Source organism: Stutzerimonas sp. S1 (genome assembly GCF_025966695.1).
Taxonomy (GTDB): domain Bacteria; phylum Pseudomonadota; class Gammaproteobacteria; order Pseudomonadales; family Pseudomonadaceae; genus Stutzerimonas.
Genome location: NZ_JAOEIY010000003.1, coordinates 224,377 through 280,939, shown reverse-complemented (window position 1 = coordinate 280,939; position 56,563 = coordinate 224,377). Strand labels below are relative to the sequence as shown.

Annotated in this window: 56 protein-coding genes, 1 tRNA gene and 1 pseudogene (2 of these 58 running past the window's edge); 34 read left to right on the top strand and 24 right to left on the bottom strand. The window is 63.0% G+C overall.

Going from position 1 to position 56,563, the window contains the following annotated elements; genetic code table 11:
- The 4 genes from N8H22_RS08055 to trmJ all read right to left on the bottom strand — a co-directional run.
- A protein-coding gene (locus tag N8H22_RS08055; RefSeq protein ID WP_264590097.1) for an IscS subfamily cysteine desulfurase crosses the window boundary here: on the bottom strand, positions 1-371 show its 5' end (the start). 844 nt of this gene lie to the left of the window's left edge; only the first 371 of its 1,215 coding nucleotides appear in the window; the start codon lies at positions 369-371; its stop codon lies beyond the left edge, outside the window.
- Between the two features lie 33 nt (positions 372-404).
- Positions 405-896 carry a Fe-S cluster assembly transcriptional regulator IscR gene (gene iscR / locus N8H22_RS08050; protein WP_264590096.1) on the bottom strand — a complete coding sequence of 164 codons (492 nt, stop codon included), beginning with the start codon at positions 894-896 and terminating at the stop codon, positions 405-407.
- A gap of 177 nt (positions 897-1,073) precedes the next feature.
- A complete protein-coding gene (gene cysE, locus N8H22_RS08045) occupies positions 1,074-1,850 on the bottom strand; it encodes a serine O-acetyltransferase (protein ID WP_264590095.1) in 777 nt (258 codons plus the stop codon).
- Positions 1,851-2,627, bottom strand: coding sequence for a tRNA (cytosine(32)/uridine(32)-2'-O)-methyltransferase TrmJ (gene trmJ, locus N8H22_RS08040; protein ID WP_264590094.1), 777 nt, complete (start codon positions 2,625-2,627; stop codon positions 1,851-1,853).
- 143 nt (positions 2,628-2,770) lie between these two features.
- Here trmJ and suhB point away from each other — a divergent pair, with 143 nt between their 5' ends.
- Positions 2,771-3,586 (top strand): inositol-phosphate phosphatase, encoded by an 816-nt coding sequence (suhB, locus tag N8H22_RS08035; protein ID WP_264590093.1) that lies wholly within the window; start codon positions 2,771-2,773, stop codon positions 3,584-3,586.
- 55 nt (positions 3,587-3,641) lie between these two features.
- Here suhB and N8H22_RS08030 read toward each other — a convergent pair whose 3' ends face one another.
- The 6 genes from N8H22_RS08030 to queA all read right to left on the bottom strand — a co-directional run bounded on the left by N8H22_RS08030 (position 3,642) and on the right by queA (position 9,660).
- Positions 3,642-4,175 (bottom strand): glycine zipper 2TM domain-containing protein, encoded by a 534-nt coding sequence (locus tag N8H22_RS08030; protein ID WP_264590092.1) that lies wholly within the window; start codon positions 4,173-4,175, stop codon positions 3,642-3,644.
- Positions 4,176-4,255: 80 nt separating this feature from the next.
- On the bottom strand, positions 4,256-5,161 hold the full coding sequence (secF, locus tag N8H22_RS08025; RefSeq protein ID WP_264590091.1) for a protein translocase subunit SecF: 906 nt from the start codon (positions 5,159-5,161) through the stop codon (positions 4,256-4,258).
- Positions 5,162-5,173: 12 nt separating this feature from the next.
- Positions 5,174-7,042, bottom strand: a complete 1,869-nt coding sequence (secD, locus tag N8H22_RS08020; protein ID WP_264590090.1) for a protein translocase subunit SecD — start codon at positions 7,040-7,042, stop codon at positions 5,174-5,176.
- Positions 7,043-7,108: 66 nt separating this feature from the next.
- On the bottom strand, positions 7,109-7,438 hold the full coding sequence (gene yajC / locus N8H22_RS08015; protein WP_264590089.1) for a preprotein translocase subunit YajC: 330 nt from the start codon (positions 7,436-7,438) through the stop codon (positions 7,109-7,111).
- A gap of 42 nt (positions 7,439-7,480) precedes the next feature.
- Positions 7,481-8,596 (bottom strand): tRNA guanosine(34) transglycosylase Tgt, encoded by a 1,116-nt coding sequence (tgt, locus tag N8H22_RS08010; protein WP_264590088.1) that lies wholly within the window; start codon positions 8,594-8,596, stop codon positions 7,481-7,483.
- A gap of 14 nt (positions 8,597-8,610) precedes the next feature.
- A complete protein-coding gene (gene queA / locus N8H22_RS08005; protein ID WP_264590087.1) occupies positions 8,611-9,660 on the bottom strand; it encodes a tRNA preQ1(34) S-adenosylmethionine ribosyltransferase-isomerase QueA in 1,050 nt (349 codons plus the stop codon).
- Between the two features lie 110 nt (positions 9,661-9,770).
- Here queA and N8H22_RS08000 point away from each other — a divergent pair.
- The 3 genes from N8H22_RS08000 (at position 9,771) to N8H22_RS07990 (ending at position 11,200) form a co-directional block, all read left to right on the top strand.
- A tRNA-Leu gene (locus N8H22_RS08000) sits at positions 9,771-9,857 on the top strand.
- A 536-nt stretch (positions 9,858-10,393) separates the two neighbouring features.
- The gene (locus tag N8H22_RS07995) at positions 10,394-10,606 is read left to right on the top strand and encodes a cold-shock protein (RefSeq protein WP_003246255.1); all 213 of its coding nucleotides are present in this window, start codon (positions 10,394-10,396) and stop codon (positions 10,604-10,606) included.
- 96 nt (positions 10,607-10,702) lie between these two features.
- Complete coding sequence (locus tag N8H22_RS07990; RefSeq protein WP_264590086.1) at positions 10,703-11,200, top strand: RDD family protein; 498 nt, start codon at positions 10,703-10,705, stop codon at positions 11,198-11,200.
- 52 nt (positions 11,201-11,252) lie between these two features.
- Here the strand turns inward: N8H22_RS07990 and lptG are convergent, their stop codons facing one another.
- Both lptG and lptF read right to left on the bottom strand, forming a co-directional pair.
- The gene (gene lptG / locus N8H22_RS07985) at positions 11,253-12,314 is read right to left on the bottom strand and encodes an LPS export ABC transporter permease LptG (protein WP_264590085.1); all 1,062 of its coding nucleotides are present in this window, start codon (positions 12,312-12,314) and stop codon (positions 11,253-11,255) included.
- Positions 12,307-13,428: an LPS export ABC transporter permease LptF gene (gene lptF, locus N8H22_RS07980; RefSeq protein WP_264590084.1), complete on the bottom strand. Its 1,122-nt coding sequence runs from the start codon at positions 13,426-13,428 to the stop codon at positions 12,307-12,309. Before lptF ends, lptG begins: the two co-directional genes overlap by 8 nt.
- Positions 13,429-13,616: 188 nt before the next feature.
- Between lptF and N8H22_RS07975 the strand changes: the two genes are divergently transcribed.
- From N8H22_RS07975 to rlmF, 9 genes are all read left to right on the top strand, one after another.
- Positions 13,617-15,104: a leucyl aminopeptidase gene (locus N8H22_RS07975; protein WP_264590083.1), complete on the top strand. Its 1,488-nt coding sequence runs from the start codon at positions 13,617-13,619 to the stop codon at positions 15,102-15,104.
- A 72-nt stretch (positions 15,105-15,176) separates the two neighbouring features.
- Entirely contained in the window at positions 15,177-15,596 is a 420-nt protein-coding gene (locus N8H22_RS07970) for a DNA polymerase III subunit chi (protein WP_264590082.1), read from the top strand.
- A 35-nt stretch (positions 15,597-15,631) separates the two neighbouring features.
- The gene (locus tag N8H22_RS07965) at positions 15,632-16,009 is read left to right on the top strand and encodes a DNA polymerase III subunit chi (protein ID WP_264590081.1); all 378 of its coding nucleotides are present in this window, start codon (positions 15,632-15,634) and stop codon (positions 16,007-16,009) included.
- 152 nt (positions 16,010-16,161) lie between these two features.
- Positions 16,162-18,996: a valine--tRNA ligase gene (locus tag N8H22_RS07960; RefSeq protein WP_264590080.1), complete on the top strand. Its 2,835-nt coding sequence runs from the start codon at positions 16,162-16,164 to the stop codon at positions 18,994-18,996.
- Between the two features lie 366 nt (positions 18,997-19,362).
- Complete coding sequence (gene nhaD, locus N8H22_RS07955; RefSeq protein ID WP_264590079.1) at positions 19,363-20,745, top strand: sodium:proton antiporter NhaD; 1,383 nt, start codon at positions 19,363-19,365, stop codon at positions 20,743-20,745.
- 69 nt (positions 20,746-20,814) lie between these two features.
- Entirely contained in the window at positions 20,815-21,111 is a 297-nt protein-coding gene (locus N8H22_RS07950; RefSeq protein WP_264590078.1) for a winged helix-turn-helix domain-containing protein, read from the top strand.
- A gap of 6 nt (positions 21,112-21,117) precedes the next feature.
- Positions 21,118-22,944, top strand: coding sequence for an SLC13 family permease (locus tag N8H22_RS07945; protein WP_264590077.1), 1,827 nt, complete (start codon positions 21,118-21,120; stop codon positions 22,942-22,944).
- Between the two features lie 71 nt (positions 22,945-23,015).
- Entirely contained in the window at positions 23,016-24,185 is a 1,170-nt protein-coding gene (locus N8H22_RS07940) for a YbfB/YjiJ family MFS transporter (protein WP_264590076.1), read from the top strand.
- A 48-nt stretch (positions 24,186-24,233) separates the two neighbouring features.
- A complete protein-coding gene (gene rlmF, locus N8H22_RS07935; RefSeq protein WP_264590075.1) occupies positions 24,234-25,232 on the top strand; it encodes a 23S rRNA (adenine(1618)-N(6))-methyltransferase RlmF in 999 nt (332 codons plus the stop codon).
- A 22-nt stretch (positions 25,233-25,254) separates the two neighbouring features.
- Here the strand turns inward: rlmF and N8H22_RS07930 are convergent, their stop codons facing one another.
- The 3 genes from N8H22_RS07930 to N8H22_RS07920 form a co-directional block, all read right to left on the bottom strand.
- Positions 25,255-25,446, bottom strand: coding sequence for a hypothetical protein (locus N8H22_RS07930; RefSeq protein WP_264590074.1), 192 nt, complete (start codon positions 25,444-25,446; stop codon positions 25,255-25,257).
- A gap of 151 nt (positions 25,447-25,597) precedes the next feature.
- Positions 25,598-25,720 carry a hypothetical protein gene (locus N8H22_RS07925; protein ID WP_264590073.1) on the bottom strand — a complete coding sequence of 41 codons (123 nt, stop codon included), beginning with the start codon at positions 25,718-25,720 and terminating at the stop codon, positions 25,598-25,600.
- Positions 25,720-26,931: an MFS transporter gene (locus tag N8H22_RS07920; protein WP_264590072.1), complete on the bottom strand. Its 1,212-nt coding sequence runs from the start codon at positions 26,929-26,931 to the stop codon at positions 25,720-25,722. Before N8H22_RS07920 ends, N8H22_RS07925 begins: the two co-directional genes overlap by 1 nt.
- A gap of 123 nt (positions 26,932-27,054) precedes the next feature.
- Here N8H22_RS07920 and yejK point away from each other — a divergent pair, with 123 nt between their 5' ends.
- Genes yejK through N8H22_RS07905 form a run of 3 tightly spaced genes read left to right on the top strand, consistent with a single transcriptional unit; the run spans position 27,055 to position 29,747 of the window.
- Positions 27,055-28,062 carry a nucleoid-associated protein YejK gene (gene yejK / locus N8H22_RS07915; RefSeq protein ID WP_264590071.1) on the top strand — a complete coding sequence of 336 codons (1,008 nt, stop codon included), beginning with the start codon at positions 27,055-27,057 and terminating at the stop codon, positions 28,060-28,062.
- Between the two features lie 18 nt (positions 28,063-28,080).
- Positions 28,081-28,917, top strand: a complete 837-nt coding sequence (locus tag N8H22_RS07910; protein WP_264590070.1) for a hypothetical protein — start codon at positions 28,081-28,083, stop codon at positions 28,915-28,917.
- Positions 28,918-28,922: 5 nt separating this feature from the next.
- Complete coding sequence (locus N8H22_RS07905; RefSeq protein WP_264590212.1) at positions 28,923-29,747, top strand: DUF4344 domain-containing metallopeptidase; 825 nt, start codon at positions 28,923-28,925, stop codon at positions 29,745-29,747.
- Between the two features lie 18 nt (positions 29,748-29,765).
- Here the strand turns inward: N8H22_RS07905 and N8H22_RS07900 are convergent, their stop codons facing one another.
- Complete coding sequence (locus N8H22_RS07900) at positions 29,766-30,704, bottom strand: glutathione S-transferase family protein (protein WP_264590069.1); 939 nt, start codon at positions 30,702-30,704, stop codon at positions 29,766-29,768.
- An 81-nt stretch (positions 30,705-30,785) separates the two neighbouring features.
- Complete coding sequence (locus N8H22_RS07895) at positions 30,786-31,067, bottom strand: GIY-YIG nuclease family protein (RefSeq protein ID WP_264590068.1); 282 nt, start codon at positions 31,065-31,067, stop codon at positions 30,786-30,788.
- Positions 31,068-31,353: 286 nt separating this feature from the next.
- On the opposite strand from N8H22_RS07895, the gene mltF reads away from it, so the two are divergent.
- On the top strand, positions 31,354-32,814 hold the full coding sequence (gene mltF / locus N8H22_RS07890) for a membrane-bound lytic murein transglycosylase MltF (RefSeq protein WP_264590067.1): 1,461 nt from the start codon (positions 31,354-31,356) through the stop codon (positions 32,812-32,814).
- A gap of 53 nt (positions 32,815-32,867) precedes the next feature.
- On the opposite strand, the gene ybaK is transcribed toward mltF, so the two are convergent.
- Positions 32,868-33,338 carry a Cys-tRNA(Pro) deacylase gene (gene ybaK, locus N8H22_RS07885; RefSeq protein WP_264590066.1) on the bottom strand — a complete coding sequence of 157 codons (471 nt, stop codon included), beginning with the start codon at positions 33,336-33,338 and terminating at the stop codon, positions 32,868-32,870.
- A gap of 120 nt (positions 33,339-33,458) precedes the next feature.
- On the opposite strand from ybaK, the gene glpD reads away from it, so the two are divergent.
- Positions 33,459-35,018 (top strand): glycerol-3-phosphate dehydrogenase, encoded by a 1,560-nt coding sequence (gene glpD / locus N8H22_RS07880; RefSeq protein ID WP_264590065.1) that lies wholly within the window; start codon positions 33,459-33,461, stop codon positions 35,016-35,018.
- Between the two features lie 21 nt (positions 35,019-35,039).
- Here glpD and metE read toward each other — a convergent pair whose 3' ends face one another.
- Positions 35,040-37,343: a 5-methyltetrahydropteroyltriglutamate--homocysteine S-methyltransferase gene (metE, locus tag N8H22_RS07875; protein ID WP_264590064.1), complete on the bottom strand. Its 2,304-nt coding sequence runs from the start codon at positions 37,341-37,343 to the stop codon at positions 35,040-35,042.
- 240 nt (positions 37,344-37,583) lie between these two features.
- On the opposite strand from metE, the gene metR reads away from it, so the two are divergent.
- Positions 37,584-38,510 (top strand): transcriptional regulator MetR, encoded by a 927-nt coding sequence (gene metR, locus N8H22_RS07870; RefSeq protein WP_264590063.1) that lies wholly within the window; start codon positions 37,584-37,586, stop codon positions 38,508-38,510.
- A gap of 7 nt (positions 38,511-38,517) precedes the next feature.
- Here the strand turns inward: metR and N8H22_RS07865 are convergent, their stop codons facing one another.
- The 3 genes from N8H22_RS07865 to N8H22_RS07855 form a co-directional block, all read right to left on the bottom strand.
- Positions 38,518-39,345 (bottom strand): aldo/keto reductase, encoded by an 828-nt coding sequence (locus N8H22_RS07865; RefSeq protein ID WP_264590062.1) that lies wholly within the window; start codon positions 39,343-39,345, stop codon positions 38,518-38,520.
- Complete coding sequence (locus N8H22_RS07860; RefSeq protein WP_264590061.1) at positions 39,346-39,795, bottom strand: VOC family protein; 450 nt, start codon at positions 39,793-39,795, stop codon at positions 39,346-39,348.
- Between the two features lie 66 nt (positions 39,796-39,861).
- The gene (locus N8H22_RS07855; protein WP_264590060.1) at positions 39,862-40,497 is read right to left on the bottom strand and encodes a LysE family translocator; all 636 of its coding nucleotides are present in this window, start codon (positions 40,495-40,497) and stop codon (positions 39,862-39,864) included.
- Between the two features lie 254 nt (positions 40,498-40,751).
- Between N8H22_RS07855 and N8H22_RS07850 the strand changes: the two genes are divergently transcribed.
- From N8H22_RS07850 to N8H22_RS07800, 11 genes and pseudogenes are all read left to right on the top strand, one after another.
- Positions 40,752-41,402 carry a response regulator transcription factor gene (locus N8H22_RS07850; protein WP_264590059.1) on the top strand — a complete coding sequence of 217 codons (651 nt, stop codon included), beginning with the start codon at positions 40,752-40,754 and terminating at the stop codon, positions 41,400-41,402.
- A complete protein-coding gene (gene csgE, locus N8H22_RS07845) occupies positions 41,399-41,785 on the top strand; it encodes a curli production assembly/transport protein CsgE (protein ID WP_264590058.1) in 387 nt (128 codons plus the stop codon). The genes N8H22_RS07850 and csgE overlap by 4 nt, the downstream gene beginning before the upstream one ends.
- The gene (locus tag N8H22_RS07840) at positions 41,782-42,192 is read left to right on the top strand and encodes a curli assembly protein CsgF (protein ID WP_264590057.1); all 411 of its coding nucleotides are present in this window, start codon (positions 41,782-41,784) and stop codon (positions 42,190-42,192) included. The genes csgE and N8H22_RS07840 overlap by 4 nt, the downstream gene beginning before the upstream one ends.
- A gap of 21 nt (positions 42,193-42,213) precedes the next feature.
- Positions 42,214-43,050 (top strand): CsgG/HfaB family protein, encoded by an 837-nt coding sequence (locus N8H22_RS07835; protein ID WP_264590056.1) that lies wholly within the window; start codon positions 42,214-42,216, stop codon positions 43,048-43,050.
- Between the two features lie 242 nt (positions 43,051-43,292).
- Positions 43,293-43,775: a curli production assembly protein CsgB gene (locus N8H22_RS07830; protein WP_264590055.1), complete on the top strand. Its 483-nt coding sequence runs from the start codon at positions 43,293-43,295 to the stop codon at positions 43,773-43,775.
- A 42-nt stretch (positions 43,776-43,817) separates the two neighbouring features.
- Positions 43,818-45,032 (top strand): hypothetical protein, encoded by a 1,215-nt coding sequence (locus N8H22_RS07825; RefSeq protein WP_264590054.1) that lies wholly within the window; start codon positions 43,818-43,820, stop codon positions 45,030-45,032.
- A gap of 551 nt (positions 45,033-45,583) precedes the next feature.
- Entirely contained in the window at positions 45,584-46,390 is an 807-nt protein-coding gene (locus tag N8H22_RS07820; RefSeq protein ID WP_264590053.1) for an outer membrane protein OmpK, read from the top strand.
- A 327-nt stretch (positions 46,391-46,717) separates the two neighbouring features.
- Complete coding sequence (locus tag N8H22_RS07815) at positions 46,718-48,088, top strand: nucleobase:cation symporter-2 family protein (protein WP_264590052.1); 1,371 nt, start codon at positions 46,718-46,720, stop codon at positions 48,086-48,088.
- 48 nt (positions 48,089-48,136) lie between these two features.
- Positions 48,137-48,814, top strand: a complete 678-nt coding sequence (locus N8H22_RS07810; RefSeq protein WP_264590051.1) for a TetR/AcrR family transcriptional regulator — start codon at positions 48,137-48,139, stop codon at positions 48,812-48,814.
- Positions 48,815-48,884: 70 nt separating this feature from the next.
- On the top strand, positions 48,885-49,427 hold the full coding sequence (locus N8H22_RS07805) for an ATP-dependent zinc protease (RefSeq protein ID WP_264590050.1): 543 nt from the start codon (positions 48,885-48,887) through the stop codon (positions 49,425-49,427).
- A gap of 45 nt (positions 49,428-49,472) precedes the next feature.
- Positions 49,473-49,691, top strand: a pseudogene (locus tag N8H22_RS07800) (DUF305 domain-containing protein); the annotation flags it as partial.
- A gap of 9 nt (positions 49,692-49,700) precedes the next feature.
- Here N8H22_RS07800 and N8H22_RS07795 read toward each other — a convergent pair.
- Both N8H22_RS07795 and fhuF read right to left on the bottom strand, forming a co-directional pair.
- Positions 49,701-50,642: a class I SAM-dependent methyltransferase gene (locus N8H22_RS07795; RefSeq protein WP_264590049.1), complete on the bottom strand. Its 942-nt coding sequence runs from the start codon at positions 50,640-50,642 to the stop codon at positions 49,701-49,703.
- Positions 50,643-50,692: 50 nt separating this feature from the next.
- Positions 50,693-51,487 carry a siderophore-iron reductase FhuF gene (gene fhuF / locus N8H22_RS07790; RefSeq protein WP_264590048.1) on the bottom strand — a complete coding sequence of 265 codons (795 nt, stop codon included), beginning with the start codon at positions 51,485-51,487 and terminating at the stop codon, positions 50,693-50,695.
- Positions 51,488-51,618: 131 nt separating this feature from the next.
- On the opposite strand from fhuF, the gene N8H22_RS07785 reads away from it, so the two are divergent.
- The 4 genes in view from N8H22_RS07785 to N8H22_RS07770 are tightly spaced (at most 55 nt apart) and all read left to right on the top strand, a layout consistent with a single transcriptional unit that may run on beyond the window.
- Entirely contained in the window at positions 51,619-52,866 is a 1,248-nt protein-coding gene (locus N8H22_RS07785) for an MFS transporter (protein ID WP_264590047.1), read from the top strand.
- 43 nt (positions 52,867-52,909) lie between these two features.
- Positions 52,910-54,871, top strand: coding sequence for a TonB-dependent receptor (locus tag N8H22_RS07780; RefSeq protein WP_264590046.1), 1,962 nt, complete (start codon positions 52,910-52,912; stop codon positions 54,869-54,871).
- Positions 54,872-54,926: 55 nt separating this feature from the next.
- The gene (locus N8H22_RS07775; protein WP_272890735.1) at positions 54,927-55,961 is read left to right on the top strand and encodes an iron ABC transporter permease; all 1,035 of its coding nucleotides are present in this window, start codon (positions 54,927-54,929) and stop codon (positions 55,959-55,961) included.
- A 3-nt stretch (positions 55,962-55,964) separates the two neighbouring features.
- Positions 55,965-56,563, top strand: the 5' portion of a protein-coding gene (locus N8H22_RS07770) for an iron ABC transporter permease (RefSeq protein ID WP_102827323.1). 448 nt of this gene lie beyond the right edge of the window; the window shows 599 of its 1,047 coding nt (coding positions 1-599); it begins with the start codon at positions 55,965-55,967; its stop codon lies off the right edge, out of view.

Here is a 56,563-nt window from a genome sequence, read left to right as displayed (position 1 = left end):
ATATAGGTGACTTCGAAACCCTCACGCTCAAGCTGGCGGGTGGTATCCAGCACCGCCTTGTGCTCGATCTTGGTGGTAACGATGTGCTTGCCCTTGGAGGCATAGAAATGCGCGACACCTTTGATCGCAAGGTTGTCGGACTCGGTCGCACCGGAAGTCCAGACAATCTCCCGCGGATCGGCATTGACCAGCTCCGCCACCTGGCGCCGCGCATTTTCCACTGCCTCCTCTGCTCGCCAGCCGAAGGCATGGGAGCGCGACGCCGGATTACCGAAATTGCCATCGATAGTCAGGCATTCGATCATCTTCGCGGCGACACACGGATCGACCGGAGTGGTAGCGGAATAATCCAGGTAAATCGGCAATTTCATTCGGTTCTCTCCTAAATCAGGCAGTCGCCCGGCTCACTCGACGGCGGACGCTTCGATCTTATCCAGCTGCGGCGAACCGCCATTGGCGCGGCGCAGATCCTGGCGCAATGCAACCTGCTGCACGTCCTGGCGCTGGACCAGGTCCGCAAGGCTGATACCGCTTAGAAATTCGTGAATCTGCTGACTCAGATCGCACCACAGGTGATGAGTCAGGCAGGTGTCACCGGAGTGGCAACCGCCAAGCCCTTGGCACCGAGTTGCATCGACGGATTCATTGACTGCATCGATCACCTGAGCAACCTGGATACCCGCCATGTCGCGCGAAAGCTGATAGCCGCCGCCCGGCCCGCGCACACTGGTGACAAGGCTGCCACGCCGCAGTTTGGCAAACAGTTGCTCGAGATAAGAAAGCGAGATGCCCTGCCGCTCCGAAATGTCGGCGAGGGAAACCGGCCCATGCTGCGCATGCAGCGCCAAATCGAGCATGGCGGTTACGGCATAACGGCCTTTAGTGGTCAATCGCATCGGCTTGCACCAAGCATCACGGTTTGGCGCAATTATGCTATTCCCGAGTATTTAGGTCAACTATAAGCCCTATTAAATTACTCGGGAATTAGTTACACGACCGGAGATCAAGAAGCAGCGGCGCGCACCACTCAAACGGCGGGCATGATAGCAGCTGCCGCGTGACCCGCGCACGCATCACGACGGCACATCGCCCTGCTTTGCCTTGACCTCTGCAAAGTCCTCCTCACGCAACTGCGGGAGATCCTTGGCGCAGTAGTCGCTACCTAGGGCAGTGAGCGCCCCGCACATACCCTCCAGCCGCTCTTCGACTGCCTGTACGTGATCGAGCAATTGACCAATCGCACGCGCAACCGGATCAGGCATATCCCCGCTGACGCCATAGGCATCGAAGCCGATCTTCTCGGCGATCGCCTTGCGCTTGGCCTCTTGCTCATCATCCGCTTTGACGATGATCCGCCCCGGGATACCTACAGCCGTAGCGCCCGCCGGTACTGCACGGGTCACGACGGCATTGGAACCGATCTTCGCGCCAGCCCCGACGGTGAATGGGCCAAGAATCTTTGCCCCCGCCCCGACGATCACGCCATCCTCCAGTGTTGGATGGCGCTTGCCCTTGTTCCAACTGGTGCCGCCAAGCGTGACGCCATGATAGAGAGTGACATCGTCACCTATCTCCGCGGTCTCGCCGATCACGATTCCCATGCCGTGATCAATGAAGAACCGTCGACCGATCTTTGCACCCGGATGAATTTCAACCCCCGTCAGCCAGCGACCGAGATTCGAGCTCATACGTGCCAACCATTTCCACTCGTTCACCCATAGCCAGTGCGAGACGCGGTGGATCCAGGTCGCATGCAGGCCCGGATAGCAGGTAATGACCTCGAACGCGTTACGCGCCGCCGGATCGCGATGAAATACGCTCTGGATATCTTCGCGCATGCGTTCAAACATTTATTCCTGCCTCCGCTTATGGGGCTCACCGCGAGCAGCTTTCTGGGTTTCGGTCAGAATACCGCGCAGAATATTCATTTCCAGCTTGCTGATACCACTGCGCCCGTACAGCCTACGCAGACGCGGCATCAGATGCCGAGGCTTTGCGGGATCGAGAAAACCAATCTCAATCAGCGTCTGCTCAAGGTGACCGAAGTAATGCTCCAATTCATCCATCGTCACCGGCTGAGTGTCGAGCATTGCGGTGGCCTCGAGCTTCTCCATCTTGGTCGGCTTGCCCTGCGCTGCCAGCCAAGCCATGCGCAACTCGTACGTGAGCACCTGCACCGCAGCAGCCAGATTCAGAGAGCTGAAATCCGGGCTGGAGGGAATGTGCACATGGAACTGGCAACGCTGCAGCTCTTCATTGGTCAGCCCGGCATACTCGCGACCGAAAACCAGCGCTACCTCGCCACCTTGCTGCGCTTGTTCCAGGCTCGCTGTCGCGCATTCACGCGGGTCTAGCAGCGGCCAGGGAATGCGGCGATCACGCGCACTGGTGCCGAGTACCAGCGTGCAACCCACCAGTGCATCCTCAAGTGTCGTCACCACCTGCGCAGCATCGAGGATATCCGTGGCGCCGGACGCGCGCGCTACCGCATCCGAACTGGGGAAATCCTCCGGATCGACCAACACCAGGCGCGACAGCCCCATGTTCTTCATGGCGCGAGCCGCACCACCGATATTGCCGGCGTGACTGGTATTGACCAGCACCACACGAATATTTTGCAGCGACACTGTGCATTCTCGGCATGAAAACGGAGACGCAGCTTACAGCACCGCACCACCAGCCATCCAGCGAACGCAACGCTCGACGCTACATGCGCGCCCGCTTTCCTGATAGAATTTCCGGCTTTCTTTAAACGACCAGGTATTGATCCATGCAGCCCATGCTGAATATCGCGCTGCGCGCCGCCCGCAGCGCCGGCGAACTGATTGTCCGTTCCACCGAGCGCCTGGACGTCATCTCGGTCAACGAGAAGGATGGCAAGGACTACGTCAGCGAAATCGACCATGCGGCCGAGCAGGTTATCGTGAACGCGCTGCGCAAGGCTTACCCGAACCACAGCATCCTTGCCGAAGAGAACGGCCTGCTCGAAGGCACCGGTGATGGCACCGACTACCTGTGGATCATCGACCCCCTGGACGGCACCACCAATTTCCTACGCGGGGTCCCGCACTACGCAGTGAGCATCGCCTGCAAGTATCGCGGTCGTCTAGAGCATGCCGTGGTGCTCGACCCGGTTAGACAGGAAGAATTCACCGCCAGCCGTGGCCGGGGCGCCGCGCTCAACGGGCGTCGACTGCGGGTCAGCTCGCGCAAGAGCCTGGAAGGTGCCCTGCTCGGGACCGGCTTTCCGTTCCGTGACGGCCAGCTGGAAAATATCGATAGCTACCTGAATATGTTCCGCAGCCTGGTCGGCCAGACCGCTGGTCTGCGCCGTGCCGGCGCCGCGAGCCTGGATCTTGCCTATGTCGCAGCCGGCCGCTACGACGCGTTCTGGGAGTTCGGACTGTCCGAATGGGACATGGCGGCCGGCGCCCTGCTGATTCAGGAAGCAGGCGGACTGGTCAGCGACTTTGCGGGCGGCCACGAGTTTCTCGAGAAGGGCCAGATCGTGGCCGGCAACACCAAATGTTTCAAGGCAGTGCTTACAGCTATCCAGCCGCACCTGACGCCTTCGCTCAAACGCTGAGCCTAGTACCTCGACATAAAAAAACGCCCGAAGGGCGTTTTTTTATGTCTCAAATTTATTCCTGTGCCAGCACCAGCTGACCATCGCGCAGAGGTATCTGGCCACCCGGGTCACGATCCATTCGCACCCGACCAACCTTGCCGTCTAGATCATATTTGACGTCATAACCGACGATCTGATCGTGCGTATCTGTCACCGTACTGCAGCGCGTCTCCGTAGTGGTGTAAGTGCTGTTGGCCTGCATGCGCTGCTGCACCTGGTTGCCCGCATACCCACCACCCACCGCCCCCGCTACGGTAGCGATCTTCTTACCCGTACCACCGCCAACCTGACTGCCCAAGAGGCCACCAAGCACAGCACCAGCTGCCGTACCAACGATTCGGTGCTGGTCCTGCACCGGCTTCTGGTGAGTGACCGCCACCTCTTTGCATACTTCGCGCGGCGTCTTGATGGTTTCCTTGATCGGCTCCGCCGCCAACACGGTGGCAAACTGCGGACCGCGATCGACCAAGCTGTAGGTGGCAAATGCTCCACCAGCCGTGGCGACCACCACGCCCAGTGCTGTACCAACCAACATTGACTTGTTCACTCTGACTTCCTCTTCCTTCGGGCCACGCCCGGTTCCGCAACCTAGGACACCTGCAGGTCGCGGAAGTTCGGAAGCTCGAGTCAGGGGCGCTCGTCCACCTCTTCCACCACCGGCGGAATCAGATCGTCGCGCGTCAGGTTCAGCCACACGAGCAGCGTACTGGCGATATAGACCGAAGAGTACGTACCGGCCACCACACCAATGATCAACGCCAACGAGAAGCCCCAGAGGTTTTCCCCACCGAACACCATAAGAGCGACGACCGCCAGCAACGTGGAAACGGATGTCGCAGTGGTACGCAACAGCGTCTGGGTAGTTGAGATGTTGATGTTCTCGATCAGCTCGGTCTTGCGCAGCACGCGGAAGTTTTCGCGAATGCGGTCGAACACCACGATGGTGTCGTTCAGCGAGTAGCCGATGACGGCCAATACCGCAGCGAGCACGGTGAGATCGAAATTGATCTGGAAGAACGAAAAGACGCCGAGCACGACAATAACGTCGTGAAACAGCGACAGCACCGCACCGACACCGAACTTCCACTGAAAGCGAAACGCGACGTAGACCAGAATGCCGCCTAGAGCCAGCAGTATGCCAAGACCGCCTTGGTCACGCAGCTCTTCGCCCACCGCCGGTCCGACGAACTCGACGCGCTTGACCGTTACCGCGCCCGCCGCATCGCCCCGCAGCGCCTCGGCGATCTTCTCCCCTAGCAACGGATCATCCCCCGGCATACGAACCAAGACATCCGTGGTGGCACCGAAGCTCTGTACCACTGCGCCGGCATAACCGGAGCCGGCCAGCTGATCGCGCACCTGCTGCAGCTCCACCGGCTGCTCGTAGCCGAGCTCGATCAATGTTCCGCCTGTGAAGTCGAGCCCGAAGTTAAGTCCTTTAATCGCAAGACTCGCCAGCGAGCCGATGGTCAGCAGCAGGGTGGCCACCATGACGACATGGCGGACCGCCATGAAATTGATTACGCGTTTCATCGTGCTAGCCCCTTAAATCCACAGCTTCTTGAGATCGCGGCCACCGTAGATCAGGTTGACCATGGCACGCGTCACGATGATTGCAGTGAACATCGACGTCAGAATTCCCAGCGACAACGTCACGGCAAAGCCCTTGATCGGACCAGTTCCCATGGCGAACAGAATCCCGCCCACCAGTAGCGTCGTGAGGTTACCGTCGAGGATGGCCGAGAAAGCCCGATCGAAGCCCTCATGGATCGCCCGCTGGATCGACATGCCGTTGCCGATCTCTTCGCGAATACGCGAGAAGATCAGTACGTTGGCATCCACGGCCATACCCATGGTCAGAACGATACCAGCGATACCTGGCAACGTCAGGGTCGCATTGAGCATCGACATCAGCGCGGTCAGCACCACCATGTTGAATAGCAGCGCGATGGTCGCCAGAACCCCGAAGAACTTGTAGATCAGCACCATGAAGATCGCGACGAAGAGAAAGCCCCACATCGCCGCCTGCACGCCAAGCTTGATGTTCTCAGCCCCCAGACTCGGACCGATGGTCCGCTCCTCGGCGAAGTACATCGGCGCAGCCAAACCACCGGCGCGTAATAGCAGCGCCAGCTCGGACGATTCGCCCTGTCCGTCCAGGCCGGTGATACGGAACTGACTGCCAAGCGGCGACTGAATGGTCGCAAGACTGATGATCTTCTTTTCTTCCTGGAAGGTCTCGACCCGCACCTCCTGTTCAACACCATCGACCTGTTGCCGCACATAGCGAGTCAGCGGCTTCTGCTCGATGAAGATCACCGCCATGCTCCGCCCGACGTTATTGCGGGTTGCGCGATTCATCAGGTCGCCGCCATGCCCATCGAGACGAATATTGACTTGCGGACGCCCATTCTCGTCATAGCTCGCCTGCGCATCGGTGACCTGATCACCCGTAATGATCAGCGTGCGCTCCAGATTGACCGGCGGACGTCCAGCCTCACGGAACTCGAAGCTCTCGACTGACGCCCGCGAGGCATCCGCGTCGGCTGCGAGGCGGAATTCGAGATTGGCAGTCTTGCCGAGAATGCGCTTGGCTTCAGCCGTATCCTGCACACCCGGCAGCTCCACCACGATGCGGTTGGCGCCCTGACGCTGGACCAACGGCTCGGCGACGCCAAGCTCGTTGACACGGTTGCGTACGGTTGTGAGGTTCTGTTTGATCGAATATTCGCGAATTTCCGTCAGCTTGGCCTCGGTCAAAGCCAGGCGCAGCACCTGCTGACCGTTACGTTCGGCGACGGTCATCTCGAAGTCGTTGAAGTCCTTGCGAATCAGTGACTGCGCTCGAGCCAGAGTATCCCCGTCGGCAAAACCGAGCTGCACAGCATCCTTGAGGTTCGACAGGCTGCGGTAGCGCACCCGCTCCTTGCGCAGCAGACTTTTGACCTCACCCTCGTAGACGTTGATGCGCGTCTCGACCGCCTTCGCCATGTCCACCTCCAGCAGGAAGTGCACACCACCCGAAAGATCCAGCCCCAGCTTCATGGGGCTCGCGCCCAGATTACGCAGCCAATCCGGCGTGGTCGGCGCCAGGTTAAGCGCAACGACAAACGCATCGCCGAGTGCACGACGGGCTATATCCTTGGCCGGTAACTGATCGTCCTGCTTGACCAGACGCAACAGACCGCCACGCCCCTGCTCGTCGAGCGTGGCGGCTTTAACTGCGATACCGCCATCAGCCAGTGCCTGGCTGACCCGATCGAGGTCGGACTGCTGCAGTTGCTGCGCCGTGCTGGCGCCGGTGATCTGGATGGCCGGATCATCCGGATAAAGATTGGGCGCCGAATATATGCCGGCAACCGCCAGCACTACCACTATCAGCAGGTACTTCCAGAGAGGGAATCTATTGAGCATCACGCAGCCCGTCTAAAGACGCGGGGCGCCTTGCGCGCCCCGTCGTGGTGTTGAAATGAAGTCAGCTCAGATGGCTTTCAGCGTGCCCTTCGGCAGCGTCGCAGCAATCGCCACTTTCTGGAACTTCAGTTCGACGTTGTCAGACACTTCGATGACGACGAAGTCGTCGGCAACCTTGGTGACCTTGCCAGCAATACCACCAGAGGTGACAACCTCGTCACCCTTCTGCAGACCGCTGATCAGGTTCTTGTGTTCCTTGGCACGCTTGGCCTGGGGACGCCAGATCATCAGATAGAAGATGACCAGAAAGCCGACCAGGAAAACCCACTCGAAACCAGTACCGGCAGGACCAGCGGCAGCCTCCTGGGCATGGGCGACGGGGATCAGAAAGCTCATGTAGCACTCCTGTTGCAGAAAGATAGTTTTCTATTGGTTACGTCATGCGACAGGCGGCGTTGGCATACCGCGCTTGACATAGAAGGCGTCGACAAAGGTCGCCAATGTACCCTGTTGAATGGCGTCGCGTAAACCAGCCATCAGGCGCTGGTAATGGCGCAGATTGTGGATGGTATTCAACATGCTACCCAGCATTTCGCCGCACTTGTCCAGATGATGCAGATAGGCGCGTGAGAAGTGTTTGCAGGTGTAACAATCACAGGCGGCATCGAGCGGGGAATTGTCGTGCTTGTGCACCGCGTTGCGGATTTTGACGACACCGTTATCAGTAAACAGATGCCCGTTACGGGCGTTGCGCGTAGGCATCACGCAATCGAACATATCGACGCCGCGCCGGACGCCCTCGACCAGGTCTTCCGGCTTGCCGACGCCCATCAGATAACGCGGCTTGTCCGCCGGCATGTGCGGAGGCAGGAAGTCGAGTACGCGAATCATCTCCTCTTTCGGCTCGCCAACCGACAAGCCACCGATCGCCAGACCATCGAAGCCGATCTCGCATAACCCTTCGAGCGAGCGCATCCGCAGAGATTCATGCATACCACCCTGAACAATGCCGAACAACGCAGCCGGGCTATCGCCATGAGCCGCCTTGGATCGCTTGGCCCAGCGCAAGGACAGCTCCATGGAGCGCCGAGCCGTTTCTTCGTCAGCCGGATACGGCGTGCATTCGTCGAAGATCATCACGATATCCGAGCCTAGGTCGCGTTGGACCTGCATCGACTCCTCGGGCCCCATGAACACCTTCGCACCATCGACCGGTGAGGCGAAATACACGCCCTCCTCCTTGATCTTGCGCATTGCCCCAAGGCTGAACACCTGAAATCCACCGGAGTCCGTGAGGATCGGCCCCTGCCACTGCATGAAATCATGCAGGTCGCCATGCTGCTTGATCACTTCGGTACCGGGGCGAAGCCAAAGGTGAAAGGTGTTGCCGAGAATGATCTGCGCACCGATCCCCTCAATGTCCCGCGGCAACATGCCTTTCACGGTGCCATAGGTACCCACCGGCATGAACGCCGGCGTCTCGACCGCTCCGCGAGGGAAAGTAAGCCGTCCCCGGCGCGCCTTACCGTCGGTGGCAAGCAGCTCGAACGACATGTGACAAGAGCGGCTCATTTGTTCTCCTCGGGACCGCGCGGAGCGGGATTGCGCGTGATGAACATGGCATCACCATAACTGAAGAAACGATATCCCTGCCGAACCGCCTCCGCGTAGGCGGCCATCGTTTCGGGGTAGCCGGCAAACGCCGCGACAAGCATCAGCAAGGTGGATTCAGGCAAATGGAAATTGGTGACCAGCGCGTCGACCACATGAAATGTCTTGCCTGGGTAGATGAAGATATCCGTGTCACCGCTGAACGGTTTGAGTTCGCCATCGCGTGCCGCCGTCTCCAGCGAGCGCACGCTGGTGGTTCCCACCGCAACGACCCGACCGCCGCGCGCCCGACACGCAGCCACCGCATCGACCACCTCCTGCGTCACCTCCAGCCATTCGCGATGCATGTGGTGCTCTTCGATGCGCTCGACACGTACAGGCTGAAAGGTTCCGGCACCGACATGCAACGTCACAAAGACTGTCTGAACACCTTTGTCACGCAGCGCCGCCAGTAATGCTTCGTCGAAATGCAGGCCAGCGGTCGGCGCCGCGACGGCCCCGGCATGCTGCGCATAGACTGTCTGATAACGTTCGCGGTCAGCCAGCTCGTCAGGCCGATCTATATAAGGAGGCAACGGCATGTGTCCGATGCGTTCGAGCAGAGGCAGCACGTCCTCATCGAAACGCAATTCGAACAAGGCGTCGTGCCGAGCAAGCATCAGCGCCTCGCCACCGCCTTCCAGCGAGATGACAGCCCCGGGCTTCGGCGATTTGCTGGATCGCACATGCGCCAGCACCCGACGATTATCGAGCACTCGCTCGACGAGAATCTCGAGCTTGCCGCCCGTTGCCTTCTGGCCGAACAGCCGCGCCGCAATCACCCGGGTATTGTTGAACACCATCAGATCGCCCGGGCGAAGGTACTCGAGTAGATCGGCAAAATGGCGATGCGCCAGCGCTCCTGTTTCCCCGTCGAGTACCAGCAGGCGACTACCGCGCCGTTCGGACAAGGGGTGGCGTGCGATCAGCGCATCCGGGAGTTGAAAAGAGAAATCAGCGACTTGCATTTGATCGTCGGGATTAGAACGGGGCGCAAAGCTTAGCGGAAAGAGGAACTGCTGACCACGGCAGACGATTGACCGCCCCGTCCGGCATCCCTATACTGCGCCGCCATTGTGCCTCGATGGCGGAATCGGTAGACGCAGCGGATTCAAAATCCGCCGCTGGCGACAGCGTGAGAGTTCGAGTCTCTCTCGGGGCACCATCCATGATCGAAGACCTGCCAAGCAGGTTAGCGTCAAATCAGGCAGTTCAGATCTCGACTTGTGCGTCGTGCAGGCCATAGAAGCTCGGCACATGACGCCCTCAGTCAGGATCACTGCTCAGGTAGCGATTGCGACAGCACCGAAAGGCAGCCGCAACCAGCCTTCCTCGCTTCACCCGGATCGCGATAGCTGTCCGGCGCACCACACGCAACAAATGCTCATGCCGGCGGTTAAACCAATCGCACCGGATAGACGCTGGCTGGCACGCTGCAAACTGGCTTTTCGCCACACCACAAGCGCATCGAAATGCGCCGCCGAACAGGCACCTTGTTATGGCTCCGAGGGGTTGGCATTCCCTGGCGAGTTATCGTAGAGTGTGCCCACTGTGTTTGCATGGGTCGCTGTTGAATCGTGACCTGGTGCAGTAGATCTTCAGATCCGCTACTCCGCTCGACTCTCTTACTCTTTGCAACCAGTTCCAGCTTCCTGTTCGCGCAGGGGCAATTCTACTTTTGAGTTCCAAGGATACAAAGATATGTCGAATCGTCAGAACGGTACCGTCAAGTGGTTTAACGACGAGAAAGGTTTTGGTTTCATCACCCCCGAGAGCGGTCCGGATCTGTTCGTGCACTTCCGCGCGATCGAAGGCAACGGCTTCAAGAGCCTGAAAGAAGGCCAGAAAGTCAGCTTCATCGCCGTGCAAGGTCAAAAGGGCATGCAGGCTGACCAGGTTCAAATCCTGGGCTAAGCCTCCGCTCCGAAAGCCCCTGATGGCAACATCAGGGGCTTTTTTATGCGTGTAATTCCGTAGAATGCGCGGCTTAACTCATTACCAGGACTCGAAATGAGCAAACACCTGCTAAGCCCGCAGGGCCAGTTTCCCGCCGCAGGCCTGATGCGCCGTCTTGCCGCAATGTTCTACGACAGCCTGCTGTGCATCGCCCTGATGATGGTGGTGACACTCTTCTATCAACAAGTGCTACTGCGCATGTTCTACGGCAGCGAGCAACTTAAAGCTGTTGCCGATGCCGGCGGCCTGGATATCGATCCAATCCTTTCCACACTGCTGATGTTCAGCCTGTTCGGCTTCTTCGCCAAGTTCTGGACGCACAACGGCCAGACACTTGGGATGCAGGTCTGGGGCATTCGCATACAGAACAAGGATGGCACCGCCATCGATCTATGGCAGGCGCTGCTGCGCTTCCTGATCGCGCTCATTTCCTGGCTGTGCCTTGGCTTGGGCTATCTGTGGATGCTATGGGACAAGGACAATCGCACTTGGCAGGACATCTATTCGGAAAGCCAGGCTGTTCAGCTGCCAAAAAACATTCACAAGAAATAACGGAGCATAGAGGGAGCGACAGCAACACCTGTCACGCTCCCCACAATGAGCATCACCCCGCCCGACGCAGCAGCCAGACGCCGATTAACGCGCAAACCCCAGCAGGGAGCACCACAGCCAGCAGCGGCGAAAAGCCGAATACTTGGCTCGCCGGCCCGAGCAGATCCTGAATGATGCGGAACACGAAGCCGACGACCACACCAGTGAAGATACGCTGCCCCAGGGTTACCGAGCGCAGCGGACCGAAGATAAACGAGATCGCCAGCAAAACCAGAGCGACCGTGACCGCAGGCTGTAGAGCCTTGGTCCAGAAGGCCAACCAGTACCGCCCGTTGTTCAGCCCCTGCTCTGCCAGATAATGGATGTAACGCCACAACCCGGTGATCGACAACGCTTCCGGTGCAACCACCACTGTGCCCAACAACTGAGGCGTCAGCTGCACATCCCAGCGTTCCTCCCCCGCGCGCAGCACTTCGGTGTGGCCGTCGCGAAAATAAGTGGTGGCAACATCACTAAGCAGCCAGTGGTCGCTCTGATAGGCGGCGCGCCGGGCGAAACTGGCTGATAGCAAGCGGCGTTCGTCATCGAAGCGATAGCGTGTCACACCGACCAGCACACCGCCCGGCTGCACGGCATTGACGTGTACGAATTCGTTCTCCTGACGATGCCACAGGCCGCGTTTGCTGCTTTGCGCCTCGCCGGCCCCTTGTGCCAGCGAGCGACGAGCCTGGGCTATGTCCTCCGTCCAAGGCGCCACATACTCACCGATCAATACGCCGACCAGCAGCAGCACCAGCGTCGGCTTCATGACTGCCACGACGATGCGCCCAAGCGAGACGCCGGCGGCGCGCATGATGGTCAGTTCGCTGCTGCTGGCCAAGGTGCCCAGACCGATCAGGCAGCCGATCAGCGCTGCCATTGGCAACATTTCATAGAGCCGGCGCGGCGAGGTCAGCAACACATACTCCAGCGCATCCGCCAGACCATATCCCCCTTCGACATCGCCCAGCTCATCAATGAACGCGAAAAGCAAAGCGAGGCCCACGATGATCCCGAGCACCGTCAGGATCGCAAGGAAGACATGGACGCCGATGTAACGATCGAGCTTAACCATGCATCACCTCCGACACCGCGCGACGCTTCTTCAACCGCAGCATCAAAGGCTCCCAGTACAACATCAGCAGACCTATCGTGAAAAACAGCCCGTGCACCCACCACAAGCCAAGCGCCATGGGGATGCGCCCCTTGTCCAGCGCACCGCGGGCCGCGATAAGCAGGGCAAGGTAAGTCATATAAAGCAGGATCGCCGGAAGCAGCTTGAGGAAGCGTCCCTGACGCGGATTGACCCGAGCCAGCGGCACGGCCAGCAGAGTCACGACAAACACCAGCACTGGCAGGGAAATGCGCCACTGCAGCTCGGACCGATGGCGAGTGTTGTCGCTGCCGAGCAATTCGCGGGTCGACATTGCCTCCCGCTCGCTCAGCTCGACGCTGACCTCCGGTTTTGGCAACAAGACTCCGTAAGTGTCGTACTGGATCGCGCGATAGTCGGCCTGCCCCGGATTGCCGTCATAGCGATAGCCGTTTTCCAGAATCAGGTAGCGACTGCCGTCCGCCTGGATCTCCTGCCGCCCGCTTTCGGCAACCAGCACCGAAAGTCCGCGCGACTTGCCGGCCCCGGCAGAAGCATTGGTTTCGGAGATGAACACCCCCGCCAGCTCGCTACGATCATCGGAAAGATCGCGGGTATAGGTCACCCGCGAACCATCACGCAGGGTCTGGAAACGCCCCGGCACCAGGGTATCGAACTCGGTCAGCGAGTCCTGCTGATTGAGGATGCGATCCACCTCGGCGATCCCCTGCGGCGCCAGCCCCAGACTCAACCAACCGACCAGTAGAGCCACCAGTGCGGCCGGCGCCAAACTGTAGAGCAGCAGACGACGTTGACTCATGCCAGTGGCCGACAGCACCGTCATTTCACTGTCGAGATACAAGCGTCCGTAAGCCAGCAGAATTCCCAGGAACAGCCCCAGCGGCAGGATCAACTGCAAGAATCCCGGCAGACGGAATCCCATGATCAGCAGCAGCACGCCCGGATCCAGCATGCCCTGCGCGGCCTGGGCGAGATACTTGATGAAACGCCCGCTCATGATGATCACCAGCAGCACTGCACTGACGGCGCTCACGGTAACCAGCAGCTCACGGGACAGATAACGAAAGACGATCAAACCGGACACTCCAGGGTTGTCAGGCTCCGGCGGCAACGATCAAACTAGCCGCCAGTTGCCGGCCCGCCCGCAACAGGCCATTGAAACGACAGCACAGCGACCGTCAACGGCCCGGCAGACGAACCACCGGAAAAAATAAGCTTGGCATTATCCTGCAAACCCAACTCTTTGTCTTGGGGACTCCCGTCATGGAATTCGTTGTAAAGACCGCAAAAGCACCCACGCTGAAAACCGCCACACTGGTTCTGCCGGTCGGCGAAGGCCGGATCCTTGGCGAGTCCGTTCAGGCAGCGGATGCCGCCACTGGCGGTGCCATCAGCGCGATCCTCAAGCGCGGCGATCTCAACGGCAAGGTTGGCCAGACGCTGCTGCTGCATAATCTGCCGAACCTGAAGGCCGAGCGCGTGCTGCTGCTCGGCATCGGCAAAAGCGATGAGCTGGACACTCGCCAGTGGCGCAAGGTGGTCGGTGCAGCAGCCAGCACGCTGAAGAATCTCGGTGGTGGCGATGCGGCTTTCGCCGTCGAGGATGTGCAGGTAAAGGACCGTGATGCCTACGCCAAGGTCCGCCTGCTGGTGGAACTGCTTGCCGACAGCTCATACGCGTTCGATCGTTTCAAGAGCAAGAAAGCCGATCCGCGCGCATTGAAGAAAATCATCCTGCTCTGCGACAAGTCGCAACAGCCCGATTACGAGCGCGCCGCCCGCCACGCATCGGCGATCGCCAGCGGCATGGCTTTTACCCGCGATCTCGGTAACCTGCCGCCGAACCTTTGCCATCCGAGCTTCATCGCCGAGCAGGCGAAGCAGCTTGGCAAGTCCTTCAAGGGTCTCAAGGTAGAAATCCTCGACGAGAAGAAACTACGCGAGCTGGGCGCCGGCGCCTTCCTTGCCGTGTCCCAAGGCAGCGAGCAGCCGGGCTGCATCGTTGTCATGCAGTACAACGGCGGCCAAAAGGGCGAGCAGCCTTACGCACTGGTCGGCAAAGGCATCACCTTCGACACCGGCGGTATCAGCCTCAAGCCGGGGCTCGGCATGGACGAGATGAAGTACGACATGTGCGGCGCCGCCAGCGTCCTCGGCACTTTCCGCGCGGTATTGGAACTGCAACTGCCGATCAATCTGGTCGGTCTGCTTGCATGCGCGGAGAACATGCCCAGCGGCAAAGCCACGCGTCCGGGCGACATCGTTACCACGATGAGTGGTCAGACGGTGGAGATTCTCAACACCGATGCCGAAGGCCGCCTGGTGCTCTGCGATACGCTGACCTACGCAGAACGTTTCAAACCTCGAGCAGTGGTCGATGTCGCTACGCTCACTGGTGCCTGTATCGTCGCCCTCGGCAGCAACACCTCGGGACTGCTCGGCAACGATCAGAACCTGGTCCAGCAGCTGCTCGGTGCGGGTGAGCTGGCCGGCGACCGTGCCTGGCAGCTGCCGTTGTTCGACGAGTACCAGGAGCAACTGGACAGCCCATTCGCCGACATCGCCAACATTGGCGGACCGAAAGCCGGCACCATCACCGCAGCCTGTTTCCTCTCGCGCTTCGCCAAGCAATTCTCTTGGGCCCACCTGGATATCGCCGGCACCGCCTGGATCAGTGGCGGCAAAGAGAAAGGCGCCACGGGTCGTCCGGTACCGCTGCTAACACAATACCTGCTGGATCGGAGCAACTGAGATGAACCAGTCGCCGTGCGGAACGGCGTGCGCAGGCAGCTTGCCGCTGCCGGGCGCTGACAGAACGCGCCAATGACGCGCATCGAGTTCTACGTACTGCCCGATGACAACCCGCTCGGGCGGCTGCGCGCCGCCTGTCAGCTGGCAGCCAAGGGCTGGCAGCACGACATGCGCGTCTTCATTCGCTGCAGCAGCGAGACACAATGCGATCAGCTTGACGAGTTGCTTTGGCGCTTTCGCCCGGAGCGCTTCATTCCCCATGAGCAGTACGCGGACGATCCCGCAGCACCCGTGGTCCTCGGTTTGGAACAGGCGCCCGTGCATCCACAAGGGCTGTTGATCAACCTCGCATCTACGCTGTCACCCCATGTCGACCACTTCAGCCGGGTTATCGAGATCGTCAATCAGGAGCCGGAATTGCTGACCGTCTGCCGGGACAACTTTCGCCTCTATCGACGGCACGGTTATGACCCAAAGCGGGTCGAACTCTAGAACCCGCCTGGATGCTCAAGCCCGGAAATCCGTACATGACACCGAAACCACCACACCCTCCAACGCAGCTGCTCGACGACTTGGAGTCGATTCGCGAGCTGCTCGGCGAGCAGGATCTGCCGCTGCTGACCGAGCGCCTGGATCCGGACAGCATCCCCCTGCTGTCGGATGTCGTCGCCTCCCCCCAAACAGACATCAGCATCGAGGAACCGGAGCTAACCGAACGCCGCGAGCCGGCAGTGCGTACGGCCTTTCGCTCGCTAGCCGAACGCCACCTTGACCACGAGCTGCGCATGGCAGCCAACCTGATCCTCCAGGAAGTCATCGACGATTTCGTGCCGCAGATCGAGGCTGAACTGAAGCGTCGCCTGGAGGTTCGGGTGGACGAACTTATCCGCACCCACAAGGGTTGAGTCCTCGCAACTGCGCGGGTTGCCGATGCCCGCCGTTTGCCTGGGACTCGCCACGCATCATCTACGTATTCCTAAGATGGCGCGAAACGCGGATGCCATTTGCCTTTATACTTGCCCGTTTTTCCGACCAGCCGTTCTAAGGGTCCCGCCGCATGGACAAGACCTACCAGCCGCACGCTATTGAGACTTCCTGGTACCAGACTTGGGAGTCAAACAACTATTTCGCCCCGCAAGGTTCCGGCGAGCCTTACACCATCATGATCCCGCCGCCGAACGTCACCGGCAGCCTGCACATGGGTCACGGCTTCAACAATGCCATCATGGACGCGCTGATCCGCTGGCGCCGGATGCAAGGCCGCAACACGCTGTGGCAGCCAGGCACTGACCACGCCGGCATCGCCACCCAGATGGTGGTCGAGCGCCAGCTCGGTGCCCAAGGCGTCAGTCGCCACGACCTCGGACGGGAGAAGTTCCTGAAAAAGGTCTGGGAGTGGAAAGAGGAATCCGGCGGCCACATTACCCGTCAGATCCGGCGTCTGGGCTCATCGGTAGACTGGTCGCGCGAGCGCTTCACCATGGACGAGGGGCTGTCCGAAGCGGTCAAGGAAGCCTTCGTACGACTGCATGAAGACGGCCTGATCTACCGCGGCAAGCGCCTGGTCAACTGGGATACCAAGCTGCACACCGCCATTTCCGACCTGGAAGTGGAGAATCATGACGAGAAGGGCCACCTCTGGCATCTGCGCTATCCGCTCGCCGACGGCTGCAAGACCGCCGAAGGGCTGGATTACCTGGTGGTCGCCACTACGCGTCCGGAAACGATGCTCGGCGACGCCGCTGTGGCAGTGCATCCGGAGGACGAGCGCTACAGGAACCTGATCGGCCGCCACGTCATGCTGCCGCTGGTCAACCGCCTGATCCCCATCGTTGCCGACGACTACGTGGATCGCGAGTTCGGTACCGGCTGCGTGAAGATCACGCCGGCGCATGACTTCAACGACTATGAGGTCGGCAAGCGCCATCACCTGCCGCTGATCAACATCTTCGATCAGAACGCCTGCGTGCTGGCCCGCGCCCAGGTGTTCAACATCGACGGCTCGGTGAACGACAAGATCGACGGCAGCCTGCCGGACGGCTACGCGCACATGGACCGCTTCGACGCGCGCAAGGCCATCGTCGCCGAGTTCGAGGCCATGAGCCTGCTGGAGAAGATCGACGACCACGCGCTGAAGGTGCCGCGCGGCGATCGCTCGGGCACCATCATCGAGCCATGGCTGACCGACCAGTGGTACGTCTCCACCAAGCCGCTGGCCGAGAAGGCCATCGCCGCCGTGGAAAGCGGCGAGATCCAGTTCGTGCCCAAGCAGTACGAAAACATGTACTTCAGCTGGATGCGTGACATCCAGGACTGGTGCATCAGCCGCCAGCTGTGGTGGGGCCACCGCATTCCAGCCTGGTACGACGAAGCCGGCAATGTCTACGTCGGTCGCGACGAGACCGAGGTGCGCAAGAAGTACGACATCCGCAACGACGAGCCACTGCGTCAGGACGAGGACGTGCTGGATACCTGGTTCAGCTCCGGGCTGTGGACCTTCTCAACCCTCGGCTGGCCGCAGCAGACCGAGTTCCTCAAGACGTTCCACCCCACCGACGTACTGGTTACCGGCTTCGACATCATCTTCTTCTGGGTCGCCCGGATGATCATGCTGTCCACCCACCTGACCGGGCAGATTCCGTTCAAGACCGTCTACGTGCACGGCCTGGTCCGCGATGGTCAGGGGCAGAAGATGTCCAAGTCCAAGGGCAACGTGCTCGACCCGCTGGACATCGTCGATGGCATCACCCTCGATGAACTGCTGACCAAGCGCACCAGCGGCATGATGCAGCCCAAGCTGGCCGAGAAGATCGCCAAGCAGACCCGCGCCGAGTTCCCTGAAGGCATCGCCAGCTACGGCACCGACGCCCTGCGTTTCACTTTCTGCTCGCTGGCCTCCACCGGCCGCGACATCAAGTTCGACATGGGCCGCGTCGAGGGCTATCGCAACTTCTGCAACAAGCTGTGGAACGCCGCCAACTTCGTCTTCGAGAACACCGAAGGCAAGGACACCGGCATCAACGACGAGCCGGTGGAGCTGTCCTCGGTGGACCGCTGGATCATCTCCGTGCTGCAGCGCACCGAAGCCGAGGTGACCCGCCAACTGGAGAACTTCCGTTTCGACCTGGCTGCGCAGGCCCTCTACGAATTCGTCTGGGACGAGTACTGCGCCTGGTACCTGGAACTGGTCAAGCCGCTGCTGTGGGACGAAACCGCCAGCGCCGAACGCCAGCGTGGCACCCGCCGCACCCTGGTCCGCGTGCTTGAAACGGCTTTGCGCCTGGCGCATCCGTTCATGCCGTTCATCACCGAGGAAATCTGGCAGCGCGTCGCGCCGCTGGCCGGCAAGTCCGGTCCGACCCTGATGCTGCAGCCCTGGCCGGAATTCAACCCCGAACGCCTCGACGAAGCCGCCGAGGGTGACATCGAGTGGGTCAAGGCCTTCATGCTGGGTATCCGTCAGATCCGCGGCGAGATGAATATCTCCATGGCCAAGCGCATCGACGTGGTGCTGGGCAATGCCTCGACAGAAGACCAGCGTCGGCTAGCCGACAACGAGCCGCTGCTGAAGAAGCTGGCCAAGCTGGAAAGCGTGCGCCTGCTCGGCGCCGGCGAGGAAGCGCCGCTGTCGGCGATCGCCCTGGTCGGCGACATGCAGGTGCTGGTGCCCATGGCCGGCCTGATCGACAAGGATGCCGAGCTGGCGCGTCTGGACAAGGAAATCACGCGACTGGATGGCGAGGTCAAGCGCGTCGGCGGCAAGCTTTCCAATGCCGGCTTCGTCGACAAGGCGCCGGCCGAGGTGATCGACAAGGAGCGCGCCAAGCTGGCCGAGGCAGAACAAGCCAGAGCGCGTCTGGTGGAGCAACGCGAGCGCATCGCCAGCCTCTGACCGCCCTCCCAAAGAACAAAAAGGCCAGCCGTCCCAGGCTGGCCTTTTTGGTTAAGCAATTCCTCTTGATTGATGACAAGTTATTACAAGGTGTGCTGGTACAATATGCCGCACATCGAAATACGTTATTAGAACTGGCAGACCGCAAGAAGCCACGCACGCTACAGCTAGCCGATCTGAAATGAGCTACGGTATCGATCCGCCTGTCGTGATCGATGTAGTCCGCCCACCGGAACTCCGTCTCGGGGCCGCAAGCCCACTTGTTTCCCCTCGCCCAGCTACCGTACTGCTCGCCATCTGCCAGCCGCCGTCCCCGAGGCTCATCACCGCGGATTCGGCCAGGTTTCTCAAGATGGAGTCCCTCCGATGTATGTACTCATGGCTGTTGTGTTTGTCATCGGCTATCTATGCATAGCCTTTGAACATCCGCTGAAGATCGACAAGGCTGCCGCGGCGATCCTCACCGCGGTGCTCACCTGGACCGTGCTGGTATTGGGCGCCGACCAGATCCTGCCGCTGCTGCAGCATGGCACCCACGACCCGTTGGATTCATCAGCGGTGGTGGTCGAGGCGCTGCGCCATCACCTCGGCGAAGTGTCGGAAATCCTGTTCTTCCTGCTCGGCGCGATGACGATCGTCGAGCTGATCGACTCCCACGAAGGCTTCAAGGTCATCACCGACCGCATCCAGACCCGCAAGCGGGTTAATCTGCTGTGGATCGTCGGTTTCATTACCTTCTTCCTGTCCGCGGTACTGGATAACCTGACCACCACCATCGTCATGGTTTCGCTGCTGCGCAAACTGATCCGTGGCCGCCCGGAACGCTGGCTGTACGTCGGCGTCGTAGTGATCGCGGCAAACGCCGGTGGCGCCTGGTCGCCGATCGGTGACGTCACCACCACCATGCTCTGGATCGGCACGCAGATTTCCGCCACCGGCGTGATCACAGGCCTGTTCCTGCCCAGCCTGGTTTGCCTGCTGGTGCCGTTGCTGATCCTCAGTTTCCGTCTACGCGGCGAAGCGCCACGGCCGCGGGCGCGCGCCCACCTGGCCGAAAAACAGCCGCCGACCACCACCGCCTTCGAGCGTAACCTGGTGCTGGCACTCGGCCTCGGCTCGCTGCTGTTCGTGCCGATCTTCAAGACCGTGACACACCTGCCGCCGTACATGGGCATCCTGTTCGGCCTCGGCGTACTGTGGGTGGCCACCGAGATCATTCACCGCAGCAAGAACGCCGAGGACAAGCACCCACTGTCGGTGGTGGGCGTGCTGCGCAAGGTCGACACTCCCAGCGTGCTGTTCTTCCTCGGCATCCTGCTGGCAGTGTCCAGCCTTGCCACCGCCGGCCACCTGACCCAGGTCGCCACCGCGCTGCGCGAGTCGCTGGGCAATATCTATGCGATCAACTACGCGATCGGTCTGCTCTCCGCCGTGGTGGACAACGTGCCGCTGGTGGCCGGTGCGATGAAGATGTACCCGCTGGTCAGCCCACAGGTGCTGGCCGACGCGGCCGCCAATGAAACCGGCTGGCTGTCGCAGTTCGTGATGGACGGTAACTTCTGGGAACTGCTGGCCTACTGCGCCGGTACTGGTGGCAGCAGCCTTATTATCGGCTCGGCCGCCGGTGTTGCTGCAATGGGCATGGAGAAGATCAGCTTCATCTGGTATCTCAAGCGCGTCAGCCTGCTGGCCTTCTTCGGTTACACTGCCGGCGCGGCGACCTATATCGGCATGCTCGCCCTGCGCTGATCGGCAGAGCGCTCATCGGGGCCGTTGAAGCCGCATAGCGCCCTTCAACGGCCGGCGAGGAATCAGGCAATGAACGCGAGCAAGACCCGAACCAGCTTCTATCGCCGCCTCTACGTCGCCTGGCTGATCGACAGCGGTACGGCCACCAGCGTGCCGGCGCTCACCGAAGCGACCGGAATGCCGCGACGCACCGCACAGGACACCTTGGCAGCGCTCGCCGAACTGGATATCGACTGTCGCTTCCAGCAGGACGACGGCGAGCGGCACAACGCCGGTCATTACCAGATTCGCGATTGGGGGCCGATCGACAAGCACTGGGTCGGACGCCATCTTGCGCAGATCAAGTCCCTGCTCGACTACCCCTGACCGCCGATGAACAGCGACCTGTTGCTCGTCCTGCTGTTGCTGGGCTGCTGTGTCACGCTGTTCGTCCTCAACAGACCGCGGATGGATGTCGTCGCCCTACTGGCGATGGTCGGCCTGCCCCTGGCCGGCATTCTCAGCGTTGACGAGGCCCTCGCCGGCTTCAGCGATCCCAGCGTGGTGCTGATCGCCGCACTGTTCGTCATCGGCGATGGCCTGGTGCGAACCGGTATCGCTTATCGCCTCGGCGACTGGCTGGTGCGCAGCGCCGGCAACAGTGAAACCCGCCTCCTGGTCTTGTTGATGCTCGCAGCAGCAAGCCTGGGTTCGGTGATGAGTTCGACCGGCGTGGTGGCGATCTTCATTCCGGTGGTACTCGGCATCGCCGCACGCATGCAGCTCGCACCACGCCGCCTGCTCATGCCACTGGCGTTCGCCGGGCTGATCAGCGGCATGCTGACCCTGGTCGCCACCCCGCCGAACATGGTGGTACACAGCGAGCTGCGCCGGGCCGGCCTCGACGGTTTCGCGTTCTTTGACTTCGCGCCGATCGGCCTGGCCATCTTGCTGCTCGGCATCGGCTACATGCTGGTGGCGCGGCGCTGGCTGGGCAGCCGTGATCGCCAGCAGCCGTCCCTCCCCCGCCTGACTATCGCGGACCTGGCCCGCGCCTACCACCTTGGCGAGCGCGAACGGCGCTTGCAGGTGAAGCCCGGGTCGATCCTGGCCAATCGGGTGCTGGACGAATTGCAGCTGCGCAAGCAGTACGGCATCAACGTCATCGCCATCGAGCGCCGGCACCGCTTTCGCAAGCTGCTGCTGGTGGCTACCGGCAATACCGAGCTGTTCGTCGGCGACGTGCTGCTGGTCGACCTGGCCAGTCCGGCGATCGGCCTGCTCGGCGCATTCGATGAGCTCGGCCTGCAACCGCTACTGCTGTCGCGTTCCTATTACGCCGACCATGCGCGCGAACTGGGTCTGGCAGAAGTCGCTCTGCCGCCGGATTCGCGACTGCCGGGCAAGACCATTCAGCAACTGGGTTTTCGCAGCCGGTACAAGCTCAATGTGGTCGGCTTGCGGCGCAACCACGAAGCGCTGCAGGGCCTGCTGGTGGACGAGAAGCTCAAGCCCGCCGACACGCTGCTGGTGGCCGGCAGCTGGAAACACATCCATCGGCTGCAGGGGCTCAGCCGCGACTTTCTGGTGCTCAGCCTACCGGCGGAGGTGGACGATGTGGCACCCGCCGCCAAGCGGGCCCCATTTGCCCTGCTGAGTCTCGCGGTGATGGTGTCGCTGATGGTCAGCGGCCTGGTTCCAAACGCGCTGGCAGCGCTGATCGGCTGCCTGTTGATGGGGATGTTTCGCTGCATCGACATGGACAGCGCCTACAAGGCTATTCATTGGCAGAGCCTGGTATTGATCGTCGGCATGCTCCCCTTCGCCCAGGCACTGCAGAAGACCGGTGGCATTGCCCTCGCCACTGGCGGGCTGGTCGGCCTGCTGGGCGACGCGGGGCCTTACGCGCTGCTCGCCTGTCTGTTCGTGCTCACGGCCCTGATCGGGCTGTTCATCTCCAACACCGCGACTGCCGTACTGATGGCGCCGATCGCTCTGGCCATTGCCGAACAGTTGGGCGTCTCACCCTACCCGTTCGCCATGATCGTCGCGCTGGCCGCCTCGGCCGCCTTCATGACCCCGGTGTCCTCCCCGGTCAACACGCTGGTGCTCAATCCCGGGCATTACCGCTTCACCGATTTCGTCCGCGTCGGCGTACCCTTCACGCTGCTGGTGATGCTGGTGTCGTTACTGCTGGTGCCGCTACTGTTTCCACTGTAAGCGCGTTACGACCGTAGCCCTTCGCACCGGCGCTCGCTAAGCTCGCAGCACAATTCAAGAAGAACATGCCGATGTCCCAACGCCCTGCCCTGTTCCCGGTCCTGCTGGCCGGTGCCACCCTGCTACTCGTCGTCCATGGCCTCGGCCGCTTCGTCTATACCCCGTTACTGCCCTGGCTGGTCGAGGACGGTCTGCTCAGCGTGCAGCAGGGCGCCAGCATCGCCAGTTGGAACTACCTGGGTTATCTGATTGGCGCGCTGCTTGCCCTGCGCTGGTATCGGGTCGTGCAGATTCGCCGCAGCCTACCGTGGGCGCTGGCGCTGCACGTGCTGAGCAGTCTGCTGCAGACACAAGCCGAATCCGCGGACGCCCTCGCCGCCCTGCGACTGGCCAACGGCATCAGCAACGGGCTGGTGTTCGTTCAGGCACCCTCGCTGATCCTCGAATGGCTGGCCCGACATCAGCGGGCCTCTTCCAGCGGACTGGTCTATCTCGGTGTCTGCGTCGGACTGATCCTGTCCAGCCTGCTGGTGAGCCTGAGCGATGGCTTGCTGCTGGGTGCGGATCGCTGGTGGCCGGCGGCGCTGCTCTCGCTACCACTGGCCTGGTGGGGCTGGCGACAACTGTCGCAGCTGGACATGCCCGCGGAGCAGGCCGCCCATCCGTCATCGACGCCTCCCAGCGGCAGGCTGCTCGATCGTGCCAGCACGCCGCTGTTTCTCTCCTATGCGGGTGCCGGCATGGGATACATCCTGCCGATGACCTTTCTGCCGATGGTTGCCCGCCTGCAGGTCGAGCCCGGCGATTTCCTCGTCAGCGGCAGCTGGATGGTGGTGGCACTGGCCACCCTGCCGTCACCCTGGCTGTGGAACCGTCTGGGGGTGCGCCTGGGGGACGACATCGCTCTGCGCCTGAGCTACCTCACGCAGCTGCTCGGCGTGCTGGCCGCCCTGCTGTTGCCAGGCGCCAGCGGCATCCTGCTCTGTGCGGTACTGGTCGGCGGCACCTTTCTCGGCACCGTGCTGCTTACCCAGCGCCTGGCACGCACCCTTCATCCGCACCAGGGTCCACGCCTGTCTGCAGCACTGATCGCGCTGTACGGCCTGACCCAGCTGGCCGCCCCCTGGCTGACCAGCATCTGGATGGGCATGGGCGGTAGTCTGCACAGCGCTTTCTGGCTGGGTGCCGGCGCCTTGCTCTGGGGCCTGTTGTGGATGCTGGCTGTGCCGCGCCACGCCTGAGCACATGTGGGACAATGCGCGCCCGATCCGCACGCATCGCCTCCATACATGTCCATCCGCAAACCGACCAAAGCCCCTGCACCTGCCGCCAAGCCCGGGAGCACGGCACTCCATCCGCGCAACCGCCACAGTGGCCGTTACGACTTCCCGGCACTGATCGCCGGTTGTCCGGAACTGGCCGACTTCGTGATCATCAATCCGTATGGCAAGCAGAGCATCGACTTCGCCAATCCAGCTGCGGTGAAAGTCTTCAACCGGGCGCTGCTCACGCAGTTCTACGGCATCATCCACTGGGACATCCCGCCGGGCTACCTCTGCCCGCCGGTGCCCGGGCGCGCAGACTATCTGCACGGTCTCGCCGACCTGCTCGCCGAAGACAACGCCGGCAGCATCCCGCGCGGTGCAACGATCAAGGCGCTGGACATCGGCACGGGCGCCAACTGCATCTACCCGCTGATCGGACACAAGGAATACGGCTGGCACTTTACCGGGTCGGATATCGACCCCGTGGCGCTGAACTGTGCGCGCACCCTCATCGACGCCAATGGGCTGGGCAAGGCCATCGAACTTCGCCAGCAGAACGACCGGCGACATATCTTCCAGGAGCTGTTGCTAGAGGGCGAGCGCTTCGACCTGACGCTGTGCAATCCGCCGTTTCACGCCTCCGCGACCGAAGCTAGCCGCGGCAGCCAACGCAAATGGCGCAACCTCGGCAAGCTCGACCCCAAGCGCAAGCTGCCGGTGCTGAATTTCGGTGGGCAGGCCGCCGAGCTCTGGTGCGAAGGTGGCGAGGCGGCGTTTATCGCGCGACTGGCCGAGGAAAGCGTCGGCGTCAGTCACCAGGTCTACTGGTTCAGCACGCTGGTATCGAAGGGCAGCAATGTCGCCCCGCTACAGGCACGCCTGCGCAGGCTCGGCGCGCGGGAGATACGTACGGTGAACATGGCGCAGGGGCAGAAGCGCAGCCGCTTCGTGGCATGGACCTTTCTCGACGACGAGCAGCGCGCGCAGTGGCGCGCACTGCACTGGCTACGGCCACAGACCTGAGTCAGCGGCGCTGTCGGCAGCGTCAGACCACCATGTCCCAGAGCTGTTTGTTCTTCAGCGCCAGGGTCTGGATGTAGCGCGGCTCACCGTTGATTTCCTCGAGCTCGGTCATTCCGGCCAGCTCGCCCACCACGCGGTAGCGCTTGCCGGCGCGCTTGTCCTGCAACGGATAGAGCTTGGCGATGTGCTGGGCGAGTTCGGTGAGGGTGGTCATGTTGGGGCTCCATAAAACTGCTTGCAGCAGCTTTTTACAGTGCTTTGATTACGGTTCTGCGACAGAGTCCTGCCGTTTCGCTTGTTGGAGCCCGGCAACAGCGATTTGATTCCGTAAGCGTGGCGATTTTTTCCGAACGGCCGAGAACTGCTCAGCAAACCCCTACGCCAAGTTGCAGCAGCGCCAGCCCGCCACGCTGCCAGCCGAACCAGGCGAGCAGCAGCAACGCGCCGAGCAGCAAGGCCAGCGCGGCGCCGAAGCACAGCCGCCGCATCAACCCGCCTCCGCCGCGCGCAGCCGCGCCACCGGCTGTTCGCGAATCGGCCAGTTCAGCGCCGCCGCCATCAGACTAAGCGCGATCGCGATCTGCCAGACCAGGTCGTAGCTGCCAGTGCGGTCGTACAGCCAGCCGCCCAGCCAGCCGCCGAAGAACGAGCCAAGCTGGTGGAACAGGAAGGCGATGCCACCGAGCATTGACAGATTGCGTACACCGAACATCGTCGCCACCGTGCCATTGGTCAGCGGCACCGTGGACAGCCACAACAGGCCCATGGCGATACCGAAGGCATAGGCGCTCCAAACACTCAGCGGGGCCAGCAGGAACACGCTGATCACCACGCCACGAATCAGATAGAGCGCCGCCAGCAGCCTGGGCTTGGAGTAGCAGCTGCCCAACCAGCCAGCGGTATAGGTACCCACCACATTGAACAACCCGACCAACGCCAGCACCGTGGTGCCGACCTGCGCTGGCAGATGCTGATCGACCAGATAGGCCGGCAGATGCACGCCGATGAACACCACCTGAAAGCCGCAGACGAAGAACCCCAGCGCCAGCAGGCGGAAGCCCGAATGCCCGGCAGCCTCGCGCAACGCTTCGCCGAGCGACTGCTGCGCGCCCACTGTCGCCTGCGTCTGGCGCTCGCCACGCATCATCGCGGCCAGCGGCACGATGAAGGCGATCAGCAGCCCCAACGCCAGCAGCGCCGAGGACCAGCCCAGCCATTCAATCAGCCCGAGGCTCCCAGGCAACATGACGAACTGGCCGAAGGAGCCGGCGGCGCTGGCGATACCCATCGCCATGCTGCGTTTCTCTGCCGGCACGGCGCGACCAACCGCACCAAGGATCACCGAGAACGACGTACCGGACAGGCCCAGGCCGATCAGCACGCCGGCGCTCAGACTCAACGACAGCGGCGTGTCAGCACCCGCCATCAGCAGCAGGCCTACCGCATAGAGAATGCCGCCCAGAAGCACGGCGCGGGCGACACCGAAACGATCGGCCAGGGCGCCGGTAACCGGCTGCACCAGCCCCCAGATCAGGTTCTGCAGCGCGATGGCGAAGGCGAACACCTCGCGCCCCCAGCCGAACTCCGCACTCATGGGTGGCAGGAACAGGCCGAATCCGTGTCGGACGCCAAGCGACAGGGCGAGGATCAGCGAGCCGCCGAGCAGCATCCAGCCACAGGTGCGCCACGTAGTAGTCATGAGCGAAGTCCTTGAGGAAAGACGACAAGTTTACTCAGGAAGTCCCGGCCCACCGCAACTACTCAACGTACTGTCCCGCTCAGTTACACTGCAGCTGTTTTACCCATCCTGAATGAGTACCCCATGCCGATCCGCCATTGCATCGTCCACCTGATCGACAAGAAACCCGACGGCACCCCTGCCGTCCTGCACGCCCGCGATTCCGAACTGGGCGTATCGCAGGCGATGGAGAACCTGCTGGCCGACCTCAACGAGAGCTACAACGCCAAGCAGGGCAAGGCCTGGGGCTTCTTCCACGAGGAGTCGGGCGCCTATCCGTTCAGCGGCTGGCTGGGTCAGTACCTGGAGGGCGGCCAGGATTTCACCGCGTTCAGTCGCCAGGCCGTCGAACACCTGCAGAAGCTGATGGAGGAATCCAACCTCTCCACCGGTGGTCATGTGCTGTTCGCCCACTATCAGCAGGGCATGACCGACTACCTGGCGATCGCCCTGCTGCATCACAGTGAGGGCGTGACCGTCACCGACGCGCTGGACGTGGCGCCGGCCAAGCATCTGGACCTCGGTCAGCTGCACCTGGCCGCGCGCATCAACATCTCCGAGTGGCAGAACAACAAGCAGTCCAAGCAGTACATCTCCTTCATCAAAGGCAAGAACGGCAAGAAGGTTTCCGAGTACTTCCGCGACTTCATCGGCTGCCAGGAAGGCGTCGATGCGCCAAGCGAGACCCGCACGCTGCTCAAGGCCTTCAGCGACTTCGTCGAGAGCGAGGATCTACCCGAAGAGCAGGCCCGCGAGAAAACCAGCGCGCTGGTCGACTACGCCAGCACCCAGGCCAAGCTGGGCCAGCCGATGACGCTGGAGGAACTTTCCGGGGTGATCGACGAGGAACGCCCGAAGGCCTTCTACGACCACATTCGCAACAAGGATTACGGACTTTCCCCGGAGATCCCGCCAGACAAGCGCACGCTGAATCAGTTTCGCCGCTTCACCGGGCGTGCTGAGGGTCTGTCGATCAGCTTCGAGTCGCACCTGCTGGGCTCGAAGATCGAATACGACGAGGCGCGCGACATGCTGATCATCCGCCAGCTGCCAACCCAGCTGAAAGACCAGCTCAAACGCCGCAAGGATTGACCTCGCAAGGAACCCCGCATGCCGCGCCTGCCCGATGCCGTTCTCGATGATTGCCTGTGCAACCCGGCGGCCCCGCTGGCAGGCGATCCCGCGCGTCAGTACGACCTGGGCAAGGCACAGGCGCAGGAACAATTGCAGACGCTCAAGGGCTGGCTGCGCGAACGGCTGACCATGCTCTGGGCCAATCGGTACGATGCCTTGCTGCTGGTTCTGCAGGGCCCCGATTGCGCCGGCAAGAACGGCGTTATCCGCCGCGCGCTGAGCGGGCTCGACCCACTGACGCTGACGCCCAGCAGCTTCCAGGCACCGAATGCCGTCGAGCGCGAGCAGGACTTTCTCTGGCGCTACCGCCAGCGCCTGCCCATTTCCGGAACATTGGGCATCTTCAACCGCAGCTATTACGAGGCGCTGGTCAGCGACCTGCGTGACGGCCTGTGCAGCGAGGCCGAACTGGCACCGCGGCAGGCCGCCATCAGCGCACTGGAGGCAGCATTGCCGGCCCGACGCATTCATCCGCTCAAGTGCTACCTGCAGATTTCCTTCGCCGAGCAGAAGCGCCGCCTGCACCAGCGTCTGGAACAACCCGACAAACGCTGGAAGCTGAGCGCCCGCGATCTGGAGGATCACCGTGATTTCGCCAGCCGACAGGCGCGCTGGGCCGAGGTCGTCGGCTCCAGCCATACGCCGGCGGCGCCGTGGTATGTAATTCCCGCCGATCACCGCTGGTTGCGCGACCTGCTCATCGCCAGCCTGCTCGCCCGCGAACTGGAGCACCTGGCACTGGACTGGCCGCAGCACCCGCTGCCGTTCAGCCATGAAGATGTGGAGCGCATCGCGTGCGACCCGGCGCACTGATCCGGCTGACATGGCTGCTGGTCTGCCTGGCCACACCGGCCACAGGCGCGGAACAGCCCCCCGGTCTGTCCGCCGACGCCCTGCGCTTCACCGTGGCCAATGCCGAATTCACCCTGATGCACGAGATGGGTCATCTGCTGATCAGCGAACTCGAATTGCCGGTGCTCGGTCGGGAAGAAGACGCCGCCGACCAGCTCGGCTTCATGGGGCTGTTCCTTCTACACGATCAGCAGCACGACGCGGCGTTCTACGCCAAGCTGATGGACGTCGCCGACTACTGGCGGCTGGAGTGGCGCAGATCCGAGCGCACTGGCACCGAGATTCCGGTCTGGGACAGCCACGCACTGGATGCACAGCGCTTCTACAACATCGCCTGCCTGGCGTATGGCAGTGACCCGGATCGGCTCGACTGGGTGCTCGAAGTCAGCGGTCTGCCGGTGGAGCGCGCGCTCTACTGCCCGGAGGAATACCAGCAGGTGGCCCACGCCGTGCAATGGCTGCGTGAGCGCCTGCAGCGTGCAGACTCCGGCACGCCGAGGCATCGAATTGAGGTCATCTACGACAGCCCGCCAAGCCATCTGGCGGGCGGAACGGCCCTGCTCGAAAAGATTCGCGCCAGCGGCGAACTCGAAGCAGTGGCACGCAAGGCGAGCGAGGCCTTCGATCTGCCGCGCGACTTAACGCTGCGCATGACCACCTGCGGCGCGCCGGACGCCTGGTTTAACCGCATCAGCGGCGAACTGACCCTCTGCTACGAGCGGATTGCCTATTTCCGCGATCTGGCCGGCGAGCGGCCGAAGCGGCGCGCGCCGCAGCCCGACCGCGGATAGCCGGCCGATCGCCGAGGCTCAACGGGCCTCGATGCGGTACCCCACCCGCGGAAAATGCACGTGAACGACTCCGGCGCGCTCATCCTCGCGACGCAAAATCAGCTCCTCGCTGCCCGCGAACAAAAGTTCGCCCTCGACCGGATCGCTGCCGTAATCCACTGCACAGATCGCCACCCGTTGTCCCTGGCGGTAGCCATTCGGCTCGGCAAACGCTTCGTCCGGCAGCGCCGCCGGTGTCGCATCGCGCGCGATCTGCAGCGCTTGCTCGCCGGACAGCTCGCTGAACGAGCCGTGGCCGACACCCAGCACCTTGCCCAGCCACGCATGGACCTCCGGATAGCTGTCCACCAGCGGCGCGGTCACCGGCGTCGCACGCAGGAACCACAAGCAGTGCGCAACGGCGAAATCGGCCAGTGACGGCGCTGCACCGAAGAGGAATTCGCCCTCGCTGCGTGCCAGCTGCTGTTCCAGTCGCGCCATATACGTCGGCCAATCGCTCTTCGCCTGCTCCAGCGGCACGCGGCTCACGCTGCCGTTGCTGAATAGCTGCGCACGGTCCTTGCTGAATACTTCGACGAATTCCTTGGGTACGTTGGCAAAACGCAACGCCATGGATTCGGGCTGGAACACCAGACTCACCGCCGTGAGAAACAGCACCGAATCAGCCCACTGCGCCAGTACCGCGACATCGAATTCCTGGCCTTCGGGGAATAGCTCGGGCGTGACCTTTTCGACCTCCAGACGACGGGCGATGAGCGCCGTGTCGCAATAGATGTCGGCACCGATCTGCAGCACCGGCGTGCGCCGGTAGCCACCGGTCAGCGCAGTCAGATCGGGCTTGGGCATCACCGGAGGAATCAGCACCGAACGCCACGACAGCTGTTTGAAGCCCAGCAACAGGCGCGCCTTCTCGGCGAACGGCGAGGTGGGATAGTGGTGCAGGATCAGCTCATGCATGACAGGCTCCGCCAGTGTCGGGTGGGAAAGATCGTCAGCTTAGACGCTCCGCTTACGCCAGCCTACCGGTTGATTGCACCGTCATTCACAACACGTCACCGCCGTTTGAGCCACCAGGCGTTCCTTGGCGCTCTTGGTCAGGCGCTTGATGGCGATCTCGCGCCGCAGCGCATCGCCCTTGCTGGCGCAGGCCTCGACATACACCAGTGCCACCGCCGGGCTGGAGTGAAAGAAGCGCGCGCCCCGCCCGCGCTGGTGATCGCTGAAGCGACGCTGGGCATCATCGCTGATGCCGCAATACAGCGCGCCGTTGGCCGCACGCACCAGATAGACGAACCAGGGTTTGGACTCGGCGACGCTCATTGAAAAGCAGAACCTCGGGGGCAACGGCGGGAACGCCGATTGGTGATCGGCGCAGCGCGCATTATGCCCGTCGACCACGCCAGCGCATAAGGCGCCGCCTCGGTAATACGCCACTGGTTTAGTGACAGTAATACCAGGCATCTGCACGCCAGTGCAGATGCCGCAGCCGCCGGCTTCGCAGCGTCCGGCGACGCCCACACCAGCGACAATCAAGCCCCGTCGCTTAGCAGAGCGTGAAGCGACTGTCCAGATATGGTGGCTGATCGCCTTTGCGTATACTGCGCCGATGTTTGCTCAAACTGCGTTCCGCAAGCGCTGCGCCTCCTGGTTGTTGGCGACCGGAATCTTCCTGATGCTCGGCAGTTGTGCTGAAAAGCCCAACGAACTCGAGCGGATACAGGAGGAAGGCGTCCTGCGCGTGATCACCCGCAACAGCCCCGCCACCTATTTCCAGGATCGCAACGGCGAAGCCGGCTTCGAGTACGAACTGGTCAAGCGCTTCGCCAGCCAGCTCGGCGTCAAGCTGGAGATCGAAACGGCCGACAGCATCGACGAGATCTTCACCCGTCTGAATCGCCCGGGCGGCCCGGTACTCGCCGCCGCCGGCATGGTCGCCAGCGAAGGGCGCAAGGAGCTGGCGCGCTTCACCCACTCGTATCTGGATGTCACTACCCAGGTGGTCTATCGCAGCGGCCAGCGCCGCCCGAGGCGCCCGCAAGATCTGGTCGGCAAGCGCATCCTGGTGCTCAAGGGCAGCAGCCAGGCGGAAAAACTGGCGGCCCTGCAGAGCGAGCTGCCGGAACTGCGCTACGACGAGTCGGAAGCCGTGGAAGTGGTCGATCTGCTGCGCATGGTCGACGAGGGGCAGATCGACGTGACGCTGGTCGAATCCAACGAGCTGTCGATGAACCAGGTGTATTTCACCAACATCCGCACCGGTTTCGACCTCGGCGAGCAGAACAGCCTGGCGTGGATCGTCGCCAAAGGTGAGGACGACAGCCTGCTCCAGGCCGCCAACCAGTTCCTCGACCAGGCGCAGGAGAACGGCACCCTGCAACGTCTGCGCGAACGCTACTACGGCCATGTCGACGTGCTCGGCTATGTCGGCGCCTATGCCTTCGCCACCCATCTGCAGCAGCGCCTGCCCCGCTACGAGAAGACCTTCCGCGAAACTGCCAAGGAGCACGGTATCGACTGGCGTCTGCTGGCAGCGGTCGGTTATCAGGAATCGCATTGGCAGCCGGATGCCACCTCCAAGACCGGCGTCCGCGGGCTGATGATGCTAACCCTCAACACCGCCAATGCGATGGGCGTGACCAATCGCCTGGATCCGAAGCAGAGCATCCGTGGCGGTGGCAAGTACCTGGTGCAGGTGCGTGACAGCCTGCCGGAGAGCATCGAGGAGCCGGATCGCACCTGGTTCGCGCTGGCCGCCTACAACGTCGGCGGCGGCCATCTCGAGGATGCGCGCAAGCTTGCCGAGGCCGAAGGCCTTAACCCGAACAAGTGGCTCGACGTGAAACAGATGCTGCCGCGCCTGGCGCAGAAGCAGTGGTATAGCAAGACCCGTTACGGCTATGCCCGCGGTGGCGAGCCGGTGCACTTCGTCGCCAACATCCGCCGTTACTACGACATCCTTACCTGGGTGACCCAGCCGCAGCTGGAGGGGCAGAAGCTGGTACAGAGCGACCTGCACGTGCCCGGCATCTACGCCACCGATTTCGAAGAGAACCTGCCGCCGCTGTAAGCCAGCACCTCGCCCGCTCAGCGGGCCGTGCGTGATTGACGCCAGTTCTCCAATCAGCCGCGACCGATCGGCGCGAAGCTCGCGCGAGTCTGCTCAGCCAGCAGCGCGGGCGCCAGTTCGACTTCCAGCCCACGACGACCGGCACTGACGAAGATGCTCGGCTGGGTTTGCGCCGAACTGTCGATGAACGTGCGCAGGCGCTTCTTCTGTCCTAGCGGGCTGATGCCGCCGACGAGATAGCCGGTCACCCGTTGCGCCAGCAGCGGATCGGCCATCTCCACTTTCTTCACCGCCGCCGCCTGCGCCAGCGCCTTGAGATCGAGCGTGCCAGCCACCGGCACCACGGCTACCAACAACTCGTTCTTCTCGCTGCAGGCGAGTAGCGTCTTGAATACCCGCGCAGGCTCGAGGCCGAGCTTCTCTGCGGCTTCCAGTCCATAGGAGGCGGATTTGGGATCGTGTTCGTAGCTATGCACACGGTGCTCGGCGCGGGCTTTTTTCAGCAGATCGATGGCAGGAGTCATGTTCTGTAATGATGTGGGTGGCTGAATGCCTGTACCTTAGGAGCTGTTGAGGTTTCATCGCAAGCCGCGAGGGAAACATCGACAACCCCTAACACGCAACGCATCTCCGGTGGCCAGCCCATGCAGCATCCCCCCCTCGCGCCCGTCGCCGAAGTCTATGACCTCGCCGTGGTCGGCGGCGGCATCAACGGCGTCGGCATCGCCGCGGATGCCGCCGGCCGCGGCCTGTCGGTCTACCTCTGCGAGCAGGGCGATCTCGCGCAACACACTTCTTCGGCCAGCAGCAAGCTGGTGCATGGCGGCCTGCGCTATCTCGAACACTACGAGTTGCGCCTGGTGCGCGAGGCGCTGGCCGAACGGGAGGTGCTGCTCGCCAAGGCGCCGCACATCGTCGCCCCGCTACGCTTCATCCTGCCCTACCGCCCGCATCTGCGGCCGTCCTGGATGATCCGCACCGGCCTGTTCCTCTACGACCATCTGGGCAAGCGCGAACATCTCGCCGGCTCACGCCGCCTGCACTTCGGCGCGGAAAGCCCGCTCAAGGCCGATATCACCCAGGGTTTCGAGTATTCCGACTGCTGGGTCGACGATGCCCGCCTGGTAGTGCTCAACGCCATGACTGCCCGCGAACACGGCGCGCATATCCACACCCGCACCCGCTGCGTCAGCGCGCGCAGCAGCCGGGGCCTCTGGCACCTGCACCTGGAACGTGTCGACGGCAGTCGCTACTCGGTACGCGCCCGCGCGCTGGTCAACGCCGCCGGCCCCTGGGTCGCCCAGTTCCTACGCGATGACCTCAAGCTGCAACCCGCGCACGAGATTCGCCTGATTCAGGGCAGCCACCTGATCGTGCCCAAGCTCTACGACGGCGAGCAGGCGTACATCCTGCAGAACGACGACCGTCGCATCGTCTTCGTGATTCCCTATCTGGAGCAGTTCAGCCTGATCGGCACCACCGATCGCGAGTACCGAGGCGACCCGACCCAGGTGACAGTCACCGAGGCGGAAGTCGATTACCTGCTGGCGGTGGTCAACCGCCATTTCAAACGTCAGCTGCAGGCAGAAGATATTCGCTACCGCTACGCCGGCGTCCGACCGTTGTGTGATGACGAGTCCGCCGAGCCTTCGGCGATCACCCGCGACTACACCCTGGCGCTCACCGCCCACGGCAACGAGGCACCGCTGCTCTCGGTGTTCGGCGGCAAGCTGACCACCTACCGCAAGCTCGCCGAAGCCGCGCTGGCCGAACTCGCGCCCTGGTTCGTGCGGATGAAACCGGCCTGGACCCACGATGCACGCCTGCCCGGCGGCGAAGACATGACCACCCTGCTCGACCTCACCGAAGCGCTCTGCACCGGCGCACCCTGGCTGCCCGAAGTCATCGCCCGACGCTGGGCACACAGCTATGGCAGCCGCAGCTGGAAGCTACTCAAGGGTATGCGCGGCCTGGCCGATCTCGGCGAGCATTTCGGTGTCGGGCTGTACGCGCGCGAGGTGGATTACCTGATCGCCGAGGAATGGGCACTGACTGCCGAGGACATTCTCTGGCGACGGACCAAGCTCGGCCTGTTTATCGCAGCCGACGGCGGTACGCGCCTGCAACAGTATATGGACCAGCTGACGCGCGAACGCCTGCCGCTGTTCGATGCGGGCGCCGAGGACGCAGCCTGCCAAGCCTGATCGACCTGGCAGGCGATCGTCCTAGGCGACCTGGCGGGCGTAGCGCCGACGCAGCTGACGCGCCGCCGCCACCATGTTCACCAGGGCGGCCTCGGTCTCCGGCCAGCCTCGGGTCTTGAGTCCGCAATCGGGATTGACCCACAACCGCTCGGCGGGAATGCGCTCGACAGCCTTTTCCAGCAGCTCGACCATCTCCGCCGTGTTCGGCACCCGCGGCGAGTGGATGTCGTAGACGCCCGGACCGATGTCGTTGGGATAGTCGAAGGCGCGGAACGCTTCCAGCAGCTCCATCTGCGAGCGCGAGGTCTCGATGGTGATGACGTCGGCGTCCATCGCGGCGATCGCCTCGATCACATCGTTGAACTCGCTGTAGCACATGTGGGTGTGGATCTGCGTTTCGTCGCGCACACCGCTGGCACACAGACGGAAGGCTTCCACCGCCCAGTCGAGATAGGCCTGCCACTGCGCGCGACGCAGCGGCAGGCCCTCGCGGAACGCCGCCTCGTCGATCTGCACGATGCGGATGTCGGCCGCCTCCAGGTCGCAGACCTCGTCGCGGATCGCCAGCGCCAGCTGTCGCGCCTGCTCTTCGCGACTGACGTCCTCGCGCGGGAAGGACCACATCAGCATGGTCACCGGGCCGGTGAGCATGCCCTTCATCGGCTTGTCGGTCTGCTGCTGGGCGTAGCGAATCCACTCCACGGTCATCGGCCGCGGCCGGCTGAGGTCGCCGTAAATGATCGCCGGTTTGACGCAGCGCGAACCGTAGCTCTGCACCCAGCCGAAGCGGGTGAAGGCGTAGCCGTCGAGCTGCTCGGCAAAGTACTCGACCATGTCGTTGCGTTCGGCCTCGCCATGCACCAGCACGTCCAGACCAAGCTGCTCCTGCACCGCCACCGCATGACGGATCTCCGCCTGCATGGCTTCGACGTAGTCGGTCTCGTCGAGCTTGCCCAGCTTGTAAGCCTGGCGCGCCAGGCGGATCGCCGCGGTCTGCGGAAAGGAACCGATGGTGGTGGTGGGGAACGCGGGCAGCTGCAGACGCTCGCGCTGCTTCTCGATGCGTTCGGCAAACGGGCTGGCCCGCCGACTATCGGCGGCCGTTACCGCGGCCAGGCGCTCGCGCACCGCCGGATTATGGATGCGCGGCGAGCTGGCACGCGCCTGCTGCACCGCACGACTCTCGGCCAGGGCGGCCTGCACCTCAGGAGCATCCAACTGGTTGAGCGCACGGGCCAGCACCGCCACTTCGGCGCATTTCTGCACGGCGAAAGCCAGCCAGCTCTTCAGCTCGTCATCCAGTCGGTCTTCGCGCTGCAGATCCACCGGACTGTGCAGCAGTGAGCAGGAGGGCGCCACCCACAGTCGCTCGCCGAGACGCTCGGCTGCATGGCGCAGCACCGCCAGCGCCTTGTCCAGGTCGCAGCGCCAGACGTTGCGTCCGTCGACCAGACCGAGCGAGAGCACCTTGTATGCCGGCAGTCGATCGAGAATCACCGGGTACTGCTCCGGCGCGCGCACCAGATCGATATGCAGGCCGTCTACCGGCAGCATCGCCGCCAGCCCGAGGTTGTCGTCCAGACCGCCGAAATAGGTCGCGACCAGCTTCTTCAGCGGCGCGCGCTGCAGCTGGTTGTAGGCACGCTCGAAGGCATTCTTCCAGTCCTGCGGCAGATCCAATGCCAGAATCGGCTCGTCGATCTGCACCCACTCCACGCCCTGTGTCGCCAGACGCTCGAGCACTTGGGCATAGACCGGCAGCAGGCGCTCGAGCAGCTCCAACTTGTCGAAGTCGCCGCCCCTGGCCTTGCCCAGCCAGAGATAGCTCAGTGGGCCGATCACCACCGGTTTGACTGCATGGCCTAGCGCCAGCGCCTCGTCGACCTCCTCGAACAGCTGCGTCCAGCTCAGCTCGAACTGCTGCTGTGCGTCGAACTCCGGTACCAGATAGTGATAGTTGGTATCGAACCACTTGGTCATTTCCTGAGCCTGCGCGCCGCCGCCGCAGCAACTTCCGCTGACGCCGCGGGCCATGCTGAACAGGGTATCCAGACCGACCTCGCCGCTGGCCGGGCGGAAGCGCTGGGGAATCACGCCGAACATCAGCGAGTGGCTCAGCACCTGGTCGTACCAGGCGAAGTCGCCCACCGGCAGCAGCTGGATGCCCGCATCCGCCTGGACCTGCCAGTGCCGTGCTCGCAACTCGCGGCCAACCTCGCGCAGCCCGGCTTCATCCAGCTCGCTCCTCCAATAGGACTCCAGAGCTTTCTTCAATTCCCGATCGCGCCCGATGCGGGGGAAACCCAGTGAGTGCGCTATAGCCATGCCCAATCTCCGTTCACCTTGAATGACCGGAGCGATTGTCTGGCGCACAAAGCCATGAAACAAACTCAATGAATTAACATTAATCAGTAGAATAATTCATAAACCTACCGTCCGGGCGACTTCTGCGCGGCACGCTCGACAAGTCGGCGTACGCTGCGCACACTGGCCCACTAATGAGCCTTGCTCATATCGGTTAACCAGTCGAACGCTGACTACTACGTAAACGCAAGGATTGCCGGCATGTTGGAAATACGCCACCTGAAGACGCTTCATGCACTACGCGAAACCGACAGTCTGGTCGAGGCTGCCGAGCGACTGCATCTCACGCAGTCGGCGCTCTCGCATCAGTTCAAGGAGCTGGAAGAGCGCCTCGGCGTACAGCTGTTCGTGCGCAAGACGCGTCCGGTGCGGTTCACCAGCGCCGGCCTGCGCCTGCTGCAACTGGCCGACAGTCTGCTACCGCAACTGCGCAGCGCCGAACGAGACCTCGCCCGCCTGGCCGGCGGCACCGCCGGCCGTCTGCACATGGCCATTGAATGTCACAGCTGTTTCCAGTGGCTGATGCCGACCATCGACCAGTTTCGCGATGCCTGGCCGGAAGTCGAACTGGACCTGGCTTCGGGATTTTCCTTTGCGCCACTGCCGGCACTGGCTCGCGGCGACCTCGACCTGGTGGTGACTTCCGATCCGGTCGAACTGCCGGGCATCACCTATGTTCCGCTGTTCACCTACGAGGCGTTGCTCGCAGTAGCCAACCAACACCCGCTGGCCGCACGACCCTACGTACGGCCGGACGACCTGGCCAGCGAGACGCTGATCACCTATCCGGTGGAGCGCGACCGCCTGGACATCTTCACCCGCTTCCTCGAACCGGCGGATGTCGAGCCGGCGCAGGTGCGCACCTCGGAGCTGACGGTGATGATGATGCAACTGGTCGCCTCCGGCCGAGGCGTGTGCTGCGTGCCGAACTGGGCACTGCATGAATACAGTGCGCGCGGCTACGTGACTGCCAAGCGGCTGGGTGAAAAAGGCCTGTTCGCCACGCTGTTCGCCGGCATCCGCGCGGACATGCTCGACTCGCCGTTCATGCGCGACTTCCTGCTGACCGCCAAGGACACCTCCTTCGCTACCCTGGAAGGCGTCAGCGCCGCCAGCAAGGGACGCTAGCCCGACCTCATACCATCTGCAGTGGCTGCTGTCGCCGTGGCGGCGCAAAGGCGCTGTCGATGAGCGCCAGGTCCTCGCCCGTCAGCCGCAGCTCGCCCGCCGAGGCATTGGCGCGCAGATGCGCAGGTTCCACCGCCTTCGGAATCACCAGCACCCCGGGTTGGCGCAACGCCCAGGCGAGAGCGACCTGACCGGGTTGAACGCCATGCCGTCGAGCTACTTCAAGCAATGCCGGATGACGCAGCAGCGCACCACCCTGACCGAGCGGGCAGTAGGCCATGACCGGCATGCTGCGCGCCTGACACCAAGGCAGCAGGTCGAATTCGATGCCACGCGCCTGCGGGTTGTACAACACCTGATTCGTCGCACAGGCTGCGCCATCCGGCAGTTCCTGCAGGTCGGCCACATCTAGGTTGGATACACCCCAGCGACGAATCCGCCCGGCGGCCTGCAGCCGTTCGAAGGCTTCGACGGTTTCAGCCAGCGGGTATTCACCGCGCCAATGCAGCAGGTACAGATCGAGATAGTCGCAACCCAGGCGCCGCAGGCTGCGTTCGCAGGCCTGCGGGATGCCGTGCCGGCTGGCGTTGTGTGGGTAGACCTTGCTGACTATGAACACCCGTTCGCGGCGATTGCGGATTGCCTCACCCACCACCTCCTCGGCACCGCCCTCCCCGTACATCTCGGCAGTATCGATGAGGGTCATGCCCAGTTCGATGCCGAGCCGCAGCGCCGCCACGTCGCGCGCCCGTTCGGCAGATCGCTCGCCCATGTGCCAGGTGCCCTGGCCGATCAGCGGCACCTCGCCACCGTCGTACAAGCGCAGCGAGCGCACTTAGTGAGGCTCCTCGTTCGCCGGGTCGGCCCAGGGATCGTAGGTACCGAAACTCCAGAGGTGGCCTTCCAGGTCGCGACAGCTGAAGCCGCGACCGCCGTAATCCTCATCCTTCAGCTCGATGACGATCTCCGCGCCGGCTGCCTTGGCCTGGGTGTAGAGCGCATCGGCGCTATTGACCACCACATAGATGCCCTGGGTAGAAGCACCGTCGATCTCTGCGGGCTGACGCAGCAGTCGGCCGTACGCTGAATCGACCACCGGCCCGAGCATGAGCATGCCGTTGCCGAAGCTCAGCTCGGCATGGATGACTCCTGCCTGCCGATCCTCGATGACCCGCTGGCGCTCGAAGTCGAAGGCCTGGCACAGCCACTCGAGCGCGCGCGGGACATCGCGATAGCGCAGGCACGGGATCAGCGTGGCCGTGGTGTTCTTGCTCAAACGTGACATTCGCGCTCCTCCGGCAGCAACAGGCATAGACCTCTGACCCGCAGCAGTCGCGGATGATTCCTGCCGCTACAAGCGCTCGCTCAGGCCAAGACGCACACCCAGACCAACCAGTAGCGAACCCAGCATGCGATCGAGCCACTGCCCGATCGCCTGATGGCTGCGCAACGCCTTGCTCGCGCGTGCCGCCAGCAGCACCAGAGCAAACTCGACGATGACCGCCACCAGCACCACCAGCACACCGAGAACGAACAGCTGCAGCGCCACCGCGCCGTGCTCGGGGCGGACGAACTGCGGCAGGAAGGCCATGAAGAAGATCGCCGCCTTGGGGTTGAGCACATCGACCAGCACGCCTTGCCGGTAGGCCCGCCAGGCGGACACCGGCGGGCGAGCTTCGAGCTGCACGCGGATACCGCCACCGGCCGAACGCAAGCCCTGGATACCCAGATAGATCAGATAGGCCGCACCGACATATTTGACCACCGCAAAGGCCTGCGCCGAGGTGGCGAGAATCGTCGAAATCCCCAGCGCCGCCGCGGCGACGTGAATCAATGCGCCACTGCACACACCGCACATCGACACCACACCGATGCGCCTACCCCCCGACAGGGTGCGCGACAGCACATAGAGCAGGTCCGGGCCCGGCGAAAGATTGAGCACCAGGGCAGCAGAAAAAAACAGCAGCCAGAACGACAGATCGTCCATCGCGACCTCCAGCAATGTGGCGCGGCAATAGCCCCGAAGAAAAGATGACCATCTTAGCCTAGCCAGGCACGGCTCTCCGACAATCCAAACAGGGCAAGCCTTTCGTCGGAAAACCGACTATTATTTTCCAGCGTGACTTTTTATTGTCGCACTGGTGAACTACCTTGCATTTCGTACTGTCACAGGGCCATTCCTCCTGGGAGTGGAGGGACATCCGGACCGGCCTCGGTCCGCATTCAGCAAAGGATCTGCGAATGAATGACAAAGCCGCACCGGCCATCGTGCCGCTAGCGTCACGCCTGGTACTGCTTTCCAACAGCGAGCTACTCGACAGCGCGTTACGCCAGCATCTGCTCGACCATCCCCATTGCCGTCTGCAGCGCGCGCGCACCCTACGCGCCGAGCACGCCAATTGCGAGCTGTTGCTGCTGGACGTCGGCAGCTTCAGCCACGAAGACTGCCTGCAGTTGCTGCGCAAGGTCGGGGATACGCCGATCGCACTGATCAACGCACTGCCCGATCAGGCGCGTCAGCTCGTCGAACAGCACCCCTGGATTCGCGGAGTGTTCTATCGCTCGACCCTGCGTAGCAACTTCGTCAGCGGCATTCACACCCTGCTCGCTGGCGGAGACTGGCTGCCACGGGCGCTGATGGAAAAGCTGCTGCTGCGCTATCGGCAGATGACGCACGCCGACCAGGCCATCGACGCACTGACCCTGCGCGAAAAGCAGATTCTCGCCCTCGCCGGCAAGGGCCTGTCGAACGCTGCCATCGCCCAGAAACTGCACCTGAGCACCCACACGATCAAGAGCCACATCCATAACGCGCTACGCAAGCTCGGCGCGAGCAACCGCGCCCACGGGGCATCGATCGTCCTGGCCCACGTCTGCGAGCCGGCGCTATGAAGCGTCGCGCTCTACTGTGGCTGCTGGTGCTCGGCATCGGCGGCGCCCATGCCGACGAAGCGGAGCTCATGGGATTCATCACCAACGGCACCATCTCGCGCTCCGGCCAGGAGTTCTATCTCAAGTTCTGCGAGCGGTTGAACGACACCAGCCGGCTGGACTTCAACCTCGCCGTGAAGGAACGCCCTTCGGCGCGCTGGGGCATCCTGGTGTGGGTCGAATACGAGAACCAGACGCTCTACCGCCGTTTCCTTCAGCCCAACGTCGCGGATATGGAAAGCACCGCGTACGAGGCTGCCGATTTCGTACTGCAGGAAATCAACAGACGAAAGATCGAAGCGTTTTTCCAAGACAACACTGATCTAGCCAAGGACGAGTTATGAACAGGCACATTCCCAAGACCCTCAGCACGCTGGCCGGCGCCCTGTTGCTCAGCGCCGGCGCCAGCGCCACCGAGCTGGTGTACACCCCGATCAACCCCTCCTTCGGCGGCAGCCCGCTCAACGGCTCCTGGCTGCTGGGCAGCGCCCAGGCCCAGAACGACTACAAGGACCCCGATGCCCCCGACCGCTCGGCGAGCAGGCTGTCGGCACTGGACCGTTTCACCAGCCAGCTGGAGTCTCGCCTGCTGAGCGACCTACTGGTGAATGTCGGCAACGGCGAAACCGGCTCGCTGACCACCGAGGACTTCATCGTCGACGTCACCGAGAACGACCTTGGCGACCTTGTCATCGTCATCACCGATCGCGCCACCGGCGAAACATCCGAAGTGATCGTCGGACAAAACTAATCAGCAAGGAGAGCAAAGGCGATGAGAAGCCTGTTCGTAGCCATCGGGATGATGGCCGTACTTCAGGGCTGCGCGGTGCGCGAGCCCATGTCTGCCGATCAACAGGCACCGACCCTGACACCGCGGACGTCGACCTACCAGGATTTGCTCGCACTGCCGCGCCCCAAGGGCCAGCTGGTGGCAGCGGTCTACGGCTTTCGCGACCAGACCGGCCAGTACAAACCCACACCCGCCAGTTCCTTCTCCACCGCGGTGACCCAGGGAGCTGCGAGCATGCTGGTGGATGCCATGCAGGCCAGCGGCTGGTTTGTCGTGCTCGAGCGCGAAGGGCTGCAGAATGTGCTGACCGAGCGCAAGATCATCCGTGCCTCGCAGTCCAAGCCCGATGTCGCACCGAACATCCAGTCCGAGCTGCCTTCGCTGCTCGCGGCCAACATCATCATGGAAGGCGCCATCGTCGCCTATGAAACCAACGTACGCAGCGGTGGCGCAGGCGCCCGTTACCTGGGTATCGGCCTGTCGCAGGAGTATCGGGTCGATCAGGTCACGGTGAACCTGCGGGCGATCGATGTACGCAGCGGCAGGGTGCTGTCCAACGTGATGACGACCAAGACGATCTTCTCGGTCGGGCGCAGCGCCAACGTTTACAAGTTCATCGAGTTCAAGGAACTGCTGGAGGCGGAAGCCGGCTACACCACCAACGAGCCGGCACAGCTGTGCGTATTGTCAGCCATCGAAGCCGCCGTCGCCCACCTGGTCGCCCAGGGCGTGGATCGACGCCTGTGGCAGACTGCTGAAGGCCATACCGGCGAACACCCGGCGTTGGCCAAGTACCTGGGCAAGCCAGAGCAAATCTGACCAAGCCATCGAAAGCCCTCCCTCGGAGGGCTTTTTCATTCTTCGTCGACGGCGCCCCTTCGCGACAACCGACTTCGCCCCGACAGTCCCGGCGTATCCACCGAACTCACGCAGCAGCTGCGTTATCGGGCGTCATCAGGCCTCCCTGCAAAACACCGTGCATTTTCAATCATTGGATGGATTTCGTGATCGCCGATCCGCAACCAAGATGATTCCAACGCCAATTGACCAGGGACGACGCGATGCAAACCACGCAAAGGATTGCCCAACAGCTGTTGCTGTCCGTACTGCTGACACTGGCCACCGTATCCCTCAGCCACGCCAACCCTGACCTGGCACCGAGCGAGCTGGCCTGGCAGGCGGACAGCATCGCCTCGCTTGCCAATGCCAATCAGGGTGCGCTGGCAGCCATCCAGCAGTCCGGCTCCGAGCTGGTCGGCAACATCGCCCAGAGCGGTTCCGAACTTGAGGCGTACATCCTCCAGGCCGGCTACGCCAACACCGCCGACATCTCGCAGATCGGCAGCGACAACCTCGCCCTGATCACCCAATCCGGCGCCTACAACGAGGCCCAGATCGAGCAGGACGGTTCCTCGAACGTCGCCAGCATCGCACAGCAAGGCGCGAACAACAGCGCGCTCATCGAACAGACTGGCTCAGGGCTGAGCAGCAGTGTCAGCCAGACCGGCCAGGGTCTGACGGTAGTGGTTCGCCAGTACCGGTGAAGGAAGTACCGCAGTACTTAAAACATCCATGGAGAGACAAAAATGTTTAAGTTCACCCCCCTCGTAGCCGCCATGCTGGTCGCCTCTGCCCCGGTTCTGGCTGCCGATAACACCTCGGAGCAAAACCAGATCGGTATCGACAACGTCGCCGAAGTGCTGCAGAGCGGCGGTTCGGGCAACATGGCCGAGCAGAATCAGGGCGGCTTCGCCAACGACGCCTCGATCGAACAGCTCAGCTCGTTCTCCAGCACTGCCGTGCAGAATCAGTTCGGCAACTTCAACGATGCGGACGCCCTGCAGCGCTTCTCGGTCGATAGCACGTCCACACAGAACCAGCGCGGCTGGGACAACACTGCCACGGTCACGCAGACCGGCAGCTACCGCGCCAGCGCCACGCAAACTCAGGAAGGCTCGTTCAACAGCGCCGATACCACCCAGACCACTGCCTGGCAAAGCCAGGCCAACACCAACCAGGACGGCGACCTGAACGAAGCCAGCATCACCCAGGTCACCAGCTCGTTCGACAAGGCAACCATCGACCAGGACGGCGACAACAACGACGCGCGCATCACCCAGCTGTTCAGCTCGGGCTCGGTCGCTGAAATCGAGCAGGTCGGTGTCGGCAATGACGCACAAGTCGCCCAGACCGGCCTCAACCACGAGGCGTACGTCTACTCCAACGGCTTCGGCAACACCGTCGACGTCGATCAGGACGGCAACGCGCAGAACGCCTTCGTCCTGCAATACGGCGTGGCCAACGACTCCACCATCAAGCAGACCAACGGCCTGTTCGGCGGCAACAACACCGCGACGACCGAGCAGTTCGGTACCGGCAACAGCGCCGACATCTTCCAGGACGGCCGCGATCAGACTGCCAAGACCACCCAGGTCGGCTCGTTCAACTCGGCTGACGTCGATCAGCAGGGCAAAGGCAACGAGCTGTACTTCGGCCAGAACGGCATCGGCAACGAGCTGACCGCCGTGCAGAACGGCACCGACAACGAGATCGTCGGCCTCAGCGTCGGTCTCGGCAACAGCGTCGACGTCGCTCAGGACGGCCGGGACAACCTCGCCAGCGTGCACCAGAACGGTGTCGCGAACGAGGCCAGCCTGACCCAGACCGGCGCCTCGCATCTGGTCAACGTCACCCAGACCGGCTGGGACAACAGCGCAGTCGCCACCCAGAGCGGCTACGGCAACGCGGCCTACATCAACCAAAACGGCTGGAACAACAGCGCCGTCGTGACACAGAACTGAGTCACGCCTAGATCCGAAACTGCCGGCCCAGTGCCGGCAGTTTCGTTTGTACGGTCAGCCACGCGATCGCGCCGGGCTGCCGACCATCATCACGCCTACCGCCACGTTGCGTGTCACCACGCTGCCGGCCGATGAGCGCACCATCGCTACAGCCACCTCGGGCAAATGCTCGTCCCGCTGCCGATCCAGACACTCTTGCCACTCACCACCGCCCCGCTCGGCTCCCAACCCGCCTCTCGCTGTGCTGATTGCCCCTGGCCATGACCTATGCAGGCCCTTCAGGTTGCAGCATGGCGCAAAGCCAGTGCGATCCGCCCCAAACTGAAGCAACCTGACGCCCTGGTCAGTTCTGACCGATCCATGCAAGGCCAGACTCGACCGCACGAACAGCTCGAACCCGCCGAGATAATGAAATTTATCCCTTATTAATCAATGCAATAAGAAGACTCAACGGTCACCACCGGGGATTGGCGCGAGCCTTGCTACGAGAGCCAAGCCTGACCGCTTGGACAACTAATACAAGCACTCTCATACCAGCAAGGAGTACACACATGAAGCGCAGCCTTACCACCGCGATGCTCGCGGCCGGGTTGATCGCCAGCGGCGAAACCCTGGCCAGCCCGATGCTCTGGCAAAACAACAGCCTCACCTACCTCTACGGGAAGAACTTCGCGGTCGATTCGGGGGAAGACGGCCGCGAAGCAGACATCCAGCAGACCATCACCTTCGAGCACGCCAGCGGCTGGACCTGGGGCGACATGTTCCTGTTCGTCGACAACAAGTGGTTCAATGGCCATTCGGGCAGCGACGGCCACACCTACTACGGCGAGTTCAGCCCACGGCTGTCGCTGGGCAAGATCAGCGGCACTGACCTGTCCTTCGGTCCGGTGAAGGACGTGCTGATCTCAGCCACCTACGAACGCGGCGAAGGCCGCAATCGCAACTACCTGCTCGGCCCGGCCGTCGACCTCGCCGTTCCGGGCTTCGACCGCCTGGCGATCAACACCTATTACCGCAAGCCTGACGGCATCACCGGCAAGCCAGGCGGCCAATGGCAGATCACCCCGACCTGGGCCATGACCTTCCCGGTCGGCAAGTCGGACATCCTCTTCGATGGCTACATCGACTGGGTGGTCAACGACGCCGGCTCCAAATCCAAGGGCGATTTCATCGCCAAGAACTTCCACTTCAACCCACAGATCAAGTACGACCTGGGCAAGGCGATGGACTATGCCCCCGGCAAGCTCTACGTCGGCGTCGAATACGATTACTGGTCGGACAAATACGGTATTGAGGACAGCGAAGCGTTCAACACCGATAACAACGTGATGAACTTCATCGTCAAAGCGCACTTCTGATCCCGCCGCCGTCCGGCCCGACCGGGCGGCCTCCCTTCCAGCGCTCGCCTGCATCTCGACAATTCCCGCCCTCCGCGCTGCCCTGTTAACAGGCACGTAGCCGCTGCAGCCACACATTCTGGTGCACGCACTCGCCGCGTTTTCCATCGCCCCTGCCACAGCGGCAACCCACCCACACGCATCGCCCCACGCCAGCACGCTGCCGCGCGTGCTCCAGAGTACTTCGCGACCGGCAAACCTAATCAACTGGTCAGTTTCTTGCAGAAGCCCGGACACCCGCAGCAGGCCGGACCTGCCTCGTTCTTTCCACCATTGAAGGTAATCATCATGCAAGACCACTCCCCAACCGAGTTGCTCTACGGCCTCGACGAGCGCCCCGCTGCGGTTCCAGCATTCTTCGCGGCGCTGCAGCACATCCTTGCCAGTTTCGTCGGCATCATCACGCCGCCACTGGTCATCGGCGCGGTGCTCGGCCTGGGCGAACACCTGCCGTACCTGATCAGCATGGCGCTGATGGTGTCCGGCGTCGGCACCTTCATCCAGGCGCGCCGACCGCTTGGCATCGGCGCCGGCATGATCTGCCTGCAAGGCACCAGCTTTGCCTTTCTCGGCGCGGTGCTGGCGGCCGGCATGCTGGTCAAGACGCGCGGCGGCAGCCCGGAAGACATCCTGGCGATGATCTTCGGCGTGTGCTTTCTCGGCGCCTTCGTGCAGATCGTGCTGAGCCGCTTCATCGGCCAGCTGCGCCGGGTGATCACGCCGCTGGTCACCGGGATCGTCATCACCCTGATCGGCGTCAGCCTGATCAAGGTCGGCATCACCGATATCGGCGGCGGCTTCAAGGCCAAGGATTTCGGCGCTCCCGGCAACCTTGCCCTGGGCGTACTGGTGTTCCTGCTGATCCTGCTGCTCAACCGCTCGCAGCAGCCCTGGCTGCGCCTCTCGGCCATCATCATCGGTCTGGCCGTCGGCAGCCTGGCCGCCTGGTTCAGTGGCACGCTGGTGCCGCAGCCGCTGCCTGAACTGCCGCTGATCAGCATCCCGCAGCCGTTCAAGTACGGCTTCGCCTTCGACTGGACGGCATTCATCCCGGTCGCACTCATCTATGTGATCAGCACCATCGAGACGGTGGGCGACCTGACCGCCAACTGCATGCTCTCGCGTAAGCCGATCGAGGGACCCAGCTACGTGCAACGCCTGCGCGGCGGTGTGCTAGGCGATGGCGTCAGCTGTCTGCTCGCGGCGACCTTCAATGCCTTTCCCAATACGACCTTCGCGCAGAACAATGGCGTGATCCAGATGACCGGCGTCGCCAGCCGTTATGTCGGCCTCTACATCGGCGCCATCCTGTTCATGCTCGGCCTGTTCCCGCTGCTCGGTGCGGTGTTGCAGCAGATTCCCAAGCCGGTGCTCGGCGGCGCCACGCTGATCATGTTCGGCAGTGTCGCGGCCGCCGGGATCCGCATCCTGGCGCAGACGAAGCTGGATCGTCGCAACATGCTAGTGATCGCGGCCTCGCTCGGTGTCGGCCTCGGTGTCGCAGCACAACCGGAACTGCTGCACCAGATGCCGAAACTCGTGCAGAATCTGTTCGACTCGGCCATCACCTGCGGCGGCCTGACGGCGATCTTGCTGGATCTGCTGCTACCCCGCGAGCAGGCCGAGCCCATCATCACTGCCAGCCCGCGCCAGGCCTGACCCAGCGACGACGCCCGCCGGATGCGCCGCGCACGCGAGTAAGGGACTATGAATAAGAACGACACTACACAGCCTCTGTACGTCTCGACCGGCAAACCCGCCGGGCGCATCCGCCAGAAGAACGAGGAAACCATCCTCGCCGCCGCCGCTACGGAGTTCGCCCGCTACGGCTTCAAGGGCACCAGCATGAATGCCATAGCCCAGCGCGCCGAACTGCCCAAGGCCAACCTGCACTACTACTTCAACAGCAAGCTCGGGCTGTATGTGGAAGTGATGCGCCATATCCTCGAACTGTGGGACACCGCCTTCGACGACATGAGCCCCGAAGACGATCCGGCCACGGCGCTGGCCAACTACATCCGCCTCAAGATGGAGTTCTCCCGGCGCCACCCGGAAGCCTCGAAGATCTTCGCCATGGAGGTGATCAGCGGCTCCGAATGCCTCAACGAGCACTTCAACCAGGACTACCGCAACTGGTTCCGCGGTCGGGCGGCGGTATTCGAAGCCTGGATCGCCGCCGGCAAGATGGACCCGGTGGACCCCATGCACCTGATCTTTCTGATCTGGAGCGGCACCCAGCATTACGCCGATTTCTCCGACCAGATTCGCCGGATCGGTGGCAAACGCATGACCCGCAAGGACTTCGCCGTGGCCACCGATAACCTCATCCAGATCATCCTCAAGGGCTGCGGCCTCACACCACCGGCGCCCGGCGCCGAGGCCTGAGCCGCCTCACTGAACAATTACGGACTCGACGACTCTACTTTTTCATCCCGGTTGATCGTCGAGGAACCGCATGTCTCATCGCAAACGCCGTACACACGCCCTGCTCTCGGGCCTGGTGGCCGCCACGCTACTGTCCGCCGGCGCGACTCAGGCGCTCGCCGGCTCGCGGCCGGTTTTCGGCTGGGTCGAGGAAGGCTTGATCCTGCCTGGCAAGGTCGCGGTCAAGTTCAAGCTCGATACCGGCGCGCTGACGTCCTCCATGCACGCAGAAGACATCGAACGGTTCGAGAAGAACGGTGAGGAGTGGGTGCGTTTCGACATCGACCTCAAGGACATCGATACCGAAAAGCTCGTCAAGACCCGTATCGAACGCAAGCTTGAACGTGAGCTCACCGTACGCGGCGCGGCCGGCAAGGAGGATCGCCCCGTGGTGCTGATGAAGGTATGTCTGGGCACCCGCATCTACGAAGAGGAATTCTCCCTCAACGACCGCGACGACATGCTCTATCCGGTATTGCTGGGCCGTCGCACCCTGGAAAAGCTCGGCCCGGTGGACGCGGCACGGACCTTCACCACGGAGCCGAATTGCTCCGTCTCGAACGCCGATAACTGAGCGCAGACGTCGGCCGATGAAATGCGGCGCAGCGCGATCCTCGTCGCCGTGGCCCTATGGCTGGTACGCGGCCAGGCCACGGTCGAACAGGTGTCCTGGATGAAGGCAATGATTCCGCATCACTCGATCGCCGTCCTCACCAGCGAGCGCGCCGATATCCGCGACCCGCGCGTACGCGAACTGGCCGACAGCATCATCGAAGCCCAGCGCCGCGAGATCGGCGAGATGAAGGCGCTGATCGACGAGCTCGAAGCGCGCCGCTAGCATCCCGGCCTAGTCCTCCCGCACGAACAGCAGCGCCTTCAGACCGCTGTCGGGGTTCACGTCGGGAAATTCAGGCGGGTTCTCCAGACGCCGTTCGAAGCACAACTGCGGAGCCTCGGTGGCCATGCCCTCGATCAGGAACTGCGGGCCGATGTCGGGATCATTGACGCAGGCCAGCACCTGGCCGTGGGGCGTGAGCAGTTCCGGCAGGCGACGCAGGATCTTCTGATAATCCGAGGTCAGCGCGAAGCTGCCCTTCTGGAATGATGGCGGGTCGATGATGATCAGGTCGTAGGGACCGAGCTTTCTCACCTTGCCCCACGACTTGAACAGCTCATGGCCGAGGAAACTCACCCGGCTCAGGTCGTGCTGGTTGAGTCGATGGTTCTCGCGCCCGCGCGTCAGTGCCGCACGGGCCATGTCGAGATTGACCACGTGCGCGGCGCCGCCGGCGATCGCCGCGACCGAGAAGCCGCAGGTATAGGCGAACAGGTTCAGGACGCGCTTGCCGCGCGCATTCTCCTGTACCCAGCGGCGGCCGTAGCGCATGTCGAGGAACAGGCCGTTGTTCTGCTTGCTGCCCAGGTCGAGTCGATAACGCAGGCCGTTCTCGCTGATCAGACATTCGGCGGGCAGCTCGCCCAGCAGCGTCTCGGTCGGACTGTCCGGCTGGTAACGATGCTGCAGCAGCAGAGCATGTGCGCCACTCCGCTGCCAGGCGGGCGAGCCTGCCAGCGCCATCAGCGTCTGCTTCAGGGCATGCAGATCCGCTGCTGCCGGCTCGCGAAACAGCGCAACCAGCACGACGCCCTGCAGCCAGTCGACCGTGAGCTGTTCGAGGCCTTGCCAGCAGCGACCCCGGCCGTGGAACAACCGTCGGGTTTCGCCCGGCGCCGGGTCGAGGCCGCCCAGCAGATGTTGTTGGAGAATGACGAGCGCGTCAGCGTGCATGAGGATGATTCGGCGCGGATTGGGCGCGGCATTCTAGCAGCGCCCGGCGGCTATTGCGGCGGTGCGTCGAGCCGCGGGCAGTTGGGGCACAGCGCCACGCCATCCAGCAGATAGCGGATACAGCACAGCCGTCGTTGTCGCCAGATACGCGAGCGGCCATCGGCGTTTTCCAGCTCGACATAGCGCACCGGCCGGTAGAGCGGATTGCGTCGCCCATCCGGCAGGTACCGTGCATCGACCAACGCCCGGCCGTCGGCAAGCTGGGCCTGACTGGCGCGGCTGGCAAGCTGGCCGAACACCGCCTCGAAATAGTTGCCGGCATTGCTCCACAGCACCTTCGGCGCGACCCCGGCGTAACGACCGAGCGCCTCGATGAAGGGAGCGAGATTGTCTTCGATCAGGTGCTCGAAGCGGCCGAACGGCCCCGACGATTCGGCGAAACGCTCGCCGTCATTGAGCAGTTTGAAGGCCGAAGGCTGTCCCTGGTCGTCGAGCACCACCGCGAGTTGCTCGAGGCGCAGCGGCAGGCGTCGATCGAGCAGCGTCGCGGCGGCCACCACCGGTGGAATCAGCCGCACGAAGTAGTGTCGCGACCAGTGCGAAACCAACGCCCTACGGTCCTCGCCGACCGCCTGCGGACGAAAACGCAGTAGCTGCTCGTCCAGCGTCCGCGGCAGCAACAGCTCAACCAGCGGCAGTGCGTCCCGCGGATCGTCGGCCAGCACCAGCACATCCCGATAATGGGCGAACTCCCCGACGTACAGATCAGCTAGCGCTGCTATCCCGCCAGCCACCGGCTGCTCGGCGGCGGTACCCGCGCCCGTCTGAGTTTTCGTGGCCTGCATGAACGCTCCTGTCCGTCCAACGCGCGAATGTCGCAACGTTTCGCAACATCAGAATAATGATAACGATTAGTATTTGAAATAGTATTTATGATTACCTAAGATGCAGCCGCCCTTAGCTACCCGAGCGCGCGATGCAGATGGATGCCGATCGACAATCGAAAGCCGCCGTGCACCTGGCCATGCTCATCAACATGCTGTCGATCGGCAGCCTGATGATGGTGATGCCGCTCGGACCGGATTTCGTGCGGGCGCTGGGCATGCAGGCCAGCCACGTCGGCTACATAGCCGGTGGCGCCACCCTCGCAGCGGCGCTGGGCGCGGCGCTGACGGCCGCCTGGCTCGATCGCCTGGACCGCAAGCGGACGCTGGTCGTGTTACTGGCGCTGCGCTTCGCCCTGCTGCTGAGCTGCGCGCTGGCCAGCGACCCGAAACAACTGATTGTTCTGTTCGTGCTCTCCGGCCTGGTCGCGGGGCCGATGGGCGCGGTGCTGATGGCGGCCATGCTCGACCTGATCCCACCCGCAGAACGCGGTCGCAAACTCGCCTACGTCGCCATGGGTTACTCGTTGGCGGCGATCGTGGTCACGCCGCTGGCGCTGGAAGTCGCCGCACGCGGCGGCTGGCAGGCGCCCTTCGCGCTGTTCGGCGGCGCCGGGCTGCTACTCGCACTGCTCTGCCAGCCGTTGTTCCCCAGGCCGCCCGCCCATGTACACAAGACCACCCGCCTCTGGCCGCTGCTGCGCTCGCCACTGTGTCTGGGTGCCCTGGCCATCGTGGCGTTGCAGATGTTCGGCCACTTCCTGCTGGTGCCGCACTTCTCCAACTACTTCCAGTTCAATCTCGATTTTCCGCGCCAGCACATCGGACTGCTCTACCTGTGCGGCGGCCTCGCCAGCCTGGCGGCGATGCACCTGGGCGGCGTGCTGATCGACCGCGGCAGCGCGCGGACGGTAGTACTGGTCAGCAGTGGCTGTCTGGCTGCCATCACCCTGCTCGGCTTCGCGCTGCCGCTCGGTCTTTCCCTGTATCTGGTGTTCACCCTGTTCATGGCGCTCGGCGCGGTGCGTAGCAGCAGCACGCTGACTATCGCCGCCGCCATCCCGCTTCCCGAACAGCGCGCGGCGTTCATGGCGCTGCAGGGCACCGTATCGAACGTCGCTGCCGGCCTCGGCAGCCTGTTCTCAGCGGCCTACCTGACCTCGGATGCCGGGCGCCGCCTGATTGGATTCAATGACCTGGCCTGGCTCTATGCCGGCGCCGGAACGGTCGCCGGCATCGGCGTGCTGGTGCTGCTGCGCGGCATCCAAACGCGCGCCGCAGCTGTAGCCGAGGCCAGAACAATAAAAGAAGGCAGGACTCAACCTGCCGGGGAATCGTGACTAGTCGCGCAGTACAACAACTACTTAGCAACGGAGCCTGCACATGCAGCTTGTACGAAGAATCAGCCGCCCACGCCACCTGTCTCTGACCCTGCTCGGCAGCCTGCTGCCGCTGGCAGCGCTGGCTGATACCCCGGTCACGTTGAAGAACGAAGTCATCACCGCCACCCAGACCGCGCATAGCGAACTCAGCGCACCGGCCAGCGTCTCGGTGGTGACCCGCGAGGAACTGGAGAAGCTGCCGGTCTACAGCCTGGCCGACGCGGTGAAATACCTGCCGGGCGTGCACATCAACCCGTCGTCTACCTACGGGCGCAAGGAAATCAAGCTGCGTGGCATGGATTCGGACTACACCCTGCTGCTGGTCAACGGCCGGCGCATCAACTCGCGCGACGCCCTGACCTCCAACTACGCCAACGACTTCGACCTCTCGTCGATCCCGATGGCCGCCATTGAGCGTATCGAAGTGATCCGCGGGCCGATGTCCTCGCTGTACGGCGCCGATGCGCTGGGCGGCGTGGTCAACGTGATCCTGCGCCAGGCCACCGATGAAACCCGCGCCGGTGTTGCCTACACCTACGAACACCCCACCGAAGGCGACTCCGGCGACAGCCATCAGGCCAGCGGCTACGTCAGCGGCGCACTGATCGACAACAAGCTGCGCGGCAACCTGTTCGTCGAGAAAACCGATCAGGCGGCGTGGCTGAGCGAGCAGACGGTCAACCCCGACACCGACGCAGTGGAACAGCGACAGAACGGTAGCGTTTTCGGTTCGCTGAGCTGGCTGCTGGACGAGCGCCAGACGCTCGATCTGGACATCACCCACCGCAAGGACGACCGCGAGGCCGACTGGAACAACTTCGGTGCTGTCGTCACCAATGTGCAGGAGATGGAGCGCTGGAGCTTCGGCCTCGGTCACACCGGCAACTGGGACGGCTTCAACACCCGTGTGCGCTACTACTACGAAGACGTCGAGCTGATGGACGACTCGCAGATCATGACCAATCTGCGAGGCATGAAAGGCGACATCCAGCAGAAGAACCACACCGTCGACGGTCAGCTCAGCGCCTCTCTCGGCAGCCATCTCTTCACTGTCGGCAGCGAATGGCGGCGCACCGAGCTGGCGCATAACCAGAACCTCGGTGCGGACACCGAAGTCGACCAGAAGGCGCTCTACCTGCAGGACGAGTTCTCCCTCGGCGACCTGGACATTACCCTCGGCGGTCGCTGGGACGACCACGACACCTTCGGCGGCGAGTTCAGCCCGCGCGCCTACGGCGTCTACAACCTCACCGATAACTGGGTGATCAAGGGCGGCGCCGGCAAGTCGTTCAAGGCCCCGAGCATCTACCAGTCGGACGAAACCTACGGCGTGCTGGCCTGCCGCGGCATGTGCACACTGGTCGGCAACCCCGACCTGAAACCGGAAACCGCGACCAGCTACGAGATCGGCACGCTCTACCAGGACGAGCGCCTGGAAGCCGGCATCATGTTCTTCCACAACGACATCGAAGACATGATCGTCACCGACAGCTGGCGCGCCGGCCATACACCGGCCGTAATGACCTACAGCAACATCAGCAAGGCGCGCGTGCAGGGCTATGAACTGCACGGCCGCTACGCGCTGACCGACACCCTTGGCCTGCGCGGCAACTACACCTACTCCGATGCCGAAGACCGCGACACTGACGAAGCGATTCGCAACTCGCCGCAGCATGTCGCCAACCTCGGCGTCGACTGGCAGGCCATGCCCAGACTCGGGCTGAACCTCGACTACCAGTACACCGGCAGCCAGCTGCTGTACGTCTCGGCGGCCGAACCCAACGTCGAGAGCGGTGCGTTCCATCAGCTGAACCTGGGCGCGAAGTACCAGGCAACGCCGGAGCTGACACTCAAGGCCGGGCTGAACAACCTCACCAACGAAAAACGTGACGACGTAGCCCAGTCGATCGACAACATCCTCATGGGCCGCACCTTGTTCGTCGGTTTCAACTACGACATCTGACCCATCCCCGGCCCGGCGGCGACGCCGGGCTACTGGAGCCAAAGACCGATGAACCATGCCAACTGATTCGACGATGCCGGTCTTCCAGAAAGCCACCCTCGTTGCCGGGGGTGGCCTTCTGCTGGTGTTGCTGGCCCTGTCGCTAGCCACTGGCGCCGGCGTATACGGCGCCGAGGCGGTGCTCGGCTACCTGCTCGGTGCGCCCGAGTATCTGGCAGACGACAAGCTGGCGATGGTCGTCGATACCCTGCGCCTGCCGCGCACCTTCGCCGCGCTGGTGGTCGGCGCCAGTCTGGCGATCGCCGCCTCGCTGCTGCAGAGCGCGACGCGCAACCCTCTGGCCGAACCCGGCCTGCTCGGCGTGAATGCCGGTGCGGTACTCGGGCTGGTGATCGGCCTTATCTATTTCGGCGTCGAGTCGACCCAGGGCTACCTGCTCTGGTCCGGGCTCGGCGCGCTGCTGGGCAATCTGGTGGTGCTCGGCGTCGGCCTGATGCTCGGCCAGGCCAGCCCGCTCAAGCTGATTCTCGCCGGCGTGGCGCTGGGCGCCATCTTCGGCGGATTGGCGAACTACCTGCTGTTGTCCACCCGCGTGGCGCTCGAGCAGTTCCGTTTCTGGAACCTCGGCTCGCTGTCCGCCTCGCGCCTCGACGCGCTCGCCACCGTCGCCCCGCTCGCCGTGCTCGGGCTGATCCTCGCAGCGCTGCTGTGCCGCCAGCTGACGCTGATGCAGATGGGCGACAGCCAGGCGCGTGCGCTGGGCATCCACACCAGCTGGGTGCGCCTCGGCGTGCTGGCAGCGTCCACCCTGCTCACCGCCTGCGCCATTTCGCTGGCCGGCCCGGTGGGCTTCGTCGGTTTCCTCGCCGCCTATTGCGCGCGGCTGCTCGAACCGGTGGCGCTGTTGCGCCAGCTGCTGTTCTCCACGCTGTTCGGCATGCTCTTCCTGCTCGCCGCCGATGTGCTGGCGCGCTGGCTGCTGCAACCCTACGAACTGCCGGTCGGCACGTTGCTCGCGGCCCTCGGCGCGCCAGCGCTGATCGCCATCGTGCTGCGCGGCGGCTTCCGTTCCCTGCTGACGGTGAGGTAACCGATGCCGCCCATTGCCAATCCTTCCGGCGTCTGGACGCTGCGCATCGGCGGCCTGAGCCTGCTGCTGCACCGGCGCAACTGGCTGATGTTCGGCCTGCTGTCGCTGCTGCTGGCTGCCCTCGCCGTGCTGGCGATCAGCCTGGGCAGCGGCAACCTCGGTGTGCGCGACGTGCTGGCCACGCTGACCGGCAACGGCAGCAAGCTGCAGGAGATCATGGTGTTCAAGCTGCGCCTGCCGCGCGTGGCCGCCGCCATCGTCGCCGGGCTGGCGATGGGCATGGCCGGCTGCCTGATCCAGACCCTGGTGCGCAACCGCCTGGCCACGCCGGACATGATCGGCGTGAACGAGGGCGCCTCGCTCGCCGTGGTCGCCTTCGCCCTCTACCTGACGCTCGGCAACTGGCCCTGGTGGGCTTCGCCACTCGGCGCCCTGCTGGCCGCCGCCGCGCTGTTCGCCCTGTGCCGGCGCCCCGGCGAGCAGGGCTACCTGTTCATCGTCATCGGCATTGCGCTGTCCGAGCTGCTCGGCGCCATCGGCGACTTCGCCATGTCGACCCAGCCGCTGGTGCACCTGGGCAGCATCTACCTGTGGACAATGGG

Coding starts and splice junctions, on each gene's coding strand:
- iscR (WP_264590096.1), bottom strand. CDS start 896: ATGCGATTGACCACTAAAGGCCGTTATGCCGTAACCGCCATGCTCGAT.
- cysE (WP_264590095.1), bottom strand. CDS start 1,850: ATGTTTGAACGCATGCGCGAAGATATCCAGAGCGTATTTCATCGCGAT.
- suhB (WP_264590093.1), top strand. CDS start 2,771: ATGCAGCCCATGCTGAATATCGCGCTGCGCGCCGCCCGCAGCGCCGGC.
- secF (WP_264590091.1), bottom strand. CDS start 5,161: ATGAAACGCGTAATCAATTTCATGGCGGTCCGCCATGTCGTCATGGTG.
- secD (WP_264590090.1), bottom strand. CDS start 7,042: ATGCTCAATAGATTCCCTCTCTGGAAGTACCTGCTGATAGTGGTAGTG.
- yajC (WP_264590089.1), bottom strand. CDS start 7,438: ATGAGCTTTCTGATCCCCGTCGCCCATGCCCAGGAGGCTGCCGCTGGT.
- tgt (WP_264590088.1), bottom strand. CDS start 8,596: ATGTCGTTCGAGCTGCTTGCCACCGACGGTAAGGCGCGCCGGGGACGG.
- queA (WP_264590087.1), bottom strand. CDS start 9,660: ATGCAAGTCGCTGATTTCTCTTTTCAACTCCCGGATGCGCTGATCGCA.
- N8H22_RS07995 (WP_003246255.1), top strand. CDS start 10,394: ATGTCGAATCGTCAGAACGGTACCGTCAAGTGGTTTAACGACGAGAAA.
- N8H22_RS07990 (WP_264590086.1), top strand. CDS start 10,703: ATGAGCAAACACCTGCTAAGCCCGCAGGGCCAGTTTCCCGCCGCAGGC.
- lptG (WP_264590085.1), bottom strand. CDS start 12,314: ATGGTTAAGCTCGATCGTTACATCGGCGTCCATGTCTTCCTTGCGATC.
- N8H22_RS07975 (WP_264590083.1), top strand. CDS start 13,617: ATGGAATTCGTTGTAAAGACCGCAAAAGCACCCACGCTGAAAACCGCC.
- N8H22_RS07970 (WP_264590082.1), top strand. CDS start 15,177: ATGACGCGCATCGAGTTCTACGTACTGCCCGATGACAACCCGCTCGGG.
- N8H22_RS07965 (WP_264590081.1), top strand. CDS start 15,632: ATGACACCGAAACCACCACACCCTCCAACGCAGCTGCTCGACGACTTG.
- N8H22_RS07960 (WP_264590080.1), top strand. CDS start 16,162: ATGGACAAGACCTACCAGCCGCACGCTATTGAGACTTCCTGGTACCAG.
- nhaD (WP_264590079.1), top strand. CDS start 19,363: ATGTATGTACTCATGGCTGTTGTGTTTGTCATCGGCTATCTATGCATA.
- N8H22_RS07950 (WP_264590078.1), top strand. CDS start 20,815: ATGAACGCGAGCAAGACCCGAACCAGCTTCTATCGCCGCCTCTACGTC.
- N8H22_RS07945 (WP_264590077.1), top strand. CDS start 21,118: ATGAACAGCGACCTGTTGCTCGTCCTGCTGTTGCTGGGCTGCTGTGTC.
- N8H22_RS07940 (WP_264590076.1), top strand. CDS start 23,016: ATGTCCCAACGCCCTGCCCTGTTCCCGGTCCTGCTGGCCGGTGCCACC.
- rlmF (WP_264590075.1), top strand. CDS start 24,234: ATGTCCATCCGCAAACCGACCAAAGCCCCTGCACCTGCCGCCAAGCCC.
- N8H22_RS07930 (WP_264590074.1), bottom strand. CDS start 25,446: ATGACCACCCTCACCGAACTCGCCCAGCACATCGCCAAGCTCTATCCG.
- N8H22_RS07925 (WP_264590073.1), bottom strand. CDS start 25,720: ATGCGGCGGCTGTGCTTCGGCGCCGCGCTGGCCTTGCTGCTCGGCGCG.
- N8H22_RS07920 (WP_264590072.1), bottom strand. CDS start 26,931: ATGACTACTACGTGGCGCACCTGTGGCTGGATGCTGCTCGGCGGCTCG.
- yejK (WP_264590071.1), top strand. CDS start 27,055: ATGCCGATCCGCCATTGCATCGTCCACCTGATCGACAAGAAACCCGAC.
- N8H22_RS07910 (WP_264590070.1), top strand. CDS start 28,081: ATGCCGCGCCTGCCCGATGCCGTTCTCGATGATTGCCTGTGCAACCCG.
- N8H22_RS07900 (WP_264590069.1), bottom strand. CDS start 30,704: ATGCATGAGCTGATCCTGCACCACTATCCCACCTCGCCGTTCGCCGAG.
- N8H22_RS07895 (WP_264590068.1), bottom strand. CDS start 31,067: ATGAGCGTCGCCGAGTCCAAACCCTGGTTCGTCTATCTGGTGCGTGCG.
- mltF (WP_264590067.1), top strand. CDS start 31,354: ATGTTTGCTCAAACTGCGTTCCGCAAGCGCTGCGCCTCCTGGTTGTTG.
- ybaK (WP_264590066.1), bottom strand. CDS start 33,338: ATGACTCCTGCCATCGATCTGCTGAAAAAAGCCCGCGCCGAGCACCGT.
- glpD (WP_264590065.1), top strand. CDS start 33,459: ATGCAGCATCCCCCCCTCGCGCCCGTCGCCGAAGTCTATGACCTCGCC.
- metE (WP_264590064.1), bottom strand. CDS start 37,343: ATGGCTATAGCGCACTCACTGGGTTTCCCCCGCATCGGGCGCGATCGG.
- metR (WP_264590063.1), top strand. CDS start 37,584: ATGTTGGAAATACGCCACCTGAAGACGCTTCATGCACTACGCGAAACC.
- N8H22_RS07860 (WP_264590061.1), bottom strand. CDS start 39,795: ATGTCACGTTTGAGCAAGAACACCACGGCCACGCTGATCCCGTGCCTG.
- N8H22_RS07855 (WP_264590060.1), bottom strand. CDS start 40,497: ATGGACGATCTGTCGTTCTGGCTGCTGTTTTTTTCTGCTGCCCTGGTG.
- N8H22_RS07850 (WP_264590059.1), top strand. CDS start 40,752: ATGAATGACAAAGCCGCACCGGCCATCGTGCCGCTAGCGTCACGCCTG.
- csgE (WP_264590058.1), top strand. CDS start 41,399: ATGAAGCGTCGCGCTCTACTGTGGCTGCTGGTGCTCGGCATCGGCGGC.
- N8H22_RS07840 (WP_264590057.1), top strand. CDS start 41,782: ATGAACAGGCACATTCCCAAGACCCTCAGCACGCTGGCCGGCGCCCTG.
- N8H22_RS07835 (WP_264590056.1), top strand. CDS start 42,214: ATGAGAAGCCTGTTCGTAGCCATCGGGATGATGGCCGTACTTCAGGGC.
- N8H22_RS07830 (WP_264590055.1), top strand. CDS start 43,293: ATGCAAACCACGCAAAGGATTGCCCAACAGCTGTTGCTGTCCGTACTG.
- N8H22_RS07825 (WP_264590054.1), top strand. CDS start 43,818: ATGTTTAAGTTCACCCCCCTCGTAGCCGCCATGCTGGTCGCCTCTGCC.
- N8H22_RS07820 (WP_264590053.1), top strand. CDS start 45,584: ATGAAGCGCAGCCTTACCACCGCGATGCTCGCGGCCGGGTTGATCGCC.
- N8H22_RS07815 (WP_264590052.1), top strand. CDS start 46,718: ATGCAAGACCACTCCCCAACCGAGTTGCTCTACGGCCTCGACGAGCGC.
- N8H22_RS07810 (WP_264590051.1), top strand. CDS start 48,137: ATGAATAAGAACGACACTACACAGCCTCTGTACGTCTCGACCGGCAAA.
- N8H22_RS07805 (WP_264590050.1), top strand. CDS start 48,885: ATGTCTCATCGCAAACGCCGTACACACGCCCTGCTCTCGGGCCTGGTG.
- N8H22_RS07795 (WP_264590049.1), bottom strand. CDS start 50,642: ATGCACGCTGACGCGCTCGTCATTCTCCAACAACATCTGCTGGGCGGC.
- fhuF (WP_264590048.1), bottom strand. CDS start 51,487: ATGCAGGCCACGAAAACTCAGACGGGCGCGGGTACCGCCGCCGAGCAG.
- N8H22_RS07785 (WP_264590047.1), top strand. CDS start 51,619: ATGCAGATGGATGCCGATCGACAATCGAAAGCCGCCGTGCACCTGGCC.
- N8H22_RS07780 (WP_264590046.1), top strand. CDS start 52,910: ATGCAGCTTGTACGAAGAATCAGCCGCCCACGCCACCTGTCTCTGACC.
- N8H22_RS07775 (WP_272890735.1), top strand. CDS start 54,927: ATGCCAACTGATTCGACGATGCCGGTCTTCCAGAAAGCCACCCTCGTT.